General features: G+C 58.1%; 58 protein-coding genes (2 of these 58 cut by a window edge). 21 read left to right on the forward strand and 37 right to left on the reverse strand.

Going from position 1 to position 56,999, the window contains the following annotated elements:
* From ED661_RS16515 to ED661_RS21975, 14 genes are all read left to right on the forward strand, one after another.
* Positions 1-699: the 3' portion of an ABC transporter ATP-binding protein gene (locus tag ED661_RS16515; RefSeq protein ID WP_122075483.1), read on the forward strand. It extends 48 nt beyond the left edge of the window; only the last 699 of its 747 coding nucleotides appear in the window; its start codon lies off the left edge, out of view; it ends in the stop codon at positions 697-699.
* 568 nt (positions 700-1,267) lie between these two features.
* Positions 1,268-1,714, forward strand: a complete 447-nt coding sequence (locus tag ED661_RS16525) for a paraquat-inducible protein A (protein ID WP_122075145.1) — start codon at positions 1,268-1,270, stop codon at positions 1,712-1,714.
* 154 nt (positions 1,715-1,868) lie between these two features.
* A complete protein-coding gene (gene radA, locus ED661_RS16530) occupies positions 1,869-3,236 on the forward strand; it encodes a DNA repair protein RadA (protein ID WP_122075147.1) in 1,368 nt (455 codons plus the stop codon).
* Between the two features lie 39 nt (positions 3,237-3,275).
* The gene (locus tag ED661_RS16535) at positions 3,276-3,830 is read left to right on the forward strand and encodes a CvpA family protein (protein WP_122075149.1); all 555 of its coding nucleotides are present in this window, start codon (positions 3,276-3,278) and stop codon (positions 3,828-3,830) included.
* Positions 3,831-4,223: 393 nt separating this feature from the next.
* Positions 4,224-4,913, forward strand: coding sequence for a Hint domain-containing protein (locus ED661_RS16540; RefSeq protein ID WP_122075150.1), 690 nt, complete (start codon positions 4,224-4,226; stop codon positions 4,911-4,913).
* A 343-nt stretch (positions 4,914-5,256) separates the two neighbouring features.
* Positions 5,257-6,777 (forward strand): amidophosphoribosyltransferase, encoded by a 1,521-nt coding sequence (gene purF / locus ED661_RS16545; RefSeq protein ID WP_122075152.1) that lies wholly within the window; start codon positions 5,257-5,259, stop codon positions 6,775-6,777.
* A 217-nt stretch (positions 6,778-6,994) separates the two neighbouring features.
* Positions 6,995-7,537, forward strand: a complete 543-nt coding sequence (locus tag ED661_RS16550; RefSeq protein ID WP_122075154.1) for a DUF2199 domain-containing protein — start codon at positions 6,995-6,997, stop codon at positions 7,535-7,537.
* A 417-nt stretch (positions 7,538-7,954) separates the two neighbouring features.
* Entirely contained in the window at positions 7,955-8,221 is a 267-nt protein-coding gene (locus ED661_RS16555) for a hypothetical protein (protein ID WP_122075156.1), read from the forward strand.
* A gap of 154 nt (positions 8,222-8,375) precedes the next feature.
* Positions 8,376-9,020, forward strand: a complete 645-nt coding sequence (locus tag ED661_RS16560) for an SDR family oxidoreductase (RefSeq protein ID WP_122075158.1) — start codon at positions 8,376-8,378, stop codon at positions 9,018-9,020.
* A gap of 431 nt (positions 9,021-9,451) precedes the next feature.
* Positions 9,452-10,234: a 5'/3'-nucleotidase SurE gene (surE, locus tag ED661_RS16565; protein WP_122075160.1), complete on the forward strand. Its 783-nt coding sequence runs from the start codon at positions 9,452-9,454 to the stop codon at positions 10,232-10,234.
* On the forward strand, positions 10,231-10,878 hold the full coding sequence (locus ED661_RS16570; protein WP_122075162.1) for a protein-L-isoaspartate(D-aspartate) O-methyltransferase: 648 nt from the start codon (positions 10,231-10,233) through the stop codon (positions 10,876-10,878). The genes surE and ED661_RS16570 overlap by 4 nt, the downstream gene beginning before the upstream one ends.
* A 148-nt stretch (positions 10,879-11,026) precedes the next feature.
* Positions 11,027-12,256, forward strand: coding sequence for a peptidoglycan DD-metalloendopeptidase family protein (locus tag ED661_RS16575; RefSeq protein WP_122075164.1), 1,230 nt, complete (start codon positions 11,027-11,029; stop codon positions 12,254-12,256).
* A gap of 138 nt (positions 12,257-12,394) precedes the next feature.
* Positions 12,395-12,769: a hypothetical protein gene (locus tag ED661_RS16580; RefSeq protein WP_122075166.1), complete on the forward strand. Its 375-nt coding sequence runs from the start codon at positions 12,395-12,397 to the stop codon at positions 12,767-12,769.
* Between the two features lie 236 nt (positions 12,770-13,005).
* Positions 13,006-13,212 (forward strand): hypothetical protein, encoded by a 207-nt coding sequence (locus tag ED661_RS21975; RefSeq protein ID WP_162930155.1) that lies wholly within the window; start codon positions 13,006-13,008, stop codon positions 13,210-13,212.
* On the opposite strand, the gene ED661_RS16590 is transcribed toward ED661_RS21975, so the two are convergent.
* From ED661_RS16590 to ED661_RS16605, 4 genes are all read right to left on the reverse strand, one after another.
* Positions 13,188-14,033 carry an ATP-binding protein gene (locus tag ED661_RS16590; protein ID WP_122075170.1) on the reverse strand — a complete coding sequence of 282 codons (846 nt, stop codon included), beginning with the start codon at positions 14,031-14,033 and terminating at the stop codon, positions 13,188-13,190. The genes ED661_RS21975 and ED661_RS16590 overlap by 25 nt on opposite strands.
* Before the next feature lie 262 nt (positions 14,034-14,295).
* A complete protein-coding gene (locus ED661_RS16595; RefSeq protein ID WP_122075172.1) occupies positions 14,296-15,240 on the reverse strand; it encodes a twin-arginine translocase subunit TatC in 945 nt (314 codons plus the stop codon).
* On the reverse strand, positions 15,237-15,767 hold the full coding sequence (tatB, locus tag ED661_RS16600; protein WP_122075174.1) for a Sec-independent protein translocase protein TatB: 531 nt from the start codon (positions 15,765-15,767) through the stop codon (positions 15,237-15,239). The genes ED661_RS16595 and tatB overlap by 4 nt, the downstream gene beginning before the upstream one ends.
* Positions 15,768-15,773: 6 nt before the next feature.
* Positions 15,774-15,989, reverse strand: coding sequence for a twin-arginine translocase TatA/TatE family subunit (locus tag ED661_RS16605; protein WP_009808896.1), 216 nt, complete (start codon positions 15,987-15,989; stop codon positions 15,774-15,776).
* Between the two features lie 221 nt (positions 15,990-16,210).
* Here ED661_RS16605 and ED661_RS16610 point away from each other — a divergent pair, with 221 nt between their 5' ends.
* Both ED661_RS16610 and ED661_RS16615 read left to right on the forward strand, forming a co-directional pair.
* Entirely contained in the window at positions 16,211-16,522 is a 312-nt protein-coding gene (locus tag ED661_RS16610; RefSeq protein ID WP_122075485.1) for a hypothetical protein, read from the forward strand.
* A gap of 69 nt (positions 16,523-16,591) precedes the next feature.
* Complete coding sequence (locus ED661_RS16615) at positions 16,592-17,278, forward strand: YafY family protein (protein WP_122075176.1); 687 nt, start codon at positions 16,592-16,594, stop codon at positions 17,276-17,278.
* Between the two features lie 21 nt (positions 17,279-17,299).
* Here ED661_RS16615 and ED661_RS16620 read toward each other — a convergent pair whose 3' ends face one another.
* From ED661_RS16620 to ED661_RS16635, 4 genes are all read right to left on the reverse strand, one after another.
* Entirely contained in the window at positions 17,300-18,400 is a 1,101-nt protein-coding gene (locus tag ED661_RS16620) for an ABC transporter ATP-binding protein (protein WP_122075178.1), read from the reverse strand.
* Between the two features lie 75 nt (positions 18,401-18,475).
* Positions 18,476-19,525: a methyltransferase domain-containing protein gene (locus tag ED661_RS16625; protein ID WP_122075180.1), complete on the reverse strand. Its 1,050-nt coding sequence runs from the start codon at positions 19,523-19,525 to the stop codon at positions 18,476-18,478.
* 137 nt (positions 19,526-19,662) lie between these two features.
* Complete coding sequence (locus tag ED661_RS16630; protein ID WP_122075182.1) at positions 19,663-20,781, reverse strand: hypothetical protein; 1,119 nt, start codon at positions 20,779-20,781, stop codon at positions 19,663-19,665.
* Between the two features lie 33 nt (positions 20,782-20,814).
* Positions 20,815-21,594, reverse strand: coding sequence for an SDR family oxidoreductase (locus ED661_RS16635; protein WP_122075184.1), 780 nt, complete (start codon positions 21,592-21,594; stop codon positions 20,815-20,817).
* A 295-nt stretch (positions 21,595-21,889) separates the two neighbouring features.
* Between ED661_RS16635 and ED661_RS16640 the strand changes: the two genes are divergently transcribed.
* Positions 21,890-22,900 carry a Hint domain-containing protein gene (locus tag ED661_RS16640; protein ID WP_174214191.1) on the forward strand — a complete coding sequence of 337 codons (1,011 nt, stop codon included), beginning with the start codon at positions 21,890-21,892 and terminating at the stop codon, positions 22,898-22,900.
* A 180-nt stretch (positions 22,901-23,080) separates the two neighbouring features.
* On the opposite strand, the gene ED661_RS16645 is transcribed toward ED661_RS16640, so the two are convergent.
* A complete protein-coding gene (locus tag ED661_RS16645; protein WP_122075186.1) occupies positions 23,081-24,298 on the reverse strand; it encodes a PAS domain-containing protein in 1,218 nt (405 codons plus the stop codon).
* A 180-nt stretch (positions 24,299-24,478) separates the two neighbouring features.
* Between ED661_RS16645 and ED661_RS16650 the strand changes: the two genes are divergently transcribed.
* The 4 genes from ED661_RS16650 to ED661_RS21980 all read left to right on the forward strand — a co-directional run bounded on the left by ED661_RS16650 (position 24,479) and on the right by ED661_RS21980 (position 29,448).
* Positions 24,479-26,086, forward strand: coding sequence for a peptide chain release factor 3 (locus ED661_RS16650; RefSeq protein WP_122075188.1), 1,608 nt, complete (start codon positions 24,479-24,481; stop codon positions 26,084-26,086).
* Between the two features lie 180 nt (positions 26,087-26,266).
* Positions 26,267-27,250 (forward strand): glycosyltransferase family 2 protein, encoded by a 984-nt coding sequence (locus tag ED661_RS16655; RefSeq protein ID WP_254054868.1) that lies wholly within the window; start codon positions 26,267-26,269, stop codon positions 27,248-27,250.
* A 246-nt stretch (positions 27,251-27,496) separates the two neighbouring features.
* Positions 27,497-29,098 (forward strand): DEAD/DEAH box helicase, encoded by a 1,602-nt coding sequence (locus tag ED661_RS16660; protein ID WP_122075190.1) that lies wholly within the window; start codon positions 27,497-27,499, stop codon positions 29,096-29,098.
* Between the two features lie 176 nt (positions 29,099-29,274).
* Positions 29,275-29,448, forward strand: a complete 174-nt coding sequence (locus ED661_RS21980) for an RSP_7527 family protein (RefSeq protein WP_162930156.1) — start codon at positions 29,275-29,277, stop codon at positions 29,446-29,448.
* A gap of 107 nt (positions 29,449-29,555) precedes the next feature.
* Here ED661_RS21980 and ED661_RS16665 read toward each other — a convergent pair whose 3' ends face one another.
* The 28 genes from ED661_RS16665 to ED661_RS16800 form a co-directional block, all read right to left on the reverse strand.
* Positions 29,556-31,226, reverse strand: a complete 1,671-nt coding sequence (locus ED661_RS16665; RefSeq protein WP_122075192.1) for a ribonuclease J — start codon at positions 31,224-31,226, stop codon at positions 29,556-29,558.
* Positions 31,223-32,005, reverse strand: a complete 783-nt coding sequence (locus ED661_RS16670; RefSeq protein ID WP_122075194.1) for a type III pantothenate kinase — start codon at positions 32,003-32,005, stop codon at positions 31,223-31,225. Before ED661_RS16670 ends, ED661_RS16665 begins: the two co-directional genes overlap by 4 nt.
* Before the next feature lie 15 nt (positions 32,006-32,020).
* A complete protein-coding gene (locus tag ED661_RS16675; protein WP_122075196.1) occupies positions 32,021-32,770 on the reverse strand; it encodes a biotin--[acetyl-CoA-carboxylase] ligase in 750 nt (249 codons plus the stop codon).
* A gap of 70 nt (positions 32,771-32,840) precedes the next feature.
* Entirely contained in the window at positions 32,841-34,280 is a 1,440-nt protein-coding gene (gene nuoN, locus ED661_RS16680; protein ID WP_122075197.1) for an NADH-quinone oxidoreductase subunit NuoN, read from the reverse strand.
* Positions 34,281-34,294: 14 nt separating this feature from the next.
* On the reverse strand, positions 34,295-35,842 hold the full coding sequence (locus ED661_RS16685; protein WP_122075199.1) for an NADH-quinone oxidoreductase subunit M: 1,548 nt from the start codon (positions 35,840-35,842) through the stop codon (positions 34,295-34,297).
* A complete protein-coding gene (gene nuoL, locus ED661_RS16690) occupies positions 35,842-37,944 on the reverse strand; it encodes an NADH-quinone oxidoreductase subunit L (protein ID WP_122075201.1) in 2,103 nt (700 codons plus the stop codon). The genes ED661_RS16685 and nuoL overlap by 1 nt, the downstream gene beginning before the upstream one ends.
* A gap of 6 nt (positions 37,945-37,950) precedes the next feature.
* Positions 37,951-38,256, reverse strand: a complete 306-nt coding sequence (nuoK, locus tag ED661_RS16695; RefSeq protein WP_009808916.1) for an NADH-quinone oxidoreductase subunit NuoK — start codon at positions 38,254-38,256, stop codon at positions 37,951-37,953.
* A gap of 3 nt (positions 38,257-38,259) precedes the next feature.
* Positions 38,260-38,862, reverse strand: a complete 603-nt coding sequence (locus ED661_RS16700; RefSeq protein ID WP_122075203.1) for an NADH-quinone oxidoreductase subunit J — start codon at positions 38,860-38,862, stop codon at positions 38,260-38,262.
* Positions 38,859-39,290 (reverse strand): carboxymuconolactone decarboxylase family protein, encoded by a 432-nt coding sequence (locus ED661_RS16705; protein WP_122075205.1) that lies wholly within the window; start codon positions 39,288-39,290, stop codon positions 38,859-38,861. The genes ED661_RS16700 and ED661_RS16705 overlap by 4 nt, the downstream gene beginning before the upstream one ends.
* A complete protein-coding gene (gene nuoI, locus ED661_RS16710; protein WP_122075207.1) occupies positions 39,287-39,784 on the reverse strand; it encodes an NADH-quinone oxidoreductase subunit NuoI in 498 nt (165 codons plus the stop codon). Before nuoI ends, ED661_RS16705 begins: the two co-directional genes overlap by 4 nt.
* A 2-nt stretch (positions 39,785-39,786) precedes the next feature.
* Positions 39,787-40,824 carry an NADH-quinone oxidoreductase subunit NuoH gene (gene nuoH / locus ED661_RS16715; RefSeq protein WP_122075209.1) on the reverse strand — a complete coding sequence of 346 codons (1,038 nt, stop codon included), beginning with the start codon at positions 40,822-40,824 and terminating at the stop codon, positions 39,787-39,789.
* A gap of 6 nt (positions 40,825-40,830) precedes the next feature.
* Positions 40,831-41,217: a hypothetical protein gene (locus ED661_RS16720; RefSeq protein ID WP_122075211.1), complete on the reverse strand. Its 387-nt coding sequence runs from the start codon at positions 41,215-41,217 to the stop codon at positions 40,831-40,833.
* Positions 41,214-43,229 carry an NADH-quinone oxidoreductase subunit NuoG gene (nuoG, locus tag ED661_RS16725; RefSeq protein ID WP_122075213.1) on the reverse strand — a complete coding sequence of 672 codons (2,016 nt, stop codon included), beginning with the start codon at positions 43,227-43,229 and terminating at the stop codon, positions 41,214-41,216. The genes ED661_RS16720 and nuoG overlap by 4 nt, the downstream gene beginning before the upstream one ends.
* A gap of 3 nt (positions 43,230-43,232) precedes the next feature.
* The gene (locus ED661_RS16730) at positions 43,233-43,628 is read right to left on the reverse strand and encodes a DUF5333 domain-containing protein (protein WP_122075492.1); all 396 of its coding nucleotides are present in this window, start codon (positions 43,626-43,628) and stop codon (positions 43,233-43,235) included.
* A gap of 128 nt (positions 43,629-43,756) precedes the next feature.
* Positions 43,757-44,104: a hypothetical protein gene (locus tag ED661_RS16735; RefSeq protein ID WP_254054869.1), complete on the reverse strand. Its 348-nt coding sequence runs from the start codon at positions 44,102-44,104 to the stop codon at positions 43,757-43,759.
* 17 nt (positions 44,105-44,121) lie between these two features.
* Positions 44,122-45,420: an NADH-quinone oxidoreductase subunit NuoF gene (nuoF, locus tag ED661_RS16740; protein ID WP_122075215.1), complete on the reverse strand. Its 1,299-nt coding sequence runs from the start codon at positions 45,418-45,420 to the stop codon at positions 44,122-44,124.
* A 6-nt stretch (positions 45,421-45,426) separates the two neighbouring features.
* On the reverse strand, positions 45,427-45,666 hold the full coding sequence (locus ED661_RS16745; protein WP_122075217.1) for a DUF5337 domain-containing protein: 240 nt from the start codon (positions 45,664-45,666) through the stop codon (positions 45,427-45,429).
* Between the two features lie 54 nt (positions 45,667-45,720).
* Positions 45,721-46,878 (reverse strand): NADH-quinone oxidoreductase subunit E, encoded by a 1,158-nt coding sequence (locus ED661_RS16750; RefSeq protein WP_122075218.1) that lies wholly within the window; start codon positions 46,876-46,878, stop codon positions 45,721-45,723.
* Entirely contained in the window at positions 46,878-48,089 is a 1,212-nt protein-coding gene (locus ED661_RS16755; protein ID WP_174214194.1) for an NADH-quinone oxidoreductase subunit D, read from the reverse strand. Before ED661_RS16755 ends, ED661_RS16750 begins: the two co-directional genes overlap by 1 nt.
* Positions 48,089-48,694 carry an NADH-quinone oxidoreductase subunit C gene (locus ED661_RS16760; RefSeq protein WP_122075222.1) on the reverse strand — a complete coding sequence of 202 codons (606 nt, stop codon included), beginning with the start codon at positions 48,692-48,694 and terminating at the stop codon, positions 48,089-48,091. The genes ED661_RS16755 and ED661_RS16760 overlap by 1 nt, the downstream gene beginning before the upstream one ends.
* A 22-nt stretch (positions 48,695-48,716) precedes the next feature.
* Positions 48,717-49,250 (reverse strand): NADH-quinone oxidoreductase subunit B family protein, encoded by a 534-nt coding sequence (locus ED661_RS16765; RefSeq protein WP_027239745.1) that lies wholly within the window; start codon positions 49,248-49,250, stop codon positions 48,717-48,719.
* Positions 49,241-49,606 (reverse strand): NADH-quinone oxidoreductase subunit A, encoded by a 366-nt coding sequence (locus ED661_RS16770; protein ID WP_009808934.1) that lies wholly within the window; start codon positions 49,604-49,606, stop codon positions 49,241-49,243. The genes ED661_RS16765 and ED661_RS16770 overlap by 10 nt, the downstream gene beginning before the upstream one ends.
* 338 nt (positions 49,607-49,944) lie before the next feature.
* Positions 49,945-50,727: a crotonase/enoyl-CoA hydratase family protein gene (locus tag ED661_RS16775; protein ID WP_122075224.1), complete on the reverse strand. Its 783-nt coding sequence runs from the start codon at positions 50,725-50,727 to the stop codon at positions 49,945-49,947.
* A gap of 48 nt (positions 50,728-50,775) precedes the next feature.
* Complete coding sequence (locus tag ED661_RS16780) at positions 50,776-51,633, reverse strand: hydroxymethylglutaryl-CoA lyase (protein ID WP_122075226.1); 858 nt, start codon at positions 51,631-51,633, stop codon at positions 50,776-50,778.
* 63 nt (positions 51,634-51,696) lie between these two features.
* The gene (locus ED661_RS16785; RefSeq protein WP_122075228.1) at positions 51,697-53,631 is read right to left on the reverse strand and encodes an acetyl/propionyl/methylcrotonyl-CoA carboxylase subunit alpha; all 1,935 of its coding nucleotides are present in this window, start codon (positions 53,629-53,631) and stop codon (positions 51,697-51,699) included.
* 87 nt (positions 53,632-53,718) lie between these two features.
* On the reverse strand, positions 53,719-55,323 hold the full coding sequence (locus ED661_RS16790) for a carboxyl transferase domain-containing protein (RefSeq protein ID WP_122075230.1): 1,605 nt from the start codon (positions 55,321-55,323) through the stop codon (positions 53,719-53,721).
* A gap of 10 nt (positions 55,324-55,333) precedes the next feature.
* Positions 55,334-55,819, reverse strand: a complete 486-nt coding sequence (locus ED661_RS16795) for a hypothetical protein (protein WP_122075232.1) — start codon at positions 55,817-55,819, stop codon at positions 55,334-55,336.
* Positions 55,816-56,999: the 3' portion of an AMP-binding protein gene (locus ED661_RS16800; RefSeq protein WP_122075234.1), read on the reverse strand. 346 nt of this gene lie beyond the right edge of the window; the window shows 1,184 of its 1,530 coding nt (coding positions 347-1,530); its start codon lies beyond the right edge, outside the window; the stop codon is at positions 55,816-55,818. The genes ED661_RS16795 and ED661_RS16800 overlap by 4 nt, the downstream gene beginning before the upstream one ends.

The raw sequence follows: 56,999 nt of genomic DNA on the forward strand, positions 1-56,999 counted from the left end.
CTGCGTGGAATGGATTTGGAGATTCCCAAAGGCAGCTCGATGGTGATCATCGGCGGCTCCGGTACCGGAAAATCCGTCGCGCTCAAGAGCGTCTTGGGACTGATAACACCGGATAGTGGCGAGATCTTTGTCGATGGCAAACCTGCTGGCGCCGGCGACCGCGATGCCTTTCTCGCCCGCTTTGGTATGTTGTTTCAGGGCGGCGCGTTGTTTGACTCGCTGCCTGTTTGGCAGAATGTCGCCTTTCGCCTGATGCGCGGCGCGCTGAAACGCCCCGCCCATGAGGCCCGCGAAATCGCTATCGAGAAACTGCGCCGGGTCGGGCTGAAGCCGGATGTGGCAGATCGCCTGCCAGCTGAGCTGTCGGGTGGCATGCAAAAACGTGTTGGCCTCGCCCGTGCCATCGCCGCTGAGCCGGAAATCATCTTCTTCGACGAGCCCACCACGGGTCTGGACCCGATCATGTCCGGGGTTATCAACGATCTGATCCGCGAGATCGTGGTGGAGATGGGCGCCACAGCGATGACCATCACCCATGACATGTCATCTGTGCGCGCCATCGCCGACAATGTCGCCATGCTGCACGACGGCGTGATCCAATGGGCGGGCCCGGTGGCGGATATGGATCAATCAGGCGATCCTTATCTCGACCAATTCATCCACGGCCGGGCAGAGGGGCCGATCGAGGCTGTGCGCTAAGAGCCATGACGGAATGCTTCTCATTGCTGGAAAGCCTGCGACCGCACCCTCACCCCTACCTGACGATTGCGTCAGTAAGTCTTATTTCACTGCCCGTGGCCGCAGGTCTTGCCCTCGTTGCGAAGCGCTTAAGAAAGCAGATCTCTCCCAATGTGGTATTGGGAATTTTCACCGGGACCTTATGGACAGGATGGCTCGCCCTTGACGTGCTGTTTTTTGGCACAAGCCAAAAATTGATCCCTCGAGACCTACGCACACCAATCTCGGTCCTGTTGTTTCTCAGCACTATGGGCGATTGGATAATACAGGCAATTCGGAGCAGGTTTCGCCCCTTTTGGAGCGATGCAGTTGTGGTTTTGCTCATACTTGCAGTGCCGATTGCCAGTATCGCCTATTCGAACACTCCAAAGCCCCCTAAACCTCCCAGATGCACAGACGTGCAAATGTTGTCGGAATGACTTTCCTTTTTCACTAACTTACAGACCTATATCTTCGCCTCTGACTACCATAGTGTTGTCAGGGGCGCGCAAAATAGTCGAATACTGGTTTTCACAGCTGTCGGATCGCCATGACCCTACAAATAGCCACTCTCTCATTGCTGATCCTCTATCCCATTGCCTGGTTTGCCCCCTTGATGCGCGCCGGACTGCTACCGGTCTTTGGTCTGAGTGAAATTTCTGTGATCACCGGGTTGCAAAGCCTCTGGGGCAGCGACGCACCTTTGGCTTTGATCGTCACCTTCTTTGCGATTTTTGCTCCCTACCTCAAGACCATCGGTCTAGCGCTGGTGCAATGGGATCTTCTGGATACCAAGGTGCTGCCCGTCCTGCATGTTCTGGGCAAGCTCGCCATGGCAGATATATTCCTCATTGCGCTCTACATCACTCTGGCCAAGGGCATTGGCTACGCGACAATCGAGGTGGCTTGGGGACTCTATATGTTCACCGCCTGCATTGCCGCTTCCTTGATCCTCAGCCTGCTAACAGAACGATCCCTGCGCCGTGCAAACTATTAGAGGGCTTTGCCCCCTCACGCCTTCGGCGCTCACCCCCAGGATGCTTTTAGCCAAATGAAAACACCCTCCTCTTCATTTGGCCAAAAATATCCCGGAGCGCGAGGCAGAGCCTCGCACCTCTTGAACAAAGTAGGAACATAGGGCAGAAAGCCCTATGGCAAAATCAAACACATTCTCATGTTCCGCCTGTGGCGAGAGCTTTTCAAAATGGTCCGGTCGTTGCGAAGGCTGCGGCGAATGGAACACCATTGTTGAGGACAAGGGTCTCTCCTCAGCTGGTCCTTCAAAGAAATCACTGGGCATTCGGCGGGGAAAAACCATTCCTCTGTCGGATCTCTCTACCGAAGAAACCCCTCCACCGCGCGCCACCTGTGGCGTCGGAGAATTGGACCGAGTTCTCGGCGGGGGGCTGGTGGCGGCCTCTGCCATTTTGGTCGGTGGTGACCCAGGGATTGGCAAATCAACCCTGCTGTTGCAGGCCGCCGCGCGTTTTGCCCAGGCCGGGGTGAAAACAATCTATGTCAGCGGCGAAGAGGCCTCGGCGCAGGTCCGGATGCGGGCGCAGCGGCTGGGGCTGGCGCAGGCGCCGGTCAAATTGGCCGCCGAAACCAATCTGCGCGATATTCTGACCACCCTGGAGGCGGAACGGCCACAACTGGCGATCATCGATTCCATTCAAACAATGTGGGCAGATCACGTCGACAGCGCCCCGGGTTCTGTCAGTCAGGTTCGGGCCGCCGCCCATGAGCTGACAACCTTTGCCAAAGCCCAGGGCATTTCCATCATCATGGTTGGCCATGTCACCAAGGAAGGTCAAATCGCCGGCCCTCGGGTTGTCGAACATATGGTCGACACGGTGCTCTATTTTGAAGGCGAACGTGGCCACCAGTTTCGCATCCTTCGAGCGGTGAAAAACCGCTTTGGTCCGGCTGATGAGATAGGGGTCTTTGAGATGACCGGCTGCGGCCTGGCCGAGGTCACCAACCCCTCGGCTCTGTTTTTGTCGGACCGCGGTGAGCCATCGCCCGGATCCGTTGTCTTTGCCGGCATTGAGGGTACCCGTCCGGTGCTGGTGGAGATGCAGGCCCTGGTTGCCCCCTCACCCCATTCACAACCACGCCGCGCCGTGGTGGGTTGGGACAGCTCCCGTCTGGCGATGATCCTGGCGGTGCTTGAGGCCCGCTGCGGCATCCCCTTTGCCGGATTGGATGTCTACCTCAACGTGGCAGGGGGCATGAAAATCTCCGAACCCGCCGCAGACCTGGCGGTGGCAGCGGCACTGTTGAGCGCCCGGGAGGATGTCGCCTTACCGGCAGATACGGCAGTTTTTGGAGAAATATCGCTGTCAGGCGCCCTAAGGCCCGCCCCACAGACAGAAAACCGGTTGAAAGAAGCGCAAAAACTTGGTTTCACCTCTGCAATAGCTCCAAGCGGTGGCAAATCTGTTTCGATCAAGGGTCTTGGCCTGCGCCAAGCCTCCGATCTGGCAGGATTTGTTGGCGAATTCTTTGGAGCCGGCTAGAGTTGCCAAAATTTTGATGCAGGCTAACGGGCGAGGGTCATGGAAGGTTTCACTATTATTGACGGGGTTGTGGCCCTGGTCATCGTATTATCGGCGCTTCTGGCCTATTCGCGTGGCTTTGTCCGCGAAGCCATGGCGATTGCAGGGTGGATTGCTGCCGGCGTCCTAGCCTTTATGTTCGCCCCCCAGGTCGAACCGCTGATGGCCGAGATCCCGGTTATTGGCGAATTTATCTCTGACAGTTGTGAACTGTCGATCATTGCCGCCTTTGCCGCTGTCTTTGCAGTGGCGCTGATCGTGGTCTCTTTCTTTACACCACTGTTCTCATCGCTGGTGCAGCGCTCTGCGCTTGGCGGGCTAGACCAGGGGGCTGGGTTCTTCTTTGGCGTGCTGCGGGGCATCCTGCTCGTGGCGATTGCCTTCTTCCTCTATAATGTGGTGATGACTGGCCAGAGCTTTACAATGGTTGACGAGAGCCGCTCAGCCGCGGTGTTTGAGCGGATGATCGGCAAAATCGAAGACCGCAACCCCGAGCAGGCTCTGGGCTGGGTTACGCAGCAATATGAGGCCCTGATCGGCGCCTGCGGCACCTAAGCCCGCATCTGTTTACCAAGGTAAACCAACCGACTATTTGAAAGGGCGCCTTATTGGCGCCCTTTTTCTGTGGTGCTGCAAAGGCTTCACAGCTTTATCCACAGCTCACCTTACGGTGGGTTAACAACACCGGTTAACCTTTAACCTTTTGTTAACCATTAAGAATCATTTTTTCTGGTCACATTTTGGAACTTCGAATTGTCGGGAGATTCTTAAAAAATCCTCAAGTGCCCCCTTTGAAAGGTTAACAAAGGCGCGAAAAATCCACTTTTGTCGCCCAAAAAGTGCCCAAGAACGGAATTGGCCGCACCCCTGCCCCATTTCCGTCCCAATTCGGGGGCCAAATAGGATCAACAAAGACGAACAGCACTCTCGCTCAGAAGGATCGACACCATGCTCCTGGATCATTTCAACACTTTCGCCGATTTTCAGCCGGTGGGCCTTTTGTTGGACTTCCCCATGGTGCGCCCCGAGCCAGAGGTTCAGGCCCCCCAGCGCGCCAAGACAGGCGGCTTTCTGCCTCAGACATTGGTGGAAACAGATCGCGGCTTTGTTCAGGCCCGTGACGTAAAGCCAGGCGATATGGTCTACACCTTTGATGGCGGCTGCCAGGAAGTCGAAACAGTGCGCCATGCAGTGCCCCGCATGACCACCATGATGCATGTTCCTGCAGGTGCCCTGGGCAATGACTGTGACCTGGAACTGCCAGCGGATCAAATGGTTGCCCTGGAACTCGACGCGGTTGAACGTCTGTTTGGTCTGCCACTGGTTCTGGTGAAACTGATTTCGCTGGCTGGTTACCAGGGCATCAAGGCGCTGAGCCCCGAGCGTCTGGGTCGTATCCACATTGAATGCGCCGAAGAAGAGCTGATCTGGGCCGAAAGCGGCATGCTGATGCAGGCCGGTGAAGGCGGCCCCGATGGTGCTTTCAAGGAACTCTCCCTGGCGGAAACCCGTCAAATCCTGGCCAGCGATGAGGGCCGTGCTCTGGCTCTGACCGGTCTCGAAGAAAAAGAAGCCGAGTTCCCAGACTTGCTAAAGGACCTCCTAGAGGCCCCCAAGGCCACCCCAAAGGCTGCCTGATCAGTTTCGGGCAATTGCGGAGATCCGCAGCCCCCACAGTTTTCCTCCCCAACTCGGGCGGCCCTTCCAAAAGGTCGCCCCTTTTGTTGTCTTCAAAGCCCCAAAGCGCAAGCGATGAAAGGCCTTTCACACGCCCCAGGCAGCCCTTTGAGTTGTGAAGGCCTCTAAAGGTTCCCGTCGACACACTCGCCCCGTTCCAAGTCAAAAGAAAATGACGCAGGAAAAACCCAGCTTTCTTCTGTATTCTGCGCGCCATCCGAGCTAGGAAGCCCCAGCGATAGGCGGGCAGCGCCCTGGCCGACAGCAACCGACAGCAACGCTACAGTGAAATTGGAGCCATTCAATGTGCGGGATTTTGGGGATCGCAAGCCGACAGGACGAGGTTTTTGCGGAACTTTATGACGGGTTGCTTATGCTGCAACATCGTGGACAGGACGCCTCTGGTATTGTGACCTATACGGGCGAGTTCTTTCGGGAACGCAAAGCCAACGGTCTGGTCAAAGATGTCTTTAACGCCTCTGACGCCGAAACCCTGCGCGGCAAGGTCGGTATCGGGCATGTGCGGTACCCGACAGCAGGATCGCTCAGCGCCTCTGAGGCGCAGCCGTTTTTTGTCAATGCACCCTATGGTATCTATCTGGTGCATAACGGAAACATCACCAATACGGCGGAACAGCGCGATAAGGTAACGGCCAAGTACAGCCGCCATCTGCGCACCACGTCCGACTCGGAAATCCTGCTCAATGTTCTGGCGGATAAGATCTCTGACAGCATCAAGGTCAACGGCACGGTAGACCCGATCCGCAACCTTTTTGCCGGCGTAAAGATGACCATGGAGCGCATTCAGGGCGCCTATTCGGTGATCTGCATGGTGGCCGGCGTTGGCATGTTGGCCTTCCGCGATCCCCATGGCATCCGCCCGCTCTCTGTGGCCCGGCGCGACGCCGAAGGTGAAGGCGATGACTATGCCTTTGCCTCTGAAGACGTGGCCTTTGGCATCAACGGTTTTGAAAAACTGCGCGATGTGAACCCGGGCGAAGCGATTCTTATCGACCTTGAGGGCAATATGCACAGCTTCCAGGCAGTTGAAGGCACGCTGACGCCTTGCATCTTTGAATATGTCTACCTGGCGCGTCCGGACTCGATGCTGGATGGTATCTCGGTCTATAAGACCCAGCTGCGCATGGGGCAGACCCTGGCCAAACAGATCAAGGAAGCCGATCTGGAGATCGACTGCATCATCCCCGTGCCTGATTCTGCCCGCCCTGTGGCGCTGGAAGTCGCCAACTCCATGGGCATTCGCTACCGCGAAGGTCTGGTAAAGAATCGCTACATTGGCCGGACCTTCATCATGCCAGGTCAGGCCGAGCGACAGAAATCGGTGCGCCGCAAGCTGAACGCCATTCCGCTGGAGATGAAGGGGCTCAATCTCTTGCTGATTGATGACTCCATCGTGCGCGGCAATACCATCCAAAAGATCGTTCAGATGTGCCGCGATGCCGGTGCCAAGAAGGTCTATATCGCCTCTGCTTCGCCACCGGTGAAATATCCAAACGTCTATGGCATCGACATGCCCACCAAGCATGAGCTGATCGCCGATGGGCGTTCCACCGAAGAAATCCGCCAGGAGCTGGGCGCCGATGCGCTTATTTATCAGCGGCTTGAAGATCTGGTCTGGGCCGCGCATGAGGGCAACAAGGACATCGACACCTTTGATTGTTCCTGCTTCAACGGTGAATATGTCACCGGTAGCGTCTCCGAAGACTATCTGGAATCGCTCGAATCCAGTGGCCGGGTCAGCAAAAAGATCAAAGATATGCCCGCACCCGGTGAATCCTGGAACAGCATGAAGCTGGCAACCTGAGCCTCGGCCCAAACTTTGCTTAACGCAATCCCTGAACGGCGGCTCGCAGACCTGCGAGAATGGGGGGTTTGAACTTGCCGGGTAAGCAGGCTAAGAGAGCCCCAACGTCATAGGGAGAGGCGCTGATCGCTAGGATCGGCGCCTTTCCTTTGTTTTGCTACCTCGCTCTGCTTGAGCCCTACGAAAGATCCGCCCCTTGGACGCCCATCTCGCCCGTATGCTGACTTCCACGCGCCAGTGCCGCTGTTGTGGCGCGACCTTTGCGCAACTGCTCAGCCTCAGCTGCGATCGCCCGGATCAGTGCTCCGAAGATATGGTGGTGCAGGATAATTCGGCTGTACTGGCCCAGACCGGCGATGTTCTGACCGATGATTTCTGCCGCCTTGGCGAGCTGCGCTTTGTGCGGGCGGTTCTGGCGATCCCGCTTGCGGACAGCGACGGGCAGGAGTTCATTCTGGGCACCTGGGCCAGTCTCGGGGTGGATGATTTTGATGCCTACCTTGACCTGCTGGACATGCAGGAAACCGAAAGCATGGGCAGCCGCCCGGCCTGGCTGGCCAATGCCATCCCGCCCGACAATGGCATGCCCGTTGCCTGCATGCTGCATATGCGCCCCGAGGGGCAATATCCCGAGCTGCAGGTCTCTGAGCCCAATCATCCGCTGTCGACCCTTCAGCATGCCGGTGCTCAGCTCGAAGAGATGTTTGAGCTGCTGCACACCTATGGGCATGATCTGGCCTCACTGGTTTATGATTCCTGAGCGCCCCTTGAGCCATGTCTTCGATCTGGATCTACTGCCCCCGGCAGCATAGGCAGGTTGATGGCCCTCAAACCAGGGTCTGCTTGATCAGGCTCGCAACAGTTCCGGACCTGTTCTGAGCAAAAAATATCAAGTCAGCCCCGCCCAGTTGGTTTGTAATAGTCCACCGCCTCAAACTCATCGGCAAAAGCCCGCCAGTTTACGGGCCCCGATGCAAGGCTTTGCCGATCTGTCGCTCTGACATGCTGCGTTGGCCGCAATTCCCTCTCGCTCTCCGGTTCGGTAGCCCCTATCTCCGCCCAATCCTATTCCCAGGCCCAAGCCTCGGGATCGGCCCCTGGTTTCGGCCAGGGCTTCTGCCTTCCTTCTTCTCTTGTCTTTGCCGTGCTGCGGTCGACGACACCCAAAAAGCTGAACATGACACAATCCACCTCAGAAACGCCTTCGCGCGTTGCAAAACAAGCCACCCAGTCCAATGCCCTCCCCCACCGCAGGCTCAGCCTGTTGGGGCTTTTTGGTGCCGAGAACAACCTTCAAGCCATGGTGCGTCTGCCCAGTGGCCGGGTGAAAACGGTCAAAACCGGCAGCAGGCTCGCTCAGGGCCGGGTGCTTGGCATTGATGCAGGCGGCCTGGTGCTGGAGAAATCCGGCCGCAGTCAAAGGTTCGAAATGCCCGGGAGTTAGGCTGTTTTTTAACCGGAGTGGCGCGGGCTGTTCAAAGAAGCACAGTCTAAAGGCCCAGCGGTGGCCAAACCTGCCGCAATTCTGTGCTGACATATTGCACCTGTGCCAAGATGGAGACTTGACCCTCTGCCTCAAGCGGATCAAAAGTCGGCTCATGACACAGAAAATCGCTCTTATCACTGGCGCGTCACGCGGCCTTGGGGCAGCTCTGGCCGAAGCCTTGGCGCCCACGCATCACATCGTCGCCGTTGCGCGCACCACCGGTGCGCTCGAGGAACTGGATGATCGCATCAAGGCGCTTGGCGGATCGGCCACATTGGCACCGATGGACATTACCCAGACCGCCGCAATGGCAACCCTCTGCCGTGGCATCCATGATCGTTGGGGGCATCTTGATCTGTGGCTGCATACCGCAATCCATGCGGCTCCGCTCACCCCGGCGTCCTCGGTGGGGGAAAAGGACTGGAGCAAATCCATCGCGGTCAATGCTACGGCGCCTTCGATCCTGATTCCCTATGTGGCGCCGCTGCTGGGCCAATCGGGTCGAGCCGTGTTCTTTGATGATCCGCGCGCCGGTGAGAAGTTCTTTGGCAGCTATGGGGCCACCAAAGCCGCGCAAATGGCTTTGGCGCGCAGCTGGCAGGCGGAAACCGTCAACACCGGCCCTGGGGTCAAGATCCTGGCGCCTCAGGCGATGCCCACCGCCCTGCGCGCCCGTTTCTTCCCCGGTGAAGATCGCGCCCCGCTGGCCGACACCCATGATGAAGCCGCCCGCCTGCTGCCTGAGATCGTAAACTAACCCCACAGAATCGTGAGCGCAAAGCAAGCGCTCCCGCCCCTGAGCCTTGGGGCATAGCCCCCAGATCCAGCCTTGGGCCCAGCGCCGCGCTATCGCGCGGCGCGGCAGCGCATTTGGCCGGCGAAGTCATGCAACCGCAGGCGAAGCCTGCCGGGCCCAAGGGGAGAGGGGCTTTGCAAAAGCACCGACCCGCGCGGGAGCTTTCCCGTTTCGTTGGACATGTTCTGATTGGCCTGCGTATGCTGTCCTATGTGAAGGCCGTTCTTTCACAATCAAACCCATGATCCATTTTTCGAAATGCGCAGACAAAGCAGCCAAACCTGTGGCACAGCTACCAGATCCCCCGCAGCGTCGTCTCTGTGAATGGATCGAAACACTTGCCCCCAATTGTACCAATGCCTATTCAGATCTAAACAGCTGCGGGGGATTTCATGCGCATTCTCATTACCAATGATGACGGCATCAGTGCCCCCGGCCTTGTGGTGCTGGAACAGATCGCCCAGGAACTTGCCGGACCGGAGGGCGAGGTCTGGACCGTAGCCCCCGCCTTTGAGCAATCCGGCGTCGGCCATTGCATCAGCTATACCCGCCCATCCATGCTCAGCCAGCTGGCACCGCGCCGCTATGCCGCCGAAGGCTCCCCTGCTGATTGTGTATTGGCGGGCATTCACGTGGCGATGAAGGATCATCGCCCGGACCTCGTCCTCTCCGGCGTCAACAGAGGCAATAACTCTGCGGAAAACGCACTCTACTCGGGCACCCTGGGTGGCGCGATGGAGGCGGCCTTGCAGGGCATTCCCGCCATGGCGCTGTCGCAATATTTTGGCCCCCATAACAAGGATCTGGATGACCCGTTTGAGGCCTCCGCCCAACATGGGGCCGCAGTTGTGCGCAAAATCCTCGCGGCGGATCCTGCGGACCAGCAAGACTACCGGTTGTTTTACAATATCAACTTCCCCCCTGTCCCGGCCCAGGCGGTCAAGGGCACTAGGGTCGTGCGTCAGGGCTTTCGTCGAGGCAGTCACTTCTCCGCCGAAGAGCAGCTCTCGCCGACTGGTCGGCGTTACCTGTGGATCCGGGGAGGCGATCAGCACATCCAGACCGCGCCAGACAGTGACGCCAGCGTCAACTTGAACGGCTATGTCTCGGTGACACCGATGCGTGCGGATTTGACCGCTCATGATGTGCTAGATGGGTTCAAAGAAATCGAATGAGCAGCCCGGACCCGGAGACAAAAATGCAGTTTCTATTTGCACTGCGCTCACGCGGGGTGACGGACACGCGCGTGCTTGAAGCCATGGAGCAGATCGACCGAGGCCCCTTTGTGCGCGGCATTTTCTCTGAGCGTGCCTATGAGGACACCCCTCTGCCCATTGCCTGCGGTCAGACCATCTCTCAGCCCTCAGTCGTCGGGCTGATGACCCAGGCCCTGCAGGTCTCTCCGCGTGACACGGTTCTAGAGGTCGGCACCGGCTCGGGTTATCAGGCAGCCATTCTGGCGAAACTCGCCCGCCGGGTTTACACCATCGACCGCCACGCCCGATTGGTGCGTGAAGCCCGACAGATCTTTGAGGCTCTGCAACTGCCAAATGTCACCTCTTTGGTTGGCGATGGCAGTTTTGGCTTGCCCGATCAGGCCCCCTTTGACCGGATCATCGTCACCGCCGCCGCCGAAGATCCGCCTGGCCCACTGCTGGCGCAGCTCAAGCCCGGTGGCATCATGGTTGTTCCCGTTGGGCAATCCGATGCGGTGCAGACGCTGATCAGAGTGCGCAAAACCGAAGACGGCCTCGATTATGATGAGCTACGCCCGGTCCGCTTTGTTCCCCTGCTGGAAGGATTGGGCAAAGACGCCTAATTTCAGGCAAAGCCGCGCCGATTGCAGCGAGAACTGCAGAAAACCATTGACCTAGGCCTTTGCAGCGGCACAAGAGGCCTTAAGACTGGCAAAGATCCAGCGCCTAAAAGCACGATAAGGCAAAAGCGCGACAAGGAATGAGGACAGCATGACAACAGGCAGCACTACAGGCAGCCCCAAGCTTGGCTTTGCAGGCCGTCGTCGGACGGCGCTGACAGCGCTTCCCATGCTGGTCTTACTGGCCGCATGTGATGGACCGCTGGATTACGATCTGCGTGGCCAGATCGGTGGCTTTAACACTTCTGCCGCAGCACAAAGTGCCACCACCAACCGCCCTGCTGCGGATGCGCGCGGCCTGATCACCTATCCTTCTTATCAAGTTGCAGTGGCCGAACGCGGTGATACGGTATCGGATGTCGCCTCCCGCATTGGCCTGCCAGTAGAGGACGTGGCGCGGTTCAACGGCATGCAGCCTGGGGATACCCTGCGAAAGGGAGAGATCCTCGCCCTGCCCCGCCGTGCACCAGACAGCCTGCCTGCTGCTGCAGGTACGGCTTCACCCGGTGGTGTCGATATTGCCTCTTTGGCAGGCAGCGCCATTGATGCATCCGCTGCAACCTCGCCCAACCCCGGCTCCGTCACCACCACCAATCTCCAGCCTACGGCACAGGACAAACCCGCCGCCGTTCAGGCAGGCCCCGAACCCGTGCGCCACAAGGTCGTGCGTGGCGAAACCGCCTATACAATTTCCCGCCTCTACCAGGTGCCGGTAAAATCCCTGGCGGAATGGAATGGTTTGGGCAGTGATTTTGCCATCCGTGAAGGTCAGCACCTGCTGATCCCGCTCAAAGACCAACAACGGTCTCGCACCCCGGCCCCCCTAGCCACCACCGCCCCTGGCGAGGGCAGCGCCACACCGACGCCACCAAGCGCAACAAAGCCGCTGCCGGAGGAAGATCTGGCACCGGCCAATGTCGCCTCACAAAACCTGCCCAGCGTCGACGTCCCCGCCCCCAGCCGTGCCAGCCAAAGCGCCATGGCCTATCCCGTTCAGGGCAAAATCGTCAAGACCTATGCCAAGGGGCGCAACGATGGCATCGACATTGCTGCTGCCTCCGGCGCGCCAGTCAAGGCAGCTGAAGCCGGGACGGTTGCAGCCATCACCAAGGATTCTCAGAATGTACCGATCATTGTCATCCGCCATGATCCGCAATTGCTGACCATCTATGCCAATGTCGACAAAATCCTGGTCAGCAAGGGCGACCGCGTCAAACGTGGGCAAACCATTGCTAACCTGCAAGAAACCGAAGGTGCGACCCTGCATTTTGAAGTTCGCAATGGCTATGACAGTCTCGACCCGCTGCCCTATCTGAACTGATCCTACTAAAACACGCCCCTCTCCATAGGGTTGTGCTCACAATTAGCTATCGCTAAACTGATTAGACCCTTTGGCCAGCCAGACCTGTCAGCTAAGCCTCTATGATTAAATCTAATCGTTTTGGAGCGCGTCTTTCAGATGACTGCCTTTCTACGCCTGTTGATGGCCGGAGTATTACTCGCCTTTACGGCGCCCACCAGCAGCTCCGCCGAAGCCATTGCCTGCCCAATGGCTGGAAAAATCTACAAGTTTCGCTTCAACGAAAAGCTCAGAGGTAAGATCCGGTTCAACGCAGAATGCAGCTTTGGGCTCATCGAACTTCCTATGAGACCAGAGTATTTTTTCCTTGAACGAAACCCGAATGGGCGCGGCTGGATCGCCAATTTCACTGTCAACAACAGGCCAACACGAAACGGCAAGGATACCGGCAGCCTCAAGATCAATGAAACGGGAACGCGTTTGACATTTCTAGATGCAAAAACGCGGCTGTATCCGGTCAGAGACACTCAGTGATGCGCAGGCCGAACTGCAATCAAACCTTTGTGACAATCAACTAACCTAGGAGCGCTTTTGCAATGGCTGCCTTGCCACGTCTGCTCATTACCGGATTTCTCCTTGCCTTTTCTGTACCTACCCCCAGTTCAGCAGAGACAGGCGCCTGCCCGATGGCGGGAAAAACCTAAAAATACAGCTTTGATGATTTTTTTCGCGGCAAGGCCCGATTCAGTCCGGACTGCAGCCTGATACAGATGGATCTTGCCAATGGCCCTGCGGTGTTCAAACTTCAGCCAAACCACAAGGCGCGGCGCGGCTGGATCGCCAAATTCAACCAGGGTATGGCTGGCATCAACCAAAAAGGAGACATTACCATCAATGAAACCGGAACGTTGATGGTCTTCCGGTTTGGCAACCAGAGCCAAAGAGCGCGGCTTCATCTGGTCAATGACACCCCGTGACGCCCCGCCAGATCGGTAAAATACTGCCAGGCCACCCGGCCCGAACGCGCTCCGCGCGTGGCCTGCCACTCAATCGCCTCGGCCCGCAGGGTCTCGGCATCGACATCCACACCGTAGGCTTGACAATAGCCTGAAATCATGGCGAGAAATTCGTCCTGATCACAGGGGTGGAAGCCCAGCCACAGACCAAAGCGATCCGACAGCGAGACCTTTTCTTCCACAGCTTCCGACGGGTTGATGGCGCTGGAACGCTCATTCTCGATCATGTCGCGCGGCATCAGGTGACGCCGGTTCGAAGTGGCAAAGAACACCACATTCTCTGGCCGCCCCTCAATGCCGCCATCCAGCACCGCCTTTAGGCTTTTGTAATGCTGGTCATCATGGCTAAAGGACAAATCATCGCAAAACAGGATAAACTGGTAGGGTGCCTGTCGCAGATGATTGAGCAACCGCACCACCGAAGGCAGATCTTCGCGTTGCAACTCCACCAGTTTCAGATCCCCATGATCCGGCAAAAGCGCCCCATGAATGGCCTTGACCAGACTGGACTTCCCCATGCCTCGCGCGCCCCACAAAAGCGCGTTGTTTGCGGCCTCACCACGGGCAAAACGCCGGGTGTTTTCCAACAGCGTATCGCGGGACCGCTCGATGCCAATCAGTAGCTCAAGATCCACCCGGTTGACCTGCACCACCGGCTCCAACCGATCCGGAGCGGTATGCCAGACAAAGGCCGAAGCCGCCGCAAAATCCGGCGCTTCCAGCGGTGCCGGGGAGATCCGCTCCAGTGCTTCGGCAATGCGGGTCAGTGTTTGTTCGTCCATATCCGGCCTCCATCAGCAATTGTGGTTTTGAAACCACGTTCCCGCCTCGGCCACAAGTGCTCACGCCTCCGTTTTGCGCCACAACACTCCAAACAAAAACGCCACCGCATTGCCCTTAGGTCATCATCTTTCCCAAAATATTCCGGGGGTGAGCGCCCCTAGGGCGCGAGGGGGCAGAGCCCCCACTACAAAACAAAACGAGGCGCGCCTTGAGCTGGCGCGCCTCAGAGCTGTCAATGATCGTCGCCTTGCGATCACCGGCTTACTTGTCCTCATCCTCATCAAACTCGGCCATCAGAGGATCTTCATCCTCATCATCGTAGTAGCCCTCGGCGCGCAGCTTTTCTTCGCGCTTGCTCTCAACCCGGCGCACCAGGAAGATTGAGATCTCATAAAGACCATAGACCACAACAAAAAGGATCATCTGAGTGATCACATCCGGTGGGGTCACCAGGGCCGCCAGCACCAGGATGGCAACAACTGCATATTTGCGCATCGCCGCCAGCCCGTCTGCGCTGACCAGACCTGCCTTGCCCATCAGGGTCAGCAAAACCGGCAGCTGGAAACACAGACCAAAGGCCATGATGAACTTCAGCGTGATGTCCAGGCTCTCATTCACCTTGCCAAAGAAGGTGATTTTTACTCCATCCGTACTGGCAGGCACCACCGCAGTATCGACACTCACTCCCTCAGGGACAGATCCCGCCACATCCCCTGCCGCCTGCGACAGCAGATTGGCAAAGATCGAGCTGACATCGGCAAAGCCAAGAAAGAACTGCATCGCCAGCGGTGTCACCACCAGCTGGGCAAAGGTCGCGCCAAGCAGGAACATAAAGGGCGAGGCAATCAGGAAGGGTAGAAAAGCGCCTTTTTCTGTTTTGTAGAGACCTGGCGCCACAAAACGCCACAGCTGATAGCCAATCATCGGGAATGACAGGGCAAAGCCAAAGACCATGGAGATACGGAACAGCGTGAACAGGTACTCCTGCGGCGAGGTATATTGCAGTGTCGGCGACGGATCCCCCAGTGCCCGCAGGGTTTCCTCGATCGGCTGCACCAGGAACTGCAGGATTGGCTCTGCCACGACAAAGGCCAGAATGACCCCCACCGCAAAAGCAATCACCGACCGGATCAGCCGAGTGCGCAGTTCGGCCAGATGCTCGATCAGCGGGGCGGTTGAATCTTCAACCTCTTCGCTCTGGCTCATGTTTTGGCCTCACTTCCCTCAGATGGTCCCACGGCGGGCTCTGCGCTGCTTGGCTGTTCGGGCGCCACCTCCACGGCGGCTTCTGCCGCCTCGGCATGAGCCAGGGCCTCACTTGCTTCGCGGGCCTTGCGTTCTGCCGCCGCACGGGCGGTTGCGGCCTGAATTTTCTTGGCCTCCAGCGCCCGCTCAACAGCCATTTTCCCGGTCTCGGTGCCTGGTTTAAAGGAGGTCGGATCGATGGATTTGGTCGGATCGATAGATTTTGCCATCTCCTGCGCCGCCTCTTTCACCCCGTCCATTGCGGTGCCAACCGGATTGGTCGCCGCCTTCAGCCCCTTGGCTACATCCCGCACGCCACTTTCGTCAGCCGCATCGTTCATCGCCGAGCTGAACTCGCGCGCCATGCCCTTGGCCTTGCCCACAAAGCGTCCGACATTGCGAAACATCACTGGCAGGTCTTTGGGCCCGACAACGATCAGCGCCACAACGCCAATAACCAAAATTTCGGTTAACCCAAGATCAAACATCGGCGCTTACGCCTTGTCTTTGTCGGCTTCAGGGGTCACGTCCTTGGCTTCAGCAGCTGCATCTTCTTCCAGTTCCGCGGTGCCTTCGCTTACGCCCTTTTTGAACGAAGTGATGCCCTTGCCAACTTCGCCCATAAGCGAGCTGATTTTGCCGCGACCAAACAGCACCAGAACCACAACAGCGATAAGCAGGATGCCTGGAAGACCAATATTGTTAAGCATGTGAAACTCTCCTTCACTTTGCCAATGCGCAATGCATCGGCTCACTAATTCTCTGACCAAGGGTTCTACGCGTCTCCTAAGGGCGCGCAAAGAGCGGAGAGCGAAATTGCGCTCTGCTGCGCATGCAAAAACAGCGTTTTTCGCGCCAGCTCAAACTCAACTGACAGGTTTATGTCAGTTGTAGGTTGCTAGAGAACCGCCATCAACAAAAGGAGTTTGATATGATACAACACGTCGCTGAAACCGTCACCTTCACCCTGAACAAGGGCGTCACGCCAGAGGAATTCGTCACGCTGAGTCAGGCCAGCGAGGGGTTTGTGCGCGCCAATCCGGGCTTTATCTTTCGTCGCCTCAGCTGTGGCAGCGACGGGTCCTGGACCGATACGGTGATCTGGAAGGACATGGAGACTGCTCTAAAAATGGCTGAAGACTTTGGCAAACAGGAGTTTGTCCCAGCCCTGATGGCCGCCATCGCCCCTGACAGCGTCTCGATCCGCCACGAGACCATTCACTGGACCCTGGCCCCCAACTGATCCCTCCAATCAACTGGGCGGGGGCCGTCCTCTTGACGCGGCCCCCACCTCTGCGCCAAGGGTACTCCCATGCGCCGCACCGATCGCCTTTTTGAGATCATCCAGATCCTGCGTGATGGAAAACTCCATCTCGCCCGGGACATAGCCGCGCGGCTCGAGGTCTCCACCCGCACGATCTACCGCGATATGGACACGCTTGTGGCCTCTGGTGTTCCGGTTGAGGGCGAGCGCGGCGTTGGCTACATGGTGCGCGAACAGATCACCCTGCCGCCGCTGACCCTCACGCCTGAGGAGCTGGAAGCCCTGAACCTGGGCATGGCCATCGTCGCAGAGGCCGCGGATGCGGATCTGAAATCAGCGGCGCAATCGCTGGCGGCCAAGGTCGATGCGGTGCTGCCCACCGAGGTGATTGCAGAGGCCGACGCCTGGAAGTTTGCCGTCTACCCCTTTGCCGATGTGGCCCGTGGCTTTGCCCATATGCCCACCCTGCGGGCGGCGATCAAATCCCGGCAAAAGCTGGCGCTGCACTATCGCCGCCTGGATGGCACGCTGACCCACCGCACCATACGACCGCTGCATATGGAATACTGGGGACGCGTCTGGACCCTGACCGCCTGGTGCGAGACACGTGGCGATTTCCGGGTGTTTCGCGTTGACCTGATCGAAGAAGTGCGCGCCCTGCCCGAGCTGTTTCTGGATGAGCCGGGCAAGACCCTGGCCGACTACGACCCCCACCGCGACAAGGGCGAAGGCTGAGTTGGATCAGATGGGACTGGTTCAGGCCGGGAAGACAAAACAGCGGTTACGCGGCACGGTCAACCACATCACCCGTCCCACTTCCGGCAGGAAGACCCGTGGCACCGTCACCTTGAGCACCGAGCCATCATAATCCATCTGAAATTCCACCAGGCTTTCATGTCCCAGATAGCGCGCCCGTTTCACCACAGCGCGGGATGGCACACCATCGGTGGCCGTGGGCAGAGGCCCCTTGCCTGAGCGGTCAAAATCAATCCGCACATGCTGTGGGCGAAAGACGATATCCACATCGGTGCGATCCGGGATGCCCGGCGCCAGGAACTGGCCAAAAGGCGTCTCGGCTAACGCACCGTTAACTTGTGACTTCAAAACATTGATATCACTAAAGAACGCCACTGACGCCTTATCGCTGGGCCGGGTATAGACATTATAGGGCGCGCCCTGCTGGACGATCTTGCCTCCACGCATCAGCGCGATCTCGTCAGCCATGCGCATGGCCTCTTCCGGCTCGTGCGTGACCAACAGAACGGCGGCGTCTTCTTCTTTCAGCAGTGTCAGCGTCTCGTCGCGGATGCCATCACGCAGCCGGTTGTCGAGGCCCGAGAAGGGCTCATCCATCAGCATGATGCGCGGGCGCGGTGCCAACGCGCGTGCCAGGGCAACACGCTGCTGCTCCCCGCCGGACAGCTGGTGGGGGAACTCGTCAATGAAGCGCGTCAGCGATACTTTTTGCAGCAGTTCCTCTACGCGCGTGCGTTTTGCGTCCTTGCTTCCTTTTAGGCCAAAGGAAACATTTTCCGCCACGCTCAGATGCGGGAACAGCGCAAAATCCTGAAACATCAGGCCAATTTCGCGCCGCTCTGGCGGCACCCGAAACACCGTGTCGCAGATCAGTTTACCATCGACATAGATCTCGCCGCTGTCCTGCATCTCGACGCCCGCGATCATCCGCAGGGTGGTGGATTTACCACAACCCGAAGGCCCCAACAGGCAGGTCACCTGCCCCGCCTGGATCTGCAAAGACACATCATCCACCACTGCGCGACCGTCGAAATAGCGGTGGATATTGCGGATTTCGAGCCGCGGCACCGGCGCGCTGATTTTGGGGGTCTCTGTGCTCATTTGGCCTCGCAGTATTTCCGACCAAAAAATCGGTTTCAGCCGGAAATAACAACCCCCTTGCCGCCGCGCAAGTCCTCAGCAGCAGCCACCTGTCGCGCCATCTTCCTCCAGGCCATTAAACGGGGAGTTGCCGCCGCATCCTGCAAAGATGCCATAGTGGGTGGAGAAATCGCCGATAAAGTCAAAATGTGGCGCCAGGCGGGTATCCTGCAGCATCATCCAAGTATTGCCACAAACCGGGAAAACCTTGCCTGCCTCTATCACGTGGTGATCGTCCAGTACCAGCGCATGGGGCGCATGAGGGACTGAGCCCTTGTAGATCACCGCCTGACCGTAGTCTTCGCAGTCGGATTCCAGCGCTGGCAGTTTGAACAGACGATAGGTGGCCGACAGGAATTTGAGCGGCGCCACCCGGGCTTCCAGCTTGGGGTTCTCAATCGTCAGGGGCCGTGCCGTCACCATGCGCGGGTCATTGAACCCTGCCCCTTTGGCCAGGGTCAGGAAATCGTTCCAATAGAGCGCCCCAGACAGGCATTCGCCATAAAGCACCTCATCGCGCGCCATCGCCTCTGGCACCCGGCGATCGGCATAAACATCCGAGAAATACATCTCCCCGCCCTCTTTCAGCAGGTGATAGGCACCGCGCAGTACCGCCGCCTTGTCGGTGGCCAGATTGATCACGCAGTTTGAGACGATAATATCAAAAGAGCCCGGCTCCAGATCGAGATCCTCCAGTGTCTCGATGAACCCGTGATGGAACTCCACGTTTGAGCTCTCATGCCCAAAGGCCTCGGCATGGAAATCCTGATGGCGCCGCGCCACATCCAGCTGCGCCGGGGTCATATCGACGCCAACCACGCGGCCCTTCGGCCCCACCATCTTTGACAGCGCATAGACATCACGCCCGGCGCCACAGCCTAGATCCAAGATACGTGCGCCCTCCAGCGCCTCTGGCGCAATCAAACCGCAACCGTAGTAGCGCATCAGCACTTCGTCATGGACCTGCGACAGCACCTCTTTGACGTGATCGGGGATGTCATCCGGGGTGCAGCAGGCATTGGTCTGCAGATCTTCGCTGCCCTGAAGCACTTCGCCATAATAGTTCTGCACGGATTCATGGGACATGAGTGAGGTTCTCCAAAGTGGCGCGATTGAGTCGGTCCCTGATGCATAGCCAGGCCTTGGTCCCGGGCTATATCGCCCGGGACCAACCGACAAGAGCGCGTCTCTTGAGCTGACAAAGCTGTGATTTGACGTGAGTGTTACGGCGTCAGCTCAAAACTTTCCTGGGCTGCGACACGGCCATTGACCAGAATCTCGACCGCGTGTCGGCCTGGATGCAGTTTGAAAGTGGTGGCGTCGCCCTTTAGCCGGTGCCGTTTGGCCAGTGTCAAAGGCGTGCCTTTCAGGCCCGTCTGTTTGAGCTTGAACACCTTTGTTGAGGCAGTCCCAGAAGCCCGGGGGAAGGTCACCCTGTAGTCAACAATCACCGGCAGACCCTTCGGCGCCGTGAGCGTTACCTCAAAATTCAGGTAGTCATCAATTTTCACCGTTTCTGTGTTAATTCTTAGACTTACATCAACTTCTGCATCTGGATCATAGCCCAAGACACGCAGACACCGGGGATGACCTGCTTTCACCAGCCCGCGACAGGCATGGCTGATCAGCCAGGTCAGCTCCTTATCCTGCTGCCGCCCCAGCGCGCGCCAGTTCTCGAGCAGATCCAAAACCAGATCCGGGTCTTTCTTGGTGATGTCATTCAGGTGGTTGGCAACCGACCTGGTCACATAACGGGTTGGGTCACTGTGCAATTGTTCCAACAATGGCAAAGGCGTGCTCATCTCCAGCGAGATCCCCTGCCCCCAGGGCAGGCGCGGCCGGGTGCCTTCACTGACCAGACGACGCACATGATAGCTGGGGTGACTTGTCCATTGCTGCATGCGGGCCAGAGTCAGTTCAGGATGTTCGTTTAGAAACGGACGAATAGCCCATTCCATCGAGAACCTCTGTGTCACCTCAGCCAACAGGTCCAGTGCCAATTCCGGGTCACTGCTGAGGCCCCGCGCCACGATAAATTCGCCCAAGGGGGCAAAGATGAAATCGCCAAAATCATCATCCGTTTTGCGCGGGTCCAACGGCGGCGGCAGGGCGCTCAGGATCTGTGGTGCCACCTCAAACAGGGGCCCGGGCAGATGTCGGCCCAGCACTTCGGCAATCCAGTTGATGCGGGCCTTCAGCTCCAGCGGCAAAAGCCCCGCCATAACTTCCGTTTCAAAACGCTCCGCCTCAAACTCGGGAAGAGCCTGGGCAAAAAGACCCGCCAGATAGCGGGTCTTTTCAAGATTGAACAATTGGTCTTTCAGGGAAAAGCCAGAGGCCATAGAAACACTCCAAAATGTTCTATTATGTAAATTCTACAGGGTTGCGTTGGTCGCACCGCCATCCAAAAGGATGTTTTGTCCAACGATAAAACCAGCATGCTGCGAGCAAAGGAAGGCACAGGTGGCGCCAAACTCGGCCCGTGAACCATAGCGCCCCGCCGGAATAGTTGCGCTGCGCTGCGCCTTGGCCTCTTCCATGGTGATGCCCTGCTGGCTGCTGACGCCGGTATCCAGTGAGACCGCACGATCCGTCGCATGAATGCCCGGTAACAGGTTGTTAATGCAGACACCGCTGCCTGCCACCTGACGCGAAGTACCCGCCACATAGCCGGTCAGTCCGGCACGTGCTGAATTGGACAGGCCGAGAACCGCAATCGGCGCCTTGACTGATTGTGACGTGATATTGACCACGCGCCCCCAGCCACGATCCATCATGCCCGGCAGCAATGCTTTCATCAGCGCAATCGGGGCCAGCATATTGGCGTCCAATGCCTTGATGAAATCCTCGCGTTGCCAATCTGACCACAGTCCGGGAGGTGGGCCACCTGCGTTATTGACCAGGATGTCGATATCCACAGCCGCTGCCAGCAGCTTTTCCTGGCCTTCCTCTGTGGTGACATCGGCCACCACGGTTTCGACCTCCACGCCATAGGCGTCACGGATGGATTGCGCCGCCTGCAACAGGGCCTCTTCGCCACGTGCGTTCATCACCAGGTTTACCCCGGCTTCCGCCAGCGCCTCAGCACAGCCCAGGCCGAGACCTTTGCTGCTGGCACAGACCAATGCGCGTTTTCCTGCGATCCCTAGATCCATTCCTCACCTCCAATGGGTCAATCTTGTGATTTGCCCCAGACTGCACCGCGCCTCGGCCAAAGGCCAGCCCTGAAACGCAACTCTTTCCGATAGGTCTTTGCCCAGGTCGAAACTATATTTGAAGCAAAATCAGAAAGTTGCAGAACGACGTTCAGGAAGTTAACGGCTTGTCAGGGATTCTTCCCGTAATTGTCGGTATCGTGCCATATTTCACTATTACACCAATTGAGCAGGGGTAAAGAAATCACCTTCGATCCAGACCAAGCAAAGCATCAGACCAGCCACGGGGACTTCAGTGCCAACACCAGACCGCGCCATACAATCCATTCCGGCCTATCCCGCTGATCAGTTCCAGGTGGAGATCGGGGCCAATATGGGGGATAGCCTCGGCGTCCTGGACGAGCTGATGCTGGATGACATCTATCAGCTATGCCCCATCGCTTTTGCCAAGCGGCTTGCCCTGGCCAGCAGCGCGGACGGCAGTTTCTATGTCGCCCAGGATACCGAGCTTGGAATGATTGGTGCCCAGCTGCACCTGGACTGTGCCCTCACCTTGATGCCACAGTCCGGCGACAACATTGAAGCCCTGGTGATGGTCGAAGTTGACCAAGAAGGGCTAATCGCCGCGATTTACCTGGTGCCAATGGCGCCAATGGACCTTCAGCAAAGCTATACGCTGGTCCGCGCCGAGCGAGACAGCGCGCGACGCAAACTGGCGCAGATGGCCTGTGTCTCCTTTACCCGAGGCACGCGCATCACCATGGCCACGGGCGCCCAGAAGCCAATCGAGGATCTGAGGCCCGGTGATCGCATCCTGACCCGCGATGAGGGGGTGCAAGAGCTGCGTTGGATCGGTCAGACCACTTCGCGGGCGGTCGGGCGCATGGCCCCGGTTCTGATCCGCGCAGGCGTGTTGAACAATGCCGCTGACCTGCTGGTCAGCCCTGATCACCGGCTGCTGGTCTATCAACGCCATGATGAGCTGGGCACTGGCTGTCCGGAGTTGCTGGTGCGGGCACGAGATCTGGTCAATGGTGACAGCGTGGTGGTGCAGGATGGCGGCTTTGTCGACTATTTCCAGCTGCTGTTTGACCGTCATCACATCGTCTATGCCGAGGGCATAGCCGCAGAAAGCCTGTTCCTAGACTCCCTGACCCAACCTGCCCTGCCGGTGGAGATCCTGGACCGCATATCGCCAAGCCTCGGTGAGCGCCAACGCCGCGACGCCCATGGGATAGATGTGCAAAAAGCCCTGCTCGATCGCCCTGATGCTGTGAACCTGCTAAAGCGAGCATCACTGCGGTAAGCAACTGGGGCACGGTCCCCGATCTGGCCACGTTTATGGGACCCCAAACTACAGTTAAGCCGACACTTACGCGCAAAAACTGAGGCCATGAGCCAACTGGCAGGGTGCCCGTTCTGAGGGAGCTCCCCTCGGTGAGCGCCGCAAATGCTGTCTGGTTTCCTGGCCAGCAGAGGCTAGAAACTACTCAATGGCGCGGATCTGCTCGCTCAGCTTAGCAATATTGTGCAGACGCTTAGCAATACTGCGCTGGAAATCGCCAAGCTGGTTGATGATGTCATCAAGGGTTTCCCCATCTTTTGGCAACCTGGCAGCTTCGATCTTGCAAAGAACCCTTGTTGTGCTGAGCCCCAGGAATTGTCGGTGCATGATATTGCATGCACGTTGAATTCGATCCGCTTCAAAATTGATCTGTTCCCCCCCTTCGCCAGCCAACTGCCGCTCGCTTTTGACCAGATCCGCAAGGATCTTTCTTTCCTTCTCGATATCCACATTGCCCAGCTGTCGGCGCTCTTTTGTCAGTAGCTCAGCGCATTCTTCCAGAATGCGGGTCATTCCCTCCACGAACAGGCGGTTGGAAACAGCGTCCTTAATTTTGTTGAAGTTGCTGTTCTCTCCCATGACATTGGCTTCGAACCAATTCGACATTTCAGCGGACATGCTACCGTAGTTTTGCGATAAAACGGTAACCGGACCTCCTGCGGGTTCGATGCGCGATGCAATCACCCGCAGATTATGAGGAATGGTCCTCATGCCATCGAACTCTTTGATCAGGGCTTCCGTTTCGGTCACCAGGGTCCCGGCATCCGACACGGTTTGTCTCAACTGAAGGATTTTTTTGTCTGGTGCGTTATGGAGAGCTTCACTGCGGGAAAGCAGTTCTTCAGTGAGCGCAGTTGTTGCAAAGTGGTGGTAGTTTTCGAACCCCTTCGATTGTATCCAGCCCTTCAGCACCTGGGCGCTGTCTTCGGGAGACAGCTCATCATCTTTTTCGGCCTGCAACAGATCAGCATAGGCTTTCTGAACGTCTTCAAAAATTGCGCTACTCGGGCGCAGTCGCGCTGACAAGAAACCACCGGGGCACGGCACAACAACCGCAAAGACCCAGTAATACAGACCATCCTTTGTCTTATTCTTGACGTAGGCGCCCATGCATTCGCCCCGTTTCAGAGTATCCCAGAGCAGCTGAAATACACCCTTGGGCATGTCAGGATGCCGAATAATCCGATGTGGCGCCCCCAGCAGTTCGTCCCACTCATAATGCGCGACACGTTTGAAAACGTGGTTCGCCGCCTTGATCACTCCGCGGTCGTCGGTACGCGAGATAAACACTTCGTCGAGGCCAAAAGGGGCTTCTCCCTGTTTCGGGCGACTGTTTAGGCGGCGGTCGTTGAAGGTCACTGCTATATTCCATGCTCAGGATAAACTTGCTGTGACACTATCCAAAACCTCTTCCTAATCCCTTAAAGCGCTTCACGCAGATCAGCGGCAAAGCTCCAAGATCCTATCTTCCGCCCTCCACCGCATTCAGCCCCCCTGTTTTTCTTGCCTCCCAACCCGTTTCTGGCTAGAGGCATTGCCATGTTGGATACCGCTGCAAACCGCCCAGACCTGCCGCCCGAAATCGCGCGGCGCCGCACCTTTGCGATCATCTCGCATCCGGATGCGGGCAAAACCACGCTGACTGAAAAGTTCCTGCTTTATGGTGGTGCGATTCAGATGGCCGGACAGGTGCGTGCCAAGGGTGAGGCCCGCCGGACCCGCTCGGATTTCATGCAGATGGAAAAGGACCGCGGCATTTCCGTTTCCGCATCCGCCATGTCCTTTGACTTTGATGGCTTCCGCTTCAATCTGGTGGATACCCCCGGTCACTCCGACTTCTCGGAGGATACCTACCGCACGCTAACGGCGGTGGATGCAGCCGTGATGGTGATTGATGGTGCCAAGGGCGTCGAGAGCCAGACACAAAAGCTGTTCGAAGTCTGCCGGTTGCGCGACCTGCCCATCCTGACCTTCTGTAACAAGATGGACCGCGAAAGCCGCGATACATTTGAGATCATAGATGAAATCCAGGAAAATCTGGCGATTGATGTGACCCCGGCGGCCTGGCCCATTGGTGTCGGGCGTGACTTTATCGGCTGCTATGACATGCTGCGCGACCGGCTGGAGCTGATGGACCGCGCCGATCGTAACAAGGTGGCCGAAAGCATCGCCATTGAGGGCCTGGACGACCCCAAGCTGGCGGAACACGTGCCTGCCCATCTGCTGGACAAGCTACTGGAAGAGGTCGAGATGGCCCGCGAGCTCTTGCCCGCGCTGGATCCACAGGCGGTGCTTGAAGGTCACATGACCCCGATCTGGTTCGGCTCGGCGATCAACTCCTTTGGTGTCAAAGAGCTGATGGATGGCATCGGAGCCTATGGCCCAGAGCCACAGGTGCAGACCGCGCAACCGCGCGAGATCGCGCCGGAAGAGAAAAAGGTCGCCGGCTTTGTCTTCAAGGTGCAGGCCAATATGGATCCCAAACACCGCGACCGGGTGGCCTTTGTCCGCATGGCAAGCGGCCACTTCAAACGCGGCATGAAGCTGACCCATGTGCGCACCAAAAAGCCCATGGCGATTTCCAACCCGGTGCTGTTTCTGGCCTCGGACCGGGAACTGGCCGAAGAGGCCTGGGCCGGTGACATCATCGGCATCCCCAACCACGGGCAGCTGCGCATTGGCGACACCCTGACCGAGGGCGAGGCCCTGCGGGTCTCGGGCATTCCCTCCTTCGCGCCGGAGCTGCTGCAGGGGGTGCGGGCGGGCGATCCGATGAAGGCCAAACACCTGGAAAAGGCGCTGATGCAATTTGCCGAAGAAGGCGCTGCCAAGGTCTTCAAGCCCTCGATTGGCTCTGGCTTTATCGTTGGCGTGGTTGGGGCCCTGCAGTTTGAGGTGCTCGCCAGCCGGATCGAGCTGGAATACGGGCTGCCGGTGCGGTTTGACAACTCCCAGTTCACCTCGGCCCGCTGGGTCAGTGGTGACAAGCAGGTGCTTGATAAGTTTGTGGACACCAACAAACAGCACATCGCCTATGATCATGACGGGGACATTGTCTATCTCACCCGTTTGCAGTGGGACATTGATCGCGTAGAACGTGACTACCCAGATCTGAAGCTGACTGCCACCAAGGAAATGATGGTCTAGCGTCAACCTCTCTGGCATCAAAGCAAATCAGGGTGGGTCCTAGCAGGCCCGCCCTGTTCTGTTTCGACCTGCCGGCACCTCAGCCCGTTCCGGCTACAGCACCAGAAACCGCCTCTGGACTAATGTGCTGATCCCATTGCAGTATCGCCCTCAAACCATAGGCAAAAGGCGACCCATCCCATGGCAGAGATGACAGCATCACAAGAGGCAAAATGGGGTATCGTCAGCACCCTCAAGGCCCCAGCTGAGGCGATTTTGAACTTTGCCGCCTATCATCTTGAGCTCGGTGCTCATCGGCTGTTTCTGTATCTCGATGCGCCCTGCCCTGCCGCCCGGCCTCTGCTCAAAGCCCACCCCAAAATCCGTATTTTTGACTGCGACGATGCTTCCTGGCAGCAACGGCGCAAAAAGACTGGTAAGCCGGAAAAACATCAGACACGCCAAAGCCTCAATGCAACCCGCGCCTACCGGCGCCAAGCAGGGGATCTGGACTGGCTCGCGCATATCGACGTGGATGAATTCCTCTGGGCGCAACGCCCCATTGGAGAGATCTTGCATGATCTGCCGCCAACAACGTTCTGCGCCCGCGCCCGCCCCATCGAAGCCCTGGCTGGGGACGGAACTGCCTTTAAGGGGTACATTCCCTCCAGCTCAGATCGGAGCGCCGTGATTGAGCGACTTTATCCCCGGTATGGGGCGCACCTGAAGGGGGGCTTTCTGAGCCATGTTCAGGGCAAGATCTTTGCCCGCACCGGGCTGCCTGCGATTTCTTTTCGCATTCACAATATCTTTCATAAAGACCCAGCAAGCGGCGAGAGCATCGAAAACCCGGGTCGTCAGGAGTTGCCAGAGATCGACCTGTGCCATCTGCATGCCCCGGATTGGCAGCATTGGTTGACGCACTATCGTTTTCGCCTGGAACAGGGGTCATATCGTGCGGAACTTTCGCCTGCACGCGCCCGGGATCTTGGCGGTCTATCCAAACATGAACTGATAAGTGCTATTGAGGCCAAAGAGGGTGAGGCAGGTCTGCGCGCCTTTTATGACGAGATTTGCAAGGACAGCCCCGAACTGCGTGCCCGGCTGGAGGCGGAGGGCTTGTTGCGCATCCGGGACTTGGATCTTGCCGCTTGTCGTCGCAAGCATTTTCCCGCCTTTGGCTGACCTGGCGCACCGCTTTGCATAGGGTTTAGCCCCCTGGCCTCTCCGCCTCACTGAACGGAACACTCTGGCTCTGCTTCATTTGCATGGTGCAGCCCAAACACTTAAGCCCAGCCAATAATTGACCACTCGACCAGATTTTGCTATGTCCCGCCAAAAGCTGGGTGCTGTCACACCGCATACCTTTTGCGGAACCAGCTTTGCTTAAACACGCGCGGGCCAAATCAGTGTCCGCATAAACGGACGCATATGACAAAATTTACCGATCTGAACCTGAATGCGAAGGTCCTCAAAGCTATTGCTGAGGCCGGCTATGAATCCCCTACACCCATTCAAGCCGGCGCAATCCCGCCAGCCCTTGAAGGGCGTGATGTTCTTGGTATCGCCCAAACCGGCACCGGCAAAACCGCATCTTTCACCCTGCCAATGATCACCATGCTGGCCCGTGGCCGCGCCCGTGCCCGCATGCCGCGCAGCCTGGTTCTGTGCCCAACGCGTGAGCTCGCCGCCCAGGTTGCTGAGAATTTTGACACCTATACCAAGCACTTGAAGCTAACAAAGGCTCTGTTGATTGGCGGTGTCAGCTTCAAGGAACAGGACCAGCTGATCGACAAAGGTGTCGATGTTCTAATTGCCACCCCTGGCCGTCTGTTGGACCATTTCGAGCGCGGCAAGCTGCTGCTCACCGGTGTACAGATCATGGTGGTGGATGAGGCCGACCGGATGCTCGACATGGGCTTCATTCCCGATATCGAGCGGATTTTCTCGCTCACGCCCTTTACCCGTCAGACCCTGTTCTTCTCTGCCACCATGGCGCCCGAGATTGAGCGGATCACCAATACCTTCCTCTCCGCGCCCGAGCGAATCGAAGTGGCCCGTCAGGCCAGCGCATCGGAAACCATCGAGCAGAAAGTCGTTTTGTTCAAAGCCTCGCGTAAAGATCGTGAAGCCAGCGAAAAACGTACAGCCCTGCGCGCGCTGATTGATGGCGAAGGCGACAAGCTGACCAATGGCATCATCTTCTGCAACCGCAAATCGGATGTGGATATTGTCGCCAAGTCGCTGAAAAAATACGGCTATGACGCCGCCCCAATTCATGGCGATCTGGACCAGAGCCAGCGGACCAAGACCCTGGATGGCTTCCGTGAAGGCCAGCTGCGCATCCTTGTGGCCTCTGACGTGGCCGCTCGTGGGCTTGATGTGCCCAGCGTCAGCCATGTGTTCAACTTTGATGTTCCCGGCCACCCCGAGGACTATGTACACCGGATTGGCCGTACAGGTCGTGCGGGGCGTGAAGGCAAGGCGATCACCATTTGCTCTGGCCGCGATGAAAAGGCGCTGGCCGCCGTCGAGAACCTTTTGCAAAAAGAAATCGACCGGTTGGAGAACCCGGTGAAAAAGGCTGAGCCTGCCAAGCGCAGCTCTGCCAAAAAACCCTCTGACAAGACCGCCAAGTCCGAGACCGGCTCGCGCAGCAAATCCTCCCGTGGCAAGGCCGCTGCAGAGACCGCAGCGCCCGAGGCTACCGAAGCAGAGGCCACTGTTGTTGAAGCCGTCGCAACCCAGGATGACAAGTCCGAGGTAAGCCAGCGCGAGGATCAACAGTCAGACAAGCGCAAATCCGACACGCGCAAGGCTGACGGTGCCAAACCCGAAGGGCGCGCGCGCTCCGCCAAAGGCGCGACCAAGAAATCCGAAGAGACCGCTGCTCAATCGGCCTCTGGTTCCAAGAACAATCGCGGGCGCGGTGGCAAGCAGAGCGGACGTCGCGATGACCGCGTGGTTGTCGGCATGGGCGATCACATGCCCAGCTTTATCGCCCTCTCCTTTGATGAGCGCCGTGCCGGTTAGGATACAAACCTGCCGACAAAAGAATTGGAACGGTCGTCCCTTACGGGGCGGCCGTTTTTTGGTGTTTGTGAGACTTGCACAGATGGCATGACGGGAATGCTGCATTGAGTGATGCAATGAGTTTCAAACCCCACTACATGGGCCGCATCCGAATACTGCAATAGACTGAGAATATCATGACCGAGCACCAGCCTGTCATCCTCACCGCTGACGAAATTCGCATCATCGAAGCCAGAGCCCATGAATTGCGCGCCCAGGCTATGGCCGAAGCCCTTCGCGTTGTTGGCCGGAGCCTCAGCGCAGCTTTCCACAAGATCTCTACCCTCCTGCACCGCCCTCGCGCTGCATAATGGGTCTCAGGTGCACCTAATTGCCCCAGTGACTTTTTTTGTCACCACTCACGAAAAACGCCTCGGCAGAACCTGCCGAGGCGTTTTTTCTTCATCGTTTAGAAAGCTTAGCGCATCCGGCTGATCACCACAGTGACTTCCGGCTTCTTGCCAATTTCATTCTGGCAGGATTGACGGGCGATCCGGCGCAGCTCGCCTTCCAGCTTGTCATCATCCTTCAGCGTCTTGGCACCAGCGCGCATCAGGAACTGGTTCAGATCCTCTTCCAGCACCTCTGTCAGCGCTGCGTTGGAACTGCCATTGTCTGTCAAACCCTTGATGTCACACCAGGGCTCCCCCAGAGGCTCGTCTTCCTCGTCCATGATCAGCGTAACAACCAGATGGCCGTTCAGTGCCATGCGGATACGATCACGGATGACCCCGTCCATGGCGCCAATCTTGATCGAGCCATCCAGATAGGTGCGACCGGTATCAATGTACTCCAGTACCGAAGGACGGTTGCCCGAGAGGTTCAGCATCATGCCGTTGACCGCAACAATGCTGGGAATGCCCTTGGCTTCGCCCAGACGCGCGTGCTGACGCAGGTGACGGTGTTCACCGTGCATCGGCACCAGCATCGCTGGTTGCAGCAAGTCATGCAGCGCTTCCAGATCGGGGCCATTGGCGTGGCCAGACACGTGGTAAAGCCCCGAGCTGTCATCCACCACATCCACACCGCGTTCCGAGAACTGGTTGATGATGCGAATAACTCCCCGCTCATTGCCGGGAATGGTTTTGGAGGAAAACAGGAAGAGATCGCCCTCTTTCAGCTCCAGCCCACGGTACTTGCCCCGTGCCATCTGGGCAGAGGCCGCGCGGCGCTCGCCCTGACTGCCTGTGGTGATCAGCATCAGCTTGTTGCGCGGCATATCCTTGGCTTCTTCGGGCGAATAGACCGTCGGAAAATCCTTGAGCACGCCAGTTTCCTTGGCTGCCTCGACCATGCGCAGCATGGCACGACCCAGCAGCACTACCGAGCGCCCTGCCCGTGTGCCTGCGTCCGCCAGGGTTTTTACCCGCGCCACGTTGGAGGCAAAGGTGGTCGCCGCCACCATGCCAGCGGCCTCGCTGATCAGACGCGCGATCTCGTCTGGCAGCTCAGACTCCGAACGCCCCGGTGTTTTTGAGAACACATTGGTTGAGTCACAGATCAAGGCCTTGATGCCCGGCTTGGCGATCTCAGCCCACATCTCAGGGTCAAAGGCCTCACCCACCAGTGGGGTTTGGTCCAGTTTGAAATCACCTGTATGCACCACACGCCCATCAGGGCTGTCGATCACCAGTCCAGCGCTTTCGGGGATCGAATGCGCCATTGGGGCAAAGCCCACACTAAAGGGGCCGAGCTTGGTCACTTCAGGCCAGGCGCCAACGGTTTTCACCACCAGCGGGTCGTGGCCCCGTTCTTCCATCTTGCGCCGCGCCAGATTGGCGGTAAAGGCGCGGGCATAGACCGGCACGTTCAGCTGGCTATAGAGATGCGATACCGCCCCGATATGGTCCTCATGACCATGGGTGATAAAGATCGCTTCCAGCTGGTCGACGCGTTCGCGCAGCCAGGTAATGTCAGGCATGATCAGATCAACACCCGGGGTGCTGTCCATATCCGGGAAAGCCACGCCCAGATCCACCAGGATCAGGCGCTCTTTGCCGGGTTTGCCATAGCCATAGACATAGGCATTCATGCCAATTTCACCTGCCCCGCCGAGGGGCAGATAGATCAGTCGTTCATCAGTGCTCATACAGGAGTACCGTTATCCTTATTATATTTGTGAATGATCTGGAGACCATGCATTGTGAGATCATCCTCATATGCGTCAAACAGATCAGCAGCTTGCTGGAAAAGAGGCGCCAGCCCGCCTGTTGAAATGATCTTCATCGGAACACCGCGTTCGGCTTTGATCTGGGCGCAGATCTCGCGCACCAGGCCGACGTAGCCCCAAAACACACCCGATTGCATGCAGGCCACCGTATTGGTGCCAATAACATGCTCGGGCTTGGAAATATCCACATGTGGCAGCGCCGCTGCCGCTTGGTGCAGCGCCTCAAGACTGAGGTTCACCCCTGGCGCAATCACACCGCCCACATAGGCCCCATCCTCTGCCACCACATCAAAGGTCGTGGCAGTGCCGAAATCTACCATCACCAAGTTGCCACCGTAGTGATCAAACCCGGCCACCGTATTGACCAACCGATCTGGCCCTACGGCGGTGCCTTCGTCCACCCGCACATCCACCGGCAACAGGCAATCCGATTTGCCCACGACAAAGGGGCGGGTGTTATAGTAACGATCCGCCAGAACCCGCAGGTTGAACACCACGCGAGGCACCGTGGAAGAGATGATCACATCGGTAATATCCGCCTCAATCCCCTGCGCCTGGATCAGCGTATTCAGCCAGACAAAATACTGATCGGCCGTGCGCCGCCAATCTGTCGCCGTGCGCCAGGTGCCAACAAATTGTTCGCCATCCCAGATCGAGAAGACGGTATTGGTATTGCCACAATCAACAGCCAGAAGCATGGGATGCCCTTACGCTCAGAAAAAGATATCGGCGGCGGGGATCGTCACCCGGCCTTTGGCGCTGTTTAAGACAAGGTTACCCTCCGCGTCTACCGTCTCGAAGGTTCCTGTCGTCTCTGATTTGGCAGTACGTGCGGTAATAACCTCTCCCAACCGGGCTGCACGTGCCAGCCAGGCCGTGCGGATGGGCTCAAACCCATAGGTGGTGAACTGCAGCTCATAGCGGGCATAGGCAGCTGCCAGCGCCGTTAGGAAGTCCTCTGGTGTGACCTGAACCCCGGTTTCGGACAACAGCGATACTGGCCAGACCGCACCAGGGTCGAGCCATTCCTTCATCGGGGTTTCCACCAGATTGACGCCAATGCCAATCGCCAGATGAGTCACCCCCTGCCCGCCCCCGGCGCTCTCCAGCAGGATACCAGAGAGTTTGCCACCATTGAGCAGCACATCATTGGGCCATTTCAGCGCCAGGCCATCTGTGCGTCCTGTCAGAGCTTCACAGGCGTCATAAACCGCCAAGGCAGCCACAAAGCTGCGCAGTGCCACAACACCGGGTGCCTCACTTGGGCGCATCACCAGCGTCGCGGCAAAATTACCTTTGGGTTCTTTCCAGTCCCGGCCGCGGCGTCCGCGCCCCTTTGTCTGGCGTTTCGCCAAGATCCATTCCGGACCAGAAAGATTGCTCGCGATGCGCGCCGCCTCATCCAGGGTGCTGTCCACCTCATCCAGAATGCGTTTGCCGTAGCCTTCGGGCCAATCCATCATCGTACCACTCCTTTAAAGGCAAAAGGCCCGGTCCAAAGAACCAGGCCTTTTGTCAGAGATGTTTGACAGGTCAGTGGACCAGGGCCGCAGCCGCAGCAGCCGCTACGCCATCGACACCAAACATGTTGATAATGCCCAGAACCATCACCGCTGCCGAGCCCATGAGGAAGGCCCAGAGCACGGGTGAGCTGGTACGATCCAGGTCTTCGCCCTCTTCGCCAAAATACATGAAGTAGACAATGCGCAGGTAGTAGAAGGCACCAATGACCGAGGCAATAACACCAGCAATGGCCAACCAAGCCAGATCAGCCTCATAGGCGGCGCGCAGCACGTAGAGCTTGCCAAAGAAGCCCAGCATTGGAGGCACACCCGCCAGCGAGAACATCAGGATCAGCACCGCCAGCGCCTTGCCTGGTTCGCGGCGGGAATACTGGTTCAGCGCGTGGATATCTGTGACCGGCTGGCCGTCTTTTTGCAGCATCAGGATAAAAGCAAAGGTGCCGATATTCATCGAAACATAGATCGCCATGTAAACCAACATGGCCTCGACACCCAACACAGTACCTGCCGCCAGACCCATCAGCGCATAACCCATATGGGCAATCGAGGAATAGGCCATCAGTCGTTTGATATCGCGCTGACCGATTGCGGCCACGGCACCAACAAACATCGACAGGACGGAAAGAACCGCAACAACCTGGCTCCAATCAGAAACCGCATGGCCAAAGGCGTCATGCATCACCCGGGCAAAGAGACCCATGGCCGCAACCTTGGGGGCGGAGGCAAAGAAGGCTGTTACCGGTGTGGGTGCGCCTTCATAGACGTCTGGCGTCCACATGTGGAAGGGCACGGCAGAGACCTTGAAGCCAAGGCCGGAAATCAGCAGCACCAGTCCAAAGAGCAAACCAACGGAGACTTCACCATGCTTGGCAACCTCGATGATGCCGGAGAATTTGGTTGTCCCGGCAAAGCCATAGACCAATGAGGCACCGTAGAGCAGCAGACCCGAGGACAGCGCGCCGAGCACAAAATACTTGAGGCCGGCCTCGGTGGATTTGACGCTGTCACGGCGCATCGAGGCAACCACGTAGAGCGCCAGAGATTGCAGCTCCAGCCCCATGTACAGTGACATCAGATCGCCGGCAGAGACCATCATCATCATGCCAACCGCGCTCAGCGCCACCAGGATGGGGTACTCAAAGCGCAACATGCCGCGACGAGACATATACTCCTGCCCCATCACCAATACGGCAGCCGCTGCCAGCAGGATCACAACCTTGGCAAAGCGGGCAAAACCGTCATCGACAAACATGCCGCCAAAGGCCGCGTTCGCGCCACTACCACTGGTGCCAATCCACACAGCCAGCGCCACCATCAGCCCCGATGTGGACCAGACCAGCGTCGAGGCCAGCTTGTCCTTGCCGGTGTAGACCGCGCCCAAAAGCGCCGCCATTGCGTAAAGTGCCAGGATAATCTCTGGCAGGATTACGGAGAGATCAGCTTGGATCATCTGCCCATGCTCCCTTAGTGCGACGCAGTCTGGACGGCAGCGGAGGTATCCGCAGCAGCCAGAGACTGGTTAAAGTTGGCGATCAGCGCTTCAGTCGATGGACTGATGATATCGGTGACCAGCGAAGGATAGACGCCCAGCAGGATGGTCATCACCACCAGAGGCGCAAAGATAAACCGCTCGCGATTGTCCATGTCCTGGATCGTCTTCAGACTGCCCTTGATCAGGTCGCCAAAGACCACCCGACGGTAGAGCCACAGCGCGTAGCAGGCAGAGAAAATCACGCCAGAGGCCGCAACCGCTGCTACCCAGGTGTTTTTCTGGAAGGCGCCCATCAGGGTGAGGAATTCACCCACAAAGCCAGAGGTGCCCGGCAGGCCTACGTTGCCCATGGTGAAGAACATGAAGATCAACGCGAAGGCCGGCATGCGAATAACCAACCCACCATAAGCGTTGATGTCACGGGTATGCATCCGGTCATAGATCACGCCCACACAGAGGAACAACGCGGCAGAGATAAAGCCGTGGCTCAGCATCTGGAAGATGGCACCATCAACACCCTGCTGGTTCGCCGCAAAGATGCCCATGGTGACAAACCCCATATGTGCAACAGAGGAATAGGCGATCAGCTTTTTCATGTCTTCCTGCACCATCGCCACCAGCGAGGTGTAAACCACCGCAATCGCCGACATCCACAGGATCAGATCGGTCATCACATCCGCACCCACAGGGAACATCGGCAGAGAGAACCGCAGGAAGCCGTAACCGCCCATTTTCAAAAGGATCGCCGCCAGCACAACAGAGCCAGCAGTCGGCGCCTGCACGTGGGCATCCGGCAGCCAAGTATGAACCGGCCACATCGGCATCTTCACCGCAAAAGAGGCAAAGAAGGCAAGGAACATCAGCGTCTGCATGCCACCGATGACATGGATGCCTAGTACGTCAAAGCTGTTCGAGGCAAAGGTATGAGTCAGCAGAAACTCAATATCGGTACTCTTGGCATCCACGTACATCGCCACCATAGCCACCAGCATCAGAACCGAGCCGAGGAAGGTATAGAGGAAGAACTTGAAGGAGGCGTAGATACGATCCTTGCCGCCCCAGATGCCGATAATCAGGAACATCGGAATGAGGCCAGCCTCGAAGAACACATAGAACAGTACCAGATCCAGCGCCATAAAGACACCCAGCATCAGGGTCTCGAGCAGCAGGAAGGCAATCATGTATTCCTTGACGCGGGTCGAGACATTCCAGCTGGCCAGAATGGTCAGAGGCATAACAAAGGTGGTGAGCATCACAAAGAGCACTGAGATGCCGTCGACGCCCATCTTGTACTGCAGGCCAAAGACCCAGTCGCGCTCTTCCAGAAACTGAAAGCCGGTATTGTTGGGATCAAACTGAAAGTAGATGCCAAGGCTTACCAGGAAGGTCAGCGCGGTGGCCAGAAGGGCCAGCCATTTGGCATTCCGTTGCGCCGCTTCGTCCTCGCCGCGCATGAGCAGGGCCATGACAGCCGCCGCCCCGGCAGGGATGAAAGTGACAATAGATAGAAGGTTGTCCATCAGTGGGCTCCTCCGCCGATCGACATCCAGGTGATCAGGGCTGCGATGCCCAGCACCATCCAGAAGGCATAGGTAAAGATGAAACCGGACTGCGCACGACCGGCAAGTTTGGTGAAGAAGGGCACGATCCCCATGGCCACGCCATTGAGGAAGCCGTCAATGACATTGCCGTCACCGCGCTTCCAGAAGAAGCGCCCCAGGGCCAGAGCCGGTTTGACAAAAATCGCGTCATAGAGCTCGTCAAAGTACCACTTGTTCTTGAGGAACAGGTAGAGCGGCTGGAAGTTATTGGCCAGACGGCCCGGCAGGCTTGGGTTCACGATGTAGAACCAGACTGCCAGGATCAGCCCCAGGGACATCGCGACAAAGGGCGAAACCTTGACCCAATTTGGTGCGGCATGGGCATCGTCCAGCACATGGTTGTCCGGCGCAAAGTACAGCGCGCCTTCGCCCGGTTGGCCTGCAAAGACATAGTGATGCTCAGCCTCGGCGGCGTGATCATCGCTGTCGCCATGATCGTCATCGCCGTGACCCTCTGCGGCTTCACCATGTGCATCAGCAGCTGCTTCCGAATAGGGGATACCGTAGAATTTGGCGACCTTATCCGTGTGACCAAAGAAGGAGTTGTACCAGATCATACCCGAGAACACCGCACCCAGAGCCAGAACCCCAAGCGGGATCAGCATGGTCATGGGGCTTTCATGTGCATGGTCATGGGTGTGCTTGTCACCGCGTGGCTTGCCAAAGAAAGTCAGGAACATCAGGCGCCAGCTATAGAAAGAGGTCATGAAGGCCGCGATCACCAGCATCCAGAAGCCGTAGTTGGACCCACCGGCATAGGCGCTTTCAATGATGGCATCCTTGGACAGGAAGCCGGCAAAACCGATATGCGTCAGCGGGATGCCAACACCAGTAATGGCCAGCGTGCCGATCATCATCGCCCAATAGGTATAGGGGATCTTTTTGCGCAGACCACCGTAGTTCATCATGTCCTGCTCGTGGTGCATGGCATGGATGACCGAGCCGGCCCCCAGGAACAGCATCGCCTTAAAGAAGGCATGGGTGAACAGGTGGAACATGGCAGCGGAATACATGCCAACGCCAGCGGCGACAAACATATAGCCCAGCTGCGAACAGGTAGAATAAGCGATGACGCGCTTGATGTCGGTCTGAACCAGACCAACGGTGGCGGCAAAGAAAGCCGTGGTCGCGCCCAGCACAGTAATGAACATGGTGGCTTGCGGTGCGAATTCCATCAGTGGCGACATTCGGCAGACCAGGAAGACACCAGCAGTAACCATGGTCGCCGCGTGGATCAGCGCCGACACAGGGGTCGGACCTTCCATCGCGTCGGGCAACCAGGTGTGCAGGATAAGCTGCGCCGATTTACCCATGGCACCGATGAACAAGAGCATCGCCAACATGTTAGCCGCATCCCATTCCGCCCAGAGGAAGGTGATCGTATGACCCGCTACCTCGGTTGGGATATCTGTGAAAATCTCAGAGAAGTTGATGCTGTCGGTCATCAGGAACAGACCAAAGATCCCCAGCGCAAAGCCAAAATCCCCAACCCGGTTGACGATAAAGGCCTTCATCGCCGCCGCATTTGCGGTTGGCTTGCGATAGTAGAAACCGATCAGCAGGTAAGAGGCAACGCCCACACCTTCCCAGCCAAAGAACATCTGCAACAGGTTGTCAGAGGTCACCAGCATCAACATGGCAAAGGTAAAGAAGGACAGATAGGCAAAGAAGCGCGGCTTGTAGCTCTCGCCCTCTTTCCACTGCGGGTCATCGGCCATGTAGCCAAAGCTGTATAGATGCACCAGCGAGGAGACCGAGGTCACAACGATCAGCATCAGGGCGGTCAGACGATCCAGACGAATACCCCAGGAGGTATCCAGACTGCCGCTCTGGACCCAGGTCAGGATCTTGATCGACTGGCTGACGCCGTCAAAGCTGATAAAGACAATCCAGGAGAGCAGCGCCGACAGGAACAACAGCCCCGTCGCCGTCACCATGGCGGCTTTTTCGCCGATGTATTTGTGGCCAAAGCCGCAAATCAGCGCGCCCACCAGAGGGGCAAAGAGAAGGATGGTTTCCATGATGCTTTAGCCCTTCATCATATTGATGTCTTCCACGGCGATGGTGCCGCGGTTACGGAAGAAGCAGACCAGGATCGCCAGGCCAATGGCGGCCTCAGCGGCGGCCACGGTCAGCACGAACAGGGTAAAGACCTGCCCCACCAGATCCCCAAGGAAGCTGGAGAAGGCCACAAGGTTGATATTCACTGCCAAGAGCATCAATTCGATGCTCATCAGCAGGATGATCACGTTCTTGCGGTTCAGGAAAAGCCCGAAAATGCCGATGACGAACAGCGTCGCTGCAACGGTGAGATAATGTTCAATGCCGATCATTGCTTACAGCCCCTGCCCCGGTTTGATGTCTTTCAGTTCCATGGCCTTGGCCGGGTCGCGCGACATTTGCAGCATCACGTCCTGGCGTTTGACATCTTTACGATGGCGCAGGGTCAGGGTGATGGCGCCAATCATGGCGACCAGCAGGATTAGACCCGAGAGCTGGAACAGAAGGAAATATTGGTCATAAATGATAAGGCCCAGGGCCTCGGTGTTGTGCTGATCCGTCGGTATCGGCTGCGCCAATTGCTCGGCGGCGCCATGGGCGCTTTCCCAGGAGCCATAGGCCATCACAAACTGCATAAGGATGACCAAGCCGATCAGCAAGGCCAAAGGCATATATTGCGCCATCTCAGCCTTAAGGGCGGCAAAGTCGACATCCAGCATCATCACCACAAAGAGGAACAGTACCGCGACTGCCCCCACGTAGACGATGACCAGCAGCATGGCGACGAATTCCGCCCCCAGCAGCACAAACAATCCGGCCGAAGAGATAAAGGCCAGGATCAGCCACAGTACCGAATGCACCGGTTGACGGCTGATCACAGTGAACAGCCCGCCGGTGATGGCGCTGATGGCGAAGAGGTAGAAGGCAAAAACGCTCATGTCTCATCGTCCCTTTTGTCGGTCATGACTTCTTGCGCCAATTCCAGCGCCCGGTTCATGGCCGGAATGCCGGCAAAAACCGACATCTGTCCGATCGTTTCAACGATCTCTTGTTTCTTTGCACCCGCTTCAACAGCGTGGCGTACGGTTTGACGCACAGCAGTATCTGCCTGCGCGCCCTGGCATGTGAGCCCGGCCAATGTCAGCAAAAGCCGGGTCTTGGCATCCAGACCATCCTTGTTGATGGTCTTGCCAAACATCATTTCCATGACCTCTTTGGGCATGGTCGGCCACAGGGCCTCGAACCCCGATCTGGTCATCGGGTCCAGACCTTTGGCCAGATCAGGATTCATGGATTTCACCATCTCCTGATACTGGGCCTGCGCCTGGGCCATCATGGCCTCAAAGGGGTTCTTTGCATCACTCATCGGTAGGGCGCATCAATTTCGAGGTTGCGGGCAATCTCGGCTTCCCAACGTTCGCCATTCGCCAAGAGCTTGTCCTTGTCATAGAACAGCTCTTCGCGGGTCTCGGTGGCGAATTCAAAATTCGGTCCCTCAACGATGGCATCCACCGGGCAGGCTTCCTGGCAGAAACCGCAGTAGATGCATTTGGTCATGTCGAGGTCATAGCGTGTTGTGCGGCGCGAACCGTCTTCGCGGGGTTCCGCATCGATGGTGATCGCCTGCGCCGGACAGACCGCTTCACAGAGCTTACAGGCAATGCAGCGCTCTTCGCCGTTGGGATACCGGCGCAGCGCATGCTCACCCCGGAAACGCGGGCTAAGCGGTCCCTTCTCATGCGGGTAGTTGATGGTCGCCTTGGGGGCAAAGAAGTATTTGAGCCCCAGTTTGAAGCCGACCCAGAAATCCTGCAGCAGGAAATATTTGGCGGCGCGGGTATAATCGATCTGGTTTGTCATGATCAGCCTCCCACGGTCCAGCGGGCAAAGATGCCCCAGAACCAGTCAAATTTGGCAGCAAAGGCAACAAAGACCACCCAGAACAGCGAGAAGGGCAGAAAGACCTTCCAGCCAAGGCGCATCAGCTGGTCATAGCGGTAGCGCGGGGTGATGGCTTTCACCATTGCAAAGAGGAAGAAGAAGAAGGCCATCTTGCCAACCATCCACAGCACGCCATCCGGCAGGCCGGGGATTGGCGACAGCCAGCCACCAAAGAACAGCAGCGAAGTCAGCGCACACATCAGGAAGATCGAGATATACTCACCCGCCATGAACAGCAGGAAGGGCGTTGCAGAGTATTCCACCTGATAGCCGGCCACCAGTTCGGATTCCGCTTCGGGCAGATCGAACGGCGGGCGGTTGGTTTCCGCCAGACAAGAGATGAAGAACAGGAAGACCATGGGGAAATGCGGCAACCAGTACCAGTTGAACAGGCCTGCATTGCCATCCTGAGCGCGCACGATATCGCCAAAGTTCATGCTGCCGGTGGAGATAATCACCCCAACGATGATCAAACCAATGGAGACCTCATAAGAGATCATCTGCGCCGCCGAGCGCAGCGCCCCAAGGAAGGGGTACTTCGAGTTCGAAGCCCAACCGCCCATGATGACGCCGTAGACCTCGAGGCTGGACACCGCAAAGACATAGAGGATCGCCACATTGATGTTGGACAGAACCCAACCATCGTTGAAAGGGATCACTGCCCAGGCCACCATGGCCAGTACAAAGGAGGTCAGCGGCGCCATGATAAAGACGGTGCGGTCGGCACCGGCCGGGATCACCACCTCTTTGACCACATATTTCAGCGCATCCGCCACCGATTGCAGGATGCCATAGACACCCACAACGTTGGGGCCACGGCGCATCTGCACAGCCGCCCAGATCTTCCGGTCCCCGTAGACGAGGAACAGAAGGGAGATCATCACAAAGGCAACAACCGCAAGCACCTGCGCCAATATCAGTACAGCAATGCCGCCTGGGGTGTTAAAGAATTCAGCCATAGGTCCTCACACCGTAGGTATTCCGTTTGCCGCGCAATTTGCCACCACGACTTCTGCGTCGATGGTGCGCAATCCGCGCGGTAGGGAGGGTGAAATCGTGTAAACTGCATCGGCAATCTGATTGCCACCCTCATGTTTCATTTTTGTGCGCACGTGACGTGCAAACCCGTAACCCCGGATCAGCGCGTATTGTGCCGCTGCACATTCGGCATAGTTATCCACATCATCACCCGACCGGGCGCCGGACATGGTCACATGAAATTGCACCAGATCGCCCTCCAGAAGACTGGTCCGCACCCCGTGGTAATCAGGGTCAAACCCGTCTTCTGATCCGCCGGGGATCGGGGCACAGCCCGCCAGCGTCAGAGAGGATATGAGTGCAGCGCGGATCACTCGGCCGCAATCTTCTCGGCCCGGCGGGCCTTGGCATTTGCCGACAGCTCGGCCATCACTTGCGAAGCGCGGGCAATCGGGTTGGTCAGGTAGAAATCCCCCAGCGCATTGCGGAAGTCCGCCTTGCCCAGCGGGCCTTCCTCTTCCAGCTGCCAGGTGTTTTCCGGAACCTGGTCAACCTGCGCAAGATGCGGCACCTCTTTCACCAGGGCCTGGCGCAGCTGTGCCAGCGAGTCATAGGGCAGTTGCGCACCGATTTCGGCGCTCAGCGCCCGCAGGATGGCCCAGTTTTCCTTGGCTTCGCCCGGCGCAAAGCCCGCGCGCATCGCCAGTTGTGGGCGGCCTTCGGTGTTCACAAAGAGACCGTTTTCCTCGGTATAGGCAGCGCCCGGCAGGATCACATCAGCGCGATGCGCACCGCGATCCCCCTGACTGCCCTGGTAGATCACAAAGGCCCCTTCACCGATTTCGACTTCATCGGCGCCAAGGCTGTAGATCACGTCACATTCAGACACGGCATTGCGGCCGCCTTCGGTCACTGCGCCCACATCCATCGCCCCAACGCGGGCGGCGGCGGTGTGCAGCACCAAAAGCTTGGCATTTCCAGCCTCACAGATCTTTTGAACCATAGCCAGAACCGCAGCACCATCTGCCTCCTGCAGGGCGCCCTGCCCCAGGATGACAATCGGGTTCTTGTCCTTGACATGGTCAGAGGTCGAAAGCGCCTGCTCCAAAGCAGCACGGTCTGTGCCGATGTGGTTCACGTCATAGGTCAGGTCGACGTTCTCGCCAATCAGGGACACCTGCGCGCCATTGATCCAGGCCTGACGGATACGGGCATTCAGAACCGGTGCCTCAGTGCGGGGGTCGGTGCCAATCAGCAGGATCGAACCCGCAGCATCGATGTCTTCAATCGCCGCAGTGCCCACATAGGCAGAGCGGTTGGCCGCAGGCAGACGTGCGCCATCGGTACGACATTCTACAATGCCCTCCTGCCCTTCAACCAGTTGCTTCAGCGCAAAAACAGCCTCGGTCGGCGCCAGATCACCAACCAGAGCGCCAAGCTTCTTGGCCCCCTTCATCGCGGTGGCGGCAGCTGTCAGAGCCTCAGGCCAGCTGGCGGGCTTGAGCTTGCCATTGACGCGCACATAGGGGCGATCCAGTCGCTGACGACGCAAGCCATCCCAGACAAAACGGGTCTTGTCGGAGATCCACTCTTCATTCACGCCATCGTTGTTGCGCGGCAGGATCCGCATCACTTCACGGCCCTTGGTATCGACCCGGATGTTGGAGCCAAGCGCATCCATCACGTCGATGGTTTCGGTCTTGGTCAGCTCCCAGGGGCGGGCGCTGAAGGCATAGGGTTTGGAGGTCAGCGCACCAACCGGGCAGAGATCAATGATATTGCCCTGCAGGTTGCTGTCCAAAGTCTCGTTCAGGTAGCTGGTGATTTCAGCATCTTCGCCGCGGCCGGTCTGACCCATCTGGGTAATGCCTGCCACTTCGGAGGTGAAGCGCACGCAGCGGGTGCAGCTAATGCAGCGGGTCATCGCCGTCGACACAAGCGGGCCGAGGTTCAGATCGTCCACTGCGCGTTTGGGTTCGCGGAAACGGGAGAAATCAACGCCATAAGCCATGGCCTGATCCTGCAGATCACATTCGCCGCCCTGATCGCAGATCGGGCAATCCAGCGGGTGGTTGATCAGCATGAATTCCATCACGCCTTCACGGGCCTTTTTGACCATGGGCGAATTGGTCTTAACCACTGGCGCCTGACCTTCGGGACCGGGGCGCAGATCGCGCACCTGCATGGCGCAGGAAGCGGCGGGCTTGGGCGGGCCGCCGACGACCTCGACCAGGCACATGCGGCAGTTGCCGGCAATCGACAGGCGCTCGTGGTAGCAGAAACGCGGGATCTCGACGCCCGCCTCTTCGCAGGCCTGGATCAGGGTCATGGCCCCATCCACCTCTACCTCGGTTCCGTCGATATTGATCTTGCGGAGGTCAGACATGGTCTATTTCGCCCTCAGTAACGCGCCGATCGCGCTGTTTTTCTGTATTTCCGCACGACCAAACGCGCAGAATGTTTCTGGATCGTCATAAGAGACACCGCTCTTGGCGAGCAGTTTTTCGCCCCTTGCCCGCATCCGGGCCTTTTCTGTGTCGGACTCGATATAGGCCCGGATTTCGCTATCGCCGTAGCCCAGCGAATTGGCATGGGAGCGCAGCCGACGCAGCTCTCCGACGCCTTTGAAAAAACGTGCGCCAAGGCTGTCACAGTGATCTGCAACCTCTTTGGCCATGGCCACTGCAAACAGCGGCTCTTCGATTTCGGGCACATCCCGCAACGATGGTTTGGCAGCCGCCCCAACCGGAAAAGCCAGGGTTCCGATCGCAATAAGGGTCGCCATCAGCGAAAATTTCATTTGCGCAGGCATAATTGATCTCTCCTTAGTTAGGGAGAGACCACCAGGCGCAAGAACAGAGGCGTTATTCAATAACACCGCTGCCGACTGGCCAGGATATGCCCAAATTCCGCTCACGAGTCGCATGTCCCCCGCAGCACAGCCTTGTCTCCATCACGCGGCAATGGGACCTCGGGATCGTCCAGATCAACCTCCCAGTCGATCTTGGATGTACCGTAGTTCTTGATGCAGTAGGTCGTGCCGGCATAGCGCATGGCTTCGCGCGCGCCCAAAGGTGAGGCAGCAACGTCAAACACTTCTGCCTCAAAAAAGGCTCGTGTCACCTTTTTTTCAACGACGGAGGCTTTGGTGCGAAAAGCAACACCATCAAATACCGGACGAGAATCCTTATCACCGCAGCCCGCAAGCACTCCGGCTGAAACCAGAGCAACCGTCAGTAATTTGACATTTCCAATCATCATCCGTCCCTTACGTCTTCTTATTCGGCAGCAATGGCACTTTTGCGACCCGTTTTCTGGGCCTTGATACGGTCTTCGATCTCATCTCGGAAGTTGCGGATCAAGCCCTGGATGGGCCAGGCCGCCGCATCGCCAAGCGCGCAGATGGTGTGGCCTTCGACCTGCTTGGTCACATCCCACAGCATATCGATCTCTTCCAAGTCGGCCTCGCCTTTGACCAAACGATCCATCACCCGCATCATCCAGCCAGTGCCTTCGCGGCAAGGCGTACACTGACCGCAGCTTTCGTGTTTGTAGAATTTCGCCAGACGCCAGATCGCCTTGATGATATCGGTCTGCTTGTCCATCACGATGACCGCCGCCGTGCCCAGACCAGAGCCCAGCTCGCCGCGCAGATAGTCAAAATCCATGATCGCATCGCGCATGTTCTCGCCACGTACACAGGGCACCGACGAGCCACCCGGGATTACCGCCAGCAGATTGTCCCAGCCACCACGAATGCCGCCGCAGTGCTTTTCGATCAGCTCCTCAAAGGAGATCGACATGGCTTCTTCAACCACACAGGGGTTGTTGACATGGCCGGAGATCGCAAAAAGTTTTGTGCCCGCATTGTTGGGACGACCAAAGCCCGCAAACCAATCGGCGCCACGGCGCAGGATGGTGGGCACAACGGCGATGCTCTCAACATTGTTCACGGTTGTCGGGCAGCCATAAAGGCCTGCGCCAGCCGGAAAAGGCGGCTTCATCCGGGGCATGCCCTTTTTGCCTTCCAGGCTTTCGATCAATGCGGTTTCTTCACCGCAGATATAAGCCCCGGCCCCGTGGTGCAGGAAGACGTCAAAGTCCCAGCCAGAACCAGCGGCGTTGCGACCCAAAAGGCCCTTGTCGTAGCACTCATCAATGGCCGCCTGCAGCGCCTCGCGCTCGCGGATATATTCGCCGCGCAGATAGATGTAACAGGTGTGGGCCTGCATCGCAAAACTGGCAATCAAGGCGCCCTCAATCAATGTGTGCGGATCATGACGCATAATTTCGCGGTCTTTACAGGTGCCCGGCTCGGATTCATCGGCATTGATCACCAAATACGAAGGACGACCGTCGCTTTCCTTGGGCATAAAGGACCATTTCAGGCCGGTGGGGAAACCCGCGCCACCGCGACCGCGCAGACCGGAGTCCTTCATGGTCTGGATGATCCAGTCGCGGCCCTTGTCGATGAGCCCCGCAGTGCCATCCCAATGGCCGCGCGCCTGGGCACCTTTCAGGGTGCGCTCATGCATACCGTAGAGGTTGGTAAAGATCCGGTCCTGGTCCTTCAGCATGTCTGCCTACCCTTGGTTTTTGTTTTTACTGGCCTGACGCATGCGCCAGAGTTGCATTATGTTGACCAATGCATAGATCAGCCCCGCAAGCGCGGCAAAATCAAACAAAAGCGCGTAGCGGCCAGGAATTCCAATCGCCGGGCCAATAATCATGGTCAGGGCCAACCAAGCCAGCATGGTACCGGCAATCACCAATGAGATGTGCCGCCCCTTTGCTGCGATAGCCCTATCCAGATCTGCGCTCATTCAGGTCCTCAGTTTTACGTCCTGCCCGCCCCTGAACCGGAGCGAGCAAGTCAGTTACTCGTCTTCGTAGCGGCCGTCTTTTTTGGCCTTCTTGGCAAAGTCGGTATCATCCCCAACTGCCAGTTTGGCAGCCTGAGCGATCCAACCGTCACGCTCGATACGGCCTTTGAACTTCAAACGGCTATCGACCCAAGCGACCTCTGCCTCGCCCCATTCGGCGATCTGGTCAAAGTGGAAGAAGCCCAGCTCGTTCAGGGTTTGCTCCAGTTTTGGGCCAACACCTTTCAGGAGTTTCAGATCATCCGGCAGACCACCGCGTGCTTCTTTCAGCGTTTCGGGCGCGACCTCTGCTACCTCTTCTGCGGCAGCTGGCTTTTTCTCAGGCGTAGATTTGGCTTTAACCGCGGGCTTTTTCGCCTCTTCCACCTGTTTGGCAACCGGCTTGGGCGCCTCTGGGGCTTTGGGGGGCTTCGCAGCAGCAGCGCGCCCCGCAACCACACCATCCTTACCAACCCAGGGGGTCAGCAGGGGCACTTCATCGCCCTGGATACGTTTGACGCTATCGCCGATATCTGCTGCCAGCTGCACGCTCGCATTATACTGCGTTTTGCCGCTGTCATATTCGGTCAGCGAGGTCAGGCCCGATTTGGGCTCTGCTGCGTAGCGACCATTTTGCGGGCCCGGCACAACGGGTTTGCCAGCGGCCAGATCATCGAGCATCTGGGCAAAACCCTCGGCGGTGAGATCTTCAAAGTAGTCTTTGCCGATCTGAGCCATCGGGGCATTGGTGCAGGCGCCCAGACATTCCACCTCTTCCCAGGTGAACTTGCCATCCGCTGACAGGGTAAAGGGCTTTTCGGCGATCTTATCCTTGCAGACCGCAATCAGATCCTCGGCACCGCAGATCATGCAGGACAGGGTACCACAGATCTGCACATGCGCCACCGAGCCGGTAGGCTGCATCTGGAACATGAAATAGAAGGATGTGACCTCGAGCACGCGGATATAGGCCATGCCCAGCATATCGGCGATATATTCAATCGCCGGCTTGGAGACCCAGCCCTCTTGTTCCTGGGCGCGCCACAACAGTGGGATCACCGCCGAGGCCTGACGGCCCTCGGGGAATTTGGTCAATTGCGCCTCGGCCCATTTCTGGTTCGCTGGCGTGAAAGCAAAGCTTTCGGGCTGTTCGGAATGAAGGCGACGAAGCATTAGCGGTCAATCTCTCCAAATACGACGTCCATGGTGCCGATGATGGCAGCGACGTCGGCCAGCTGGTGGCCTTTTGCAACGTGGTCCATGGCTTGCAGATGCAGGAAACCCGGCGCGCGGATTTTGCTGCGATAGGGTTTGTTGGACCCATCTGCCACCAGATAGACGCCGAATTCGCCCTTGGGGGCTTCAACGGCGGCATAGACCTCACCGGCGGGCACGTGGAAGCCTTCGGTGTAGAGTTTGAAATGGTGAATGAGGCTCTCCATCGAGGTCTTCATGTCACCGCGTTTGGGCGGGGTCAGCTTGCCACGGGCAAGCACATCACCGGTGGCTTCGCGCAGTTTGGCGGTGGCTTGACGAATGATCGATAGCGACTGGCGCATCTCTTCCATGCGGACCAGATAGCGATCATAGCAATCACCATTCTTGCCAACGGGGATCTGGAAGTCGAACTCGTCATAACATTCATAGGGCTGCGCGCGGCGCAGATCCCAGGCCATGCCGGAGCCACGCACCATCACACCCGAGAACCCCCAATCGAGGATTTCTTGCTCAGTGACGACGCCAATATCACAATTCCGCTGCTTGAAAATGCGGTTCTCGGTCAAGAGCCCATCGATATCCGCCAGCACTTTGGGGAATTCCAGCGCCCAGAGGTCGATATCATCCAGCAGATCGTCCGGGATATCCTGATGCACACCGCCAGGGCGGAAATAGGCCGCGTGCAGACGGGCACCACAGGCGCGCTCATAAAAGCACATCAGCTTTTCGCGTTCCTCAAAGCCCCAGAGCGGCGGCGTCAGCGCGCCCACGTCCATGGCCTGGGTGGTCACGTTCAACAGATGGTTCAGGATCCGGCCGATTTCGGAATACAAAACCCGGATCAAGGAACCACGGCGGGGCACCTCAACGCCGGTCAGTTTTTCGATGGCCAGACACCACGCATGCTCCTGGTTCATTGGCGCCACATAGTCGAGCCGGTCGAAATAGGGCAGGTTCTGCAGATAGGTGCGGCTTTCCATCAGCTTTTCGGTGCCACGATGCAGCAGACCAATGTGCGGATCGCAGCGTTCTACGATCTCGCCGTCCAGCTCTAACACCAAACGCAGCACGCCGTGCGCCGCCGGGTGCTGCGGACCAAAGTTGATGTTGAAATTGCGGATCTTCTGTTCGCCCGTTTGGGCGTCGTCGAATTTGGAGCCGTCCATCATTTTGCCCCCTCTTTTTCATCACCGGGCAGGATGTATTCAGCACCCTCCCAGGGAGACATAAAATCAAACTGGCGGTATTCCTGCACCAGACTTACCGGCTCATAGACAACGCGTTTTTCGGCCTCGTCATAACGCACTTCGGTATAGCCCGTGGTGGGGAAATCCTTGCGCAGCGGGTAGCCGCGAAAGCCATAGTCCGTCAGGATACGGCGCAGATCCGGGTGGCCTGAGAACAGGATGCCGAACATGTCAAAAACTTCGCGCTCAAACCAATTGGCCGAGGGGTGCACGTCGACAATCGAGGGCACCATGTCATCTTCGCGCACCGAGACCCGCAGGCGAACACGCTGATTCCGATACATCGACAGGAAATGATAGACCACGTCAAATCGCTTGCCGCGCTCTGGGTAGTCTACAGCTGTGATATCCACCAGTGAGGAAAACTTGCAGTTGCTGTCGGATTTGAGGAACTCAACCAGACCAGCGATATTGGCCGGGGCCACATCGATGTTCAGCTCATCAAAAGCCACTTCCCAGGACAGGACACAGTCTGGGCGTTTGGCTGCGATCTGAGTACCAAGTTCTTGCAGTGCTTCAGTCATTTTGTCTCTCCAGCCAGATCGCTTAGCGCACCAGGGTGCCGGTACGGCGGATTTTACGCTGCAGCTGCATCAGACCATAAAGCAGGGCCTCAGCAGTGGGCGGGCAGCCCGGCACGTAGATATCTACCGGTACGATGCGGTCACAGCCGCGCACAACCGAATAGCTGTAGTGGTAATAGCCACCACCATTGGCACAAGAGCCCATGGAAATCACGTAGCGCGGCTCGGGCATCTGGTCATAGACCTTGCGCAGCGCCGGGGCCATTTTGTTGGTCAGGGTGCCAGCAACAATCATCACATCGGACTGACGCGGGGAAGCACGCGGAGCAATGCCAAAGCGTTCTGCATCGTAACGCGGCATCGAGGTATGCATCATTTCAACCGCGCAGCAGGCCAGACCAAAGGTCATCCAATGCAGCGACCCCGTGCGGGCCCAGTTGATGATGTCTTCGGTTGAGGTCAGCAGAAAACCTTTGTCCTGCAGCTCGGCATTCAGGGCCTGGGTGGCGACTTCCTTGTCGATCCCTGCGGTATTGGCTCCGGTCATCACTCCCATTCCAGAGCTCCCTTTTTCCACTCATAGGCAAAACCGATGGTTAGAACGCCCAGGAACACCATCATCGACCAGAATCCAGTATCGCTCATATCCTTAAAGCCAACGGCCCAGGGAAACAGGAAGGCAATTTCCAGATCAAAAATGATGAAAAGAATCGACACCAGATAAAACCGCACATCGAATTTCATACGCGCGTCATCAAAGGCGTTGAAACCGCATTCATAGGCGCTGACTTTTTCCGGGTCGGGATTGCGTACGGCGAGCACAACTGCCGCCAAAATAAGAACAATTCCTAGGCCGACCGCGACGACCAGAAACACCAAGATCGGGAGGTATTCCCGCAACATCTCTTCCACGAGTGGCTCCTTTCCGAGCGCGCGGATTCTCGCGCGCCGTCAATTGGCGTGTTGACTTGCGCATGTGTCTACTCGTGCGCCCCCCCATCGTCAACCAAACCAATGATGAAGAAAGAGGCTTTCTGCACAAGTCGCGACCCTGCGGCATCACTTCGCGCTATTTGGGGCAGCAGGAGTTAATTTCTTATTATTTCCATAAGGAAAGGCGCCGTGATTTTTCACGGCGCCCGGTAAAACGAACATTCAAAATATTGGTTAACACTTGCCCTTCTCGGCCCTGCCCCAGAAAACAAACGGCCAGTCTCAGCCTGACCTTTGTCATCGGGTTTGACCCTGGCTTAGGCCTGCCAGTGTGGCTTGCGCTTGTCAAAGAAAGCACCGATGCCCTCAGAGGCCTCCTCGCCTTCCCAACGGCTCACCAGGGCGCGAATGGTCATATCGATGGTCTCATCGTCCAGTCGCGGGCCCAGGTCGCGGGTGAGTTTTTTTGCCGCAGCCACTGCCCCAGGAGCGCAGGCCATATAGGGGGCAACCTCTGCCTCGACTGCTGCGGCCAGGTCCGCAGCCGGAACCGCCTTGGCCAAAAGCCCCAGCTCCACGGCCTCAGCAGCCCCAAACAGACGTGCCGACATAAAGACCCGGCGCGCGCGCGATTCTCCCATGCGGGCCACCACATAGGGTCCGATGGTGGCCGGGATCAAACCCAGCTTGGTCTCGGTGAGGCCCATTTTCAAATGATCGACGCCAATGGCCACATCACAGACCGAGGCCATGCCAACACCGCCGCCAAAGGCATTGCCCTGAATAGCGCCGATCAGCGGTTTTGGCAGGGTATTCAGCAGTTGCAGCATTTCTGCCAGCACACGGGCTTCAGCACCGCGGGTCGCCGCATCGGCCTGCATCTGCTGTTGCATCCAGCCCAGATCACCGCCGGCGCAAAAGCTTTTGCCCGCCCCTGTCAGCACCACAACCCGCACTGTGTCATCCGCTGCCAGCTGCTCTGTCGCGGCTTTCAGCTCCAGCAGCATCTCGCCAGACATGGCATTGTGCTTTTCCGGCCGGTTCAGCGTCAGCGTCGCCACGCCGCGCGCATCCCGTTCGATCAATACTGTCTTATACATCCTCTGCCTCTCTTCCCTCTTGGCCCTGTGTTTCCACAGGCCCTGTCTTTAACCGGCGCTGCGCATGGACTGCGCCATTTCAGCTGCCTCAATCAGGACATCCCGGTTCAAACCCGTCTCATAGCCAAGCTTGATCAGATGGTCGTGAACCGCCTCAGTGGCGACATTGCCAGCAGCACCCGGCGCATAGGGGCAGCCGCCCAAACCACCAACCGCCGCATCAAACACCCGAACACCCTGCGACAGCGAGGCCTCGATATTGTCCAAGGCCCGGCCCGCCGTATCGTGATAATGGCCGGCCAAATGCGAAACCGGCACCCGTTTCGTTACGGCAGTCAGCATTTTGCTGATCGTTTCCGGTGTGCCCTGCCCGATGGTATCGCCCAGTGAAACCTCATAGCAGCCCAGGAGATGCAGGGTTTCGGCCACCAGGGCCACCTGCTCGGGATCCGTTGGCCCGTCAAAGGGGCAGTCCGTGACGCAGGAGACATAGCCCCGCACCGGCAGTTTGAGGGCAGCAGCGGCCTGCAGGATGGGTTTGAACCGCTCGATGCTCTCACTGATGGAGGCATTGATATTGGCGCGGGAAAACCCCTCCGAGGCAGAAGCAAAAACCGCAATCTCATCGGCGCGCGCTTCAACCGCATCCGTGTAGCCGCGCATATTTGGCGTCAGAGCCGCATAGGAAACCCCGGGCGCACGCCGAATGCCCGCCAGCACCTCGGCGCTGCCGGCCATTTGTGGCACCCATTTGGGCGAGACAAAGCTGGCGACCTCGATCCGGCGAAAGCCGGCCTGTGACAAACGATCCACCAGGGCGATTTTTTCTGCCACGGGGATCGCCCGCTTTTCGTTCTGCAGCCCATCACGCGGCCCCATCTCAAAGATCTCGACAGACTGTCGCATGGCGGATCCCTTCCTCTTCATCTTTCCAGAAATATTCAAAAAGCCCGGCCCGCAGCCCGCGCCTCAGTCCTCTTCGAGGCGCACCAATGCTGCCCCCGCCTCGACCTGGTCGCCACCCGAAGCAAGTACCTCGGCAACAACACCGTCGCGCGCCGCCAGCAAAGAATGCTCCATTTTCATCGCTTCCAGAATGGCAAGACGGTCGCCCTCTTTCACCGCATCACCTGCCTTGGCAAAGACGGCTTTCACCAGTCCTGGCATCGGCGCCTCAATCAGGTTGAGGTCGCCGCCCGCAGAGGCATCGCGGTCCAGCGGGTCAACCAGCGTAAAGCCAAGACCATAGCCATCATAGACGGTGATATCCCCGGCGGCCTGCGAAACAGCAGGCAGGCTATGCCCGCCCAGGTCCCAGGTTCCCCCCCTGCGGTTGGCAACCACCTGGTCTTCGCCAATTGTCCAGAGTTGCCGATCCGAGTCAGAAATTTCAACGCTGGCGTCAAAGACGTCATCCTGATGCATCAGAGTGACCGAGCGATGCAGATCCGCCCAAAGGGTAAAGCCGGTGTCCCAATCTGTCTGGATCAGATCCAGCGCCTGCATGGCAGCCGCAACCCGGTGATGCGGCATGACCACAGGCGCCGCCACCAGGGCATCCAGATCACGGGCGATGAGGCCGGTGTCAACCTCCCCAGCTGCAAAACCTTCATGCGCAGCCAAGGCACCGAGGAAGGCCAGGTTGGTCACGGTGCCGCCGACTTCGGTCGCCGCAAGCGCCTGCGACAGACGTGACAGGGCAATTTCACGGGTGGGCCCATGCACAATCACCTTGGAGATCATCGGATCATACCAGGGGCTGATGGTATCCCCGGCCCGCACACCGCTATCGGCACGGCAGCTGGCGGGGAATTTCAGATGGGTCAGGGTGCCGGTTGCGGGCAAGAATCCCTTTGGCACATCCTCGGCATAGAGCCGCGCCTCAAAGGCATGGCCATTGATCGACAGCTCACTTTGCTGGGCTGGCAGGCTCTCGCCTGCGGCGACGCGCAGCTGCCATTCCACCAGATCGACACCGGTGATCAGCTCCGACACCGGATGCTCCACCTGCAGGCGGGTGTTCATTTCCATGAACCAAAAGCCATCGGCGCGCAGCCCGTTGGACCCGTCGACAATGAATTCCACTGTGCCGGCGCCTTTGTAGCCAATGGCCTCAGCGGCGCGCACGCCGGCCTCGCCCATGGCAGCGCGCATTTCATTGGTCATGCCCGGAGCCGGCGCTTCCTCGATCACTTTTTGGTGGCGGCGCTGCAGCGAGCAGTCGCGTTCAAACAGATGCACCGCATGGGTGCCATCGCCAAAGACTTGGATTTCAATATGGCGCGGCTGCTGGATGTATTTCTCGATCAGCACATCGGCATTGCCAAAAGACGTGGTGGCCTCGCCCTGAGCGCTGGCCAGGGCCTCGGCAAACTCACCCCCTGCCTCGACCAGACGCATGCCCTTGCCGCCGCCGCCGGCAACGGCCTTGATCAACACAGGGTAGCCGATCTTATCGGCCTCGCCCTTAAGGAAATCTGCGTCCTGATTGGCGCCGTGGTAGCCCGGCACAACTGGCACGCCAGCCTCTTCCATCAGGACTTTAGCGGCATCTTTCAGACCCATCTTGCGGATCGCATCCGCTGAGGGGCCAATGAAGGCCAGACCTGCGGCCTCAACAGCCTCCACGAAGTCGGGATTTTCCGACAGAAAGCCGTAGCCCGGGTGGATCGCCTTGGCGCCAGAGGATTTGGCAATGGCGATGATCTCATCGCCCAAGAGGTAGCTGTCAGCCGGAGCTGGGCCGTGGCCGATGAGAAAAGCCTCGTCCGCCATGGCCACATGCTTTGCAGCGCTGTCGGCTGAGGAATAGACGGCAACGGTTTTTACGCCCAGAGAGGCCGCAGTTTCCATAACCCGGCAGGCAATTTCGCCACGGTTGGCAATCAGAATTTTATCAAACATGGGGTTTTGTCCTTTGTTTGGAACGTCGGACCGGGGGCTCTGCCCCCGGACCCCCGGAATATTTTGGGAAAGATGATTGGACCCGGATTACATCCGGAAAACACCAAAGCGGGTTTCATCGATTTCTGCATTTAGGGCGGCGCTCAGCGACAGGGCCAGCACATCGCGGCTTTTGCGGGGATCGATGATGCCATCGTCCCAGAGACGCGCCGAAGCATAAAGCGGGTGGCTTTGTTCTTCGAACATGTCGATGGTGGGCTGTTTGAACTGGGCTTCCTGTTCTGCCGACCAGCTGCCGCCCTGACGCTCAATCGCGTCGCGTTTCACTGTGGCCAGCACGCCTGCCGCCTGCTCACCCCCCATCACCGAGATGCGGGAATTGGGCCAGCTCCACAGGAAACGCGGCTGATAGGCGCGCCCTGCCATACCGTAGTTGCCAGCGCCAAAGGAGCCACCGACCAGCATGGTGATCTTGGGCACATTGGTGGAGGCCACGGCTGTCACCATCTTGGCGCCGTGACGGGCGATGCCTTCGTTTTCATATTTGCGCCCCACCATGAAGCCGGTGATGTTTTGCAAGAAAACCAGCGGGATTTTACGCTGCGAGCAGAGCTCGACAAAATGAGCGCCTTTCTGCGCCGCCTCCGAGAACAACACGCCGTTGTTGGCGATGATGCCCACAGGGCAGCCTTTGACATGGGCAAAGCCCGTCACCAGGGTTTCACCGTAGCGCGGCTTGAACTCGTCAAAACGCGAGCCATCCACCAGACGGGCGATCACTTCGCGGATGTCATAGGGGGTGCGCAGATCGCCGGGCACCACGCCAAGGATCTCTTGCGGGTCATAGGCGGGTTCTTCCGGGCTGGCCCAGTTTACCGTTTGTGGCTTGCTGATGTTGAGCGATTGCACCGCGCGGCGGGCCAGCGCCAGGGCATGGGCGTCATCCTCGGCCAGGTAATCCGCCACGCCAGAAAGGCGCGTATGCACATCGCCGCCGCCAAGATCCTCGGCCGAGACCACCTCGCCAGTGGCGGCTTTGACCAGCGGTGGGCCCGCCAGGAAAATGGTGCCTTGCTCTTTTACAATAATTGTCACGTCGGACATGGCGGGCACATAGGCCCCGCCAGCAGTGCAGGAGCCCATGACCACGGCAATCTGCGGAATGCCCTTGGCGGACATACGGGCCTGGTTGTAGAAGATCCGGCCAAAGTGGTCGCGATCCGGGAAAACCTCGTCCTGTTGCGGCAGGTTGGCGCCGCCAGAGTCCACCAGATAGATGCAAGGCAGGTGGTTTTCCTCGGCGATCTCCTGGGCGCGCAGGTGCTTTTTCACCGTCATCGGGAAATAGGTGCCGCCCTTAACGGTGGCGTCATTGCAGACCACCATGACCTCTTGGCCGTGCACGCGACCAATGCCTGCAATCACACCGGCGGCCGGGGCCGCGTTATCGTACATGTTATAGGCTGCCGTGGCGCCAATCTCGAGGAAGGGAGAACCGGGATCCAGCAGGTTTGCCACCCGACGGCGCGGCAGCATCTTGCCGCGACTCTCGTGGCGGGCGCGGGATTTGTCACCGCCGCCCAGACGCGCGGCCTCAGCCACCTCGGAAATCTGCGCCAGAGCTTCTTGATGGGTCGCCTGATTGGCTTTGAAGCCTTCGGAAGAGGGCATCGCCTTTGATTTGAGTTTCATACCTACATCCTTATTTGTTTACGCGGGCGCGGCTGCTGATCTCAACCACCCGGAATTTCTGCCATACTAATAGCGCATCTTGATATCTGCAGATCACCTCTGGAGGCAAAGTTTCTATGGCCATCTCAGAGCACTCAGGCTTCTCTATGAGCATGGGAAAAAGCCCTGGTCTTCCGGGAAAGTGATTTTGGCTTTCGGCCGCCTCTGGGTGCTCTGAGCGAATTCGAAAACTGTCCTCTTCCAGCCAAAGTGTCACCTCCGACAGGCAGGCACCCTCTCCTGTGTTACCTATACTGAGGCTGCAAAGTGTCCTTGCTGTGGAGACACAGCGCATACTCATCGGGACCTGCATCGCAACATCAGGAATGAGGTCCGAACAGGTCGAGAGAAACGCTGGAGTGTCAAACGGGATTCCATCGGTCTGCTCCGCCTCTCCCCTGATCGGGGACAGACCTACGGCGATCAAAGCCAAGCCAATCTTTAGTGCCTGTCTCACCGATTGCCCTCCTCAATGGCCCGAGCTTTCAGATCCTTGCGAATGACCTTGCCGGTGACTGTCATCGGAAGGGCCTCCAGGAATTCCACCTCTCGGGGGTAGGAGTAATGCGCCAGCCTGTCTTTGACATAGGTCTGTAGCGCTTTGGCAGTAACCTCGGCCTTGGGTTTCAACACCACATAGGCCTTGACGATCTCGGTGCGCATCTCGTCTGGCTTACCGACAACGCCAACCGTCGCCACGCTGGGGTGGGTCATCAGGCAGTCTTCGATCTCGGCGGGGCCGATGCGATAGCCCGCCGAAGTAATCACGTCATCCTCGCGGCCGACAAAACGAAGGAAGTCGCCCTCCCAGATACCGCGGTCGCCGGTGACCAGCCAGTCGCCGCAGAATTTGGCAGCAGTCTCTTCGGGACGGTTCCAATATTCCAGCATCATCGAGGCCGAGCCGCGTCGCACCGCAACATCGCCCTCTGCGCTGGTGGGATTGCCCTCGGCGTCAATCACCGCCAACTCATGGCCTGGTACCGGCTTGCCGATACATCCCGGTTGCGGCGGGTAATCCCCTCCGCAAGATGAAGCCACCATATTGCATTCTGTCTGGCCGTAGAACTCGTTGATGGTCACGCCAAAATGCGCCTGGCCCCAAGCGAGCATCTCCGCGCCCAGGGGCTCTCCGCCAGAGGCAACCGAGCGCAGACCGTCGAGCCCCTGCCCCGCCGCTTTCAACATGCGCAGGGCTGTGGGGGGAAAGAACACATTGCGCACACCGCTGCGCTCTACCAGATCGGCGCAGGCCTCGGGGGTGAACTTATCCAGTCGCGCCGCCACAACCGGCACGCCCAGCGCCAATCCCGGCATAAGCACGTCAAACAGCCCGCCAATCCACGCCCAGTCGGCAGGGGTCCACAGGCAGTCCCCCGGCTGACCCAGATGATCATGGCTGATGGCCACGCCGGGCAAATGCCCCGTCAGCACCCGATGCGCATGCAGCGCCCCCTTGGGGCTGCCAGTGGTGCCAGAGGTATAGATCAAGACCGCTGGCGTCTCGGCTGCGGTATCTGCAAATGCTACGGGTTCACCTTCAAGGCTCACCTGATCCACCAAGACCTCCTCGGCGAGATCCCCCAGCAGGTCTACGCCTTCGGGATCGGTCAGCACCAAGCAGACCCCTGCATCGC

This window comes from Pseudophaeobacter sp. EL27, from assembly GCF_900313025.1.
GTDB lineage: Bacteria > Pseudomonadota > Alphaproteobacteria > Rhodobacterales > Rhodobacteraceae > Pseudophaeobacter.

Bases quoted from the DNA above. Each gene is read 5' to 3' on its own strand.
- ED661_RS16525 (WP_122075145.1), top strand. From the start codon at position 1,268: ATGACCCTACAAATAGCCACTCTCTCATTGCTGATCCTCTATCCCATT.
- radA (WP_122075147.1), top strand. From the start codon at position 1,869: ATGGCAAAATCAAACACATTCTCATGTTCCGCCTGTGGCGAGAGCTTT.
- ED661_RS16535 (WP_122075149.1), top strand. From the start codon at position 3,276: ATGGAAGGTTTCACTATTATTGACGGGGTTGTGGCCCTGGTCATCGTA.
- ED661_RS16540 (WP_122075150.1), top strand. From the start codon at position 4,224: ATGCTCCTGGATCATTTCAACACTTTCGCCGATTTTCAGCCGGTGGGC.
- purF (WP_122075152.1), top strand. From the start codon at position 5,257: ATGTGCGGGATTTTGGGGATCGCAAGCCGACAGGACGAGGTTTTTGCG.
- ED661_RS16550 (WP_122075154.1), top strand. From the start codon at position 6,995: ATGCTGACTTCCACGCGCCAGTGCCGCTGTTGTGGCGCGACCTTTGCG.
- ED661_RS16555 (WP_122075156.1), top strand. From the start codon at position 7,955: ATGACACAATCCACCTCAGAAACGCCTTCGCGCGTTGCAAAACAAGCC.
- ED661_RS16560 (WP_122075158.1), top strand. From the start codon at position 8,376: ATGACACAGAAAATCGCTCTTATCACTGGCGCGTCACGCGGCCTTGGG.
- surE (WP_122075160.1), top strand. From the start codon at position 9,452: ATGCGCATTCTCATTACCAATGATGACGGCATCAGTGCCCCCGGCCTT.
- ED661_RS16570 (WP_122075162.1), top strand. From the start codon at position 10,231: ATGAGCAGCCCGGACCCGGAGACAAAAATGCAGTTTCTATTTGCACTG.
- ED661_RS16575 (WP_122075164.1), top strand. From the start codon at position 11,027: ATGACAACAGGCAGCACTACAGGCAGCCCCAAGCTTGGCTTTGCAGGC.
- ED661_RS16580 (WP_122075166.1), top strand. From the start codon at position 12,395: ATGACTGCCTTTCTACGCCTGTTGATGGCCGGAGTATTACTCGCCTTT.
- ED661_RS21975 (WP_162930155.1), top strand. From the start codon at position 13,006: ATGGATCTTGCCAATGGCCCTGCGGTGTTCAAACTTCAGCCAAACCAC.
- ED661_RS16590 (WP_122075170.1), bottom strand. From the start codon at position 14,033: ATGGACGAACAAACACTGACCCGCATTGCCGAAGCACTGGAGCGGATC.
- ED661_RS16595 (WP_122075172.1), bottom strand. From the start codon at position 15,240: ATGAGCCAGAGCGAAGAGGTTGAAGATTCAACCGCCCCGCTGATCGAG.
- tatB (WP_122075174.1), bottom strand. From the start codon at position 15,767: ATGTTTGATCTTGGGTTAACCGAAATTTTGGTTATTGGCGTTGTGGCG.
- ED661_RS16605 (WP_009808896.1), bottom strand. From the start codon at position 15,989: ATGCTTAACAATATTGGTCTTCCAGGCATCCTGCTTATCGCTGTTGTG.
- ED661_RS16610 (WP_122075485.1), top strand. From the start codon at position 16,211: ATGATACAACACGTCGCTGAAACCGTCACCTTCACCCTGAACAAGGGC.
- ED661_RS16615 (WP_122075176.1), top strand. From the start codon at position 16,592: ATGCGCCGCACCGATCGCCTTTTTGAGATCATCCAGATCCTGCGTGAT.
- ED661_RS16620 (WP_122075178.1), bottom strand. From the start codon at position 18,400: ATGAGCACAGAGACCCCCAAAATCAGCGCGCCGGTGCCGCGGCTCGAA.
- ED661_RS16625 (WP_122075180.1), bottom strand. From the start codon at position 19,525: ATGTCCCATGAATCCGTGCAGAACTATTATGGCGAAGTGCTTCAGGGC.
- ED661_RS16630 (WP_122075182.1), bottom strand. From the start codon at position 20,781: ATGGCCTCTGGCTTTTCCCTGAAAGACCAATTGTTCAATCTTGAAAAG.
- ED661_RS16635 (WP_122075184.1), bottom strand. From the start codon at position 21,594: ATGGATCTAGGGATCGCAGGAAAACGCGCATTGGTCTGTGCCAGCAGC.
- ED661_RS16650 (WP_122075188.1), top strand. From the start codon at position 24,479: ATGTTGGATACCGCTGCAAACCGCCCAGACCTGCCGCCCGAAATCGCG.
- ED661_RS16655 (WP_254054868.1), top strand. From the start codon at position 26,267: ATGGCAGAGATGACAGCATCACAAGAGGCAAAATGGGGTATCGTCAGC.
- ED661_RS16660 (WP_122075190.1), top strand. From the start codon at position 27,497: ATGACAAAATTTACCGATCTGAACCTGAATGCGAAGGTCCTCAAAGCT.
- ED661_RS21980 (WP_162930156.1), top strand. From the start codon at position 29,275: ATGACCGAGCACCAGCCTGTCATCCTCACCGCTGACGAAATTCGCATC.
- ED661_RS16665 (WP_122075192.1), bottom strand. From the start codon at position 31,226: ATGAGCACTGATGAACGACTGATCTATCTGCCCCTCGGCGGGGCAGGT.
- ED661_RS16670 (WP_122075194.1), bottom strand. From the start codon at position 32,005: ATGCTTCTGGCTGTTGATTGTGGCAATACCAATACCGTCTTCTCGATC.
- ED661_RS16675 (WP_122075196.1), bottom strand. From the start codon at position 32,770: ATGATGGATTGGCCCGAAGGCTACGGCAAACGCATTCTGGATGAGGTG.
- nuoN (WP_122075197.1), bottom strand. From the start codon at position 34,280: ATGATCCAAGCTGATCTCTCCGTAATCCTGCCAGAGATTATCCTGGCA.
- ED661_RS16685 (WP_122075199.1), bottom strand. From the start codon at position 35,842: ATGGACAACCTTCTATCTATTGTCACTTTCATCCCTGCCGGGGCGGCG.
- nuoL (WP_122075201.1), bottom strand. From the start codon at position 37,944: ATGGAAACCATCCTTCTCTTTGCCCCTCTGGTGGGCGCGCTGATTTGC.
- nuoK (WP_009808916.1), bottom strand. From the start codon at position 38,256: ATGATCGGCATTGAACATTATCTCACCGTTGCAGCGACGCTGTTCGTC.
- ED661_RS16700 (WP_122075203.1), bottom strand. From the start codon at position 38,862: ATGAGCGTTTTTGCCTTCTACCTCTTCGCCATCAGCGCCATCACCGGC.
- ED661_RS16705 (WP_122075205.1), bottom strand. From the start codon at position 39,290: ATGAGTGATGCAAAGAACCCCTTTGAGGCCATGATGGCCCAGGCGCAG.
- nuoI (WP_122075207.1), bottom strand. From the start codon at position 39,784: ATGACAAACCAGATCGATTATACCCGCGCCGCCAAATATTTCCTGCTG.
- nuoH (WP_122075209.1), bottom strand. From the start codon at position 40,824: ATGGCTGAATTCTTTAACACCCCAGGCGGCATTGCTGTACTGATATTG.
- nuoG (WP_122075213.1), bottom strand. From the start codon at position 43,229: ATGTCTGACCTCCGCAAGATCAATATCGACGGAACCGAGGTAGAGGTG.
- ED661_RS16730 (WP_122075492.1), bottom strand. From the start codon at position 43,628: ATGGCGACCCTTATTGCGATCGGAACCCTGGCTTTTCCGGTTGGGGCG.
- ED661_RS16735 (WP_254054869.1), bottom strand. From the start codon at position 44,104: ATGATGATTGGAAATGTCAAATTACTGACGGTTGCTCTGGTTTCAGCC.
- nuoF (WP_122075215.1), bottom strand. From the start codon at position 45,420: ATGCTGAAGGACCAGGACCGGATCTTTACCAACCTCTACGGTATGCAT.
- ED661_RS16745 (WP_122075217.1), bottom strand. From the start codon at position 45,666: ATGAGCGCAGATCTGGATAGGGCTATCGCAGCAAAGGGGCGGCACATC.
- ED661_RS16750 (WP_122075218.1), bottom strand. From the start codon at position 46,878: ATGCTTCGTCGCCTTCATTCCGAACAGCCCGAAAGCTTTGCTTTCACG.
- ED661_RS16755 (WP_174214194.1), bottom strand. From the start codon at position 48,089: ATGGACGGCTCCAAATTCGACGACGCCCAAACGGGCGAACAGAAGATC.
- ED661_RS16760 (WP_122075222.1), bottom strand. From the start codon at position 48,694: ATGACTGAAGCACTGCAAGAACTTGGTACTCAGATCGCAGCCAAACGC.
- ED661_RS16765 (WP_027239745.1), bottom strand. From the start codon at position 49,250: ATGGGAGTGATGACCGGAGCCAATACCGCAGGGATCGACAAGGAAGTC.
- ED661_RS16775 (WP_122075224.1), bottom strand. From the start codon at position 50,727: ATGTATAAGACAGTATTGATCGAACGGGATGCGCGCGGCGTGGCGACG.
- ED661_RS16780 (WP_122075226.1), bottom strand. From the start codon at position 51,633: ATGCGACAGTCTGTCGAGATCTTTGAGATGGGGCCGCGTGATGGGCTG.
- ED661_RS16785 (WP_122075228.1), bottom strand. From the start codon at position 53,631: ATGTTTGATAAAATTCTGATTGCCAACCGTGGCGAAATTGCCTGCCGG.
- ED661_RS16790 (WP_122075230.1), bottom strand. From the start codon at position 55,323: ATGAAACTCAAATCAAAGGCGATGCCCTCTTCCGAAGGCTTCAAAGCC.